54 protein-coding genes, 1 tRNA gene and 2 rRNA genes (1 of these 57 only partly in view) are annotated in these 48,161 nt (G+C 42.4%); 25 read left to right on the top strand and 32 right to left on the bottom strand.

Annotation, left to right across the window (positions count from 1 at the left end; all coding sequences use genetic code 11):
• Positions 1-45 precede the first annotated feature (45 nt).
• The 3 genes from rrf (GFB48_RS09175) (at position 46) to GFB48_RS09165 (ending at position 446) form a co-directional block, all read left to right on the top strand.
• Positions 46-161 (top strand): 5S ribosomal RNA (gene rrf, locus GFB48_RS09175).
• A gap of 85 nt (positions 162-246) precedes the next feature.
• A 5S ribosomal RNA gene (gene rrf / locus GFB48_RS09170) occupies positions 247-362 on the top strand.
• Between the two features lie 8 nt (positions 363-370).
• A tRNA-Thr gene (locus GFB48_RS09165) sits at positions 371-446 on the top strand.
• A gap of 98 nt (positions 447-544) precedes the next feature.
• Here the strand turns inward: GFB48_RS09165 and GFB48_RS09160 are convergent.
• The 4 genes from GFB48_RS09160 to lolB all read right to left on the bottom strand — a co-directional run bounded on the left by GFB48_RS09160 (position 545) and on the right by lolB (position 3,723).
• Positions 545-1,189, bottom strand: coding sequence for a dUTP diphosphatase (locus GFB48_RS09160; RefSeq protein WP_163934281.1), 645 nt, complete (start codon positions 1,187-1,189; stop codon positions 545-547).
• 100 nt (positions 1,190-1,289) lie between these two features.
• Complete coding sequence (locus tag GFB48_RS09155) at positions 1,290-2,237, bottom strand: ribose-phosphate pyrophosphokinase (RefSeq protein ID WP_163934279.1); 948 nt, start codon at positions 2,235-2,237, stop codon at positions 1,290-1,292.
• Between the two features lie 62 nt (positions 2,238-2,299).
• Positions 2,300-3,148, bottom strand: a complete 849-nt coding sequence (ispE, locus tag GFB48_RS09150) for a 4-(cytidine 5'-diphospho)-2-C-methyl-D-erythritol kinase (protein ID WP_163934276.1) — start codon at positions 3,146-3,148, stop codon at positions 2,300-2,302.
• Positions 3,148-3,723, bottom strand: a complete 576-nt coding sequence (lolB, locus tag GFB48_RS09145) for a lipoprotein insertase outer membrane protein LolB (RefSeq protein WP_163934273.1) — start codon at positions 3,721-3,723, stop codon at positions 3,148-3,150. The genes ispE and lolB overlap by 1 nt, the downstream gene beginning before the upstream one ends.
• A 159-nt stretch (positions 3,724-3,882) precedes the next feature.
• Here lolB and hemA point away from each other — a divergent pair, with 159 nt between their 5' ends.
• The 11 genes from hemA to GFB48_RS09090 are packed head-to-tail and all read left to right on the top strand — an operon-like array spanning position 3,883 to position 12,857.
• Positions 3,883-5,139 carry a glutamyl-tRNA reductase gene (gene hemA / locus GFB48_RS09140; RefSeq protein ID WP_163934270.1) on the top strand — a complete coding sequence of 419 codons (1,257 nt, stop codon included), beginning with the start codon at positions 3,883-3,885 and terminating at the stop codon, positions 5,137-5,139.
• Between the two features lie 7 nt (positions 5,140-5,146).
• Positions 5,147-6,229 (top strand): peptide chain release factor 1, encoded by a 1,083-nt coding sequence (gene prfA, locus GFB48_RS09135; protein WP_163934267.1) that lies wholly within the window; start codon positions 5,147-5,149, stop codon positions 6,227-6,229.
• Positions 6,219-7,061, top strand: a complete 843-nt coding sequence (prmC, locus tag GFB48_RS09130; protein ID WP_163934265.1) for a peptide chain release factor N(5)-glutamine methyltransferase — start codon at positions 6,219-6,221, stop codon at positions 7,059-7,061. Before prfA ends, prmC begins: the two co-directional genes overlap by 11 nt.
• A gap of 59 nt (positions 7,062-7,120) precedes the next feature.
• Complete coding sequence (locus GFB48_RS09125; protein ID WP_163934262.1) at positions 7,121-7,516, top strand: SirB2 family protein; 396 nt, start codon at positions 7,121-7,123, stop codon at positions 7,514-7,516.
• 13 nt (positions 7,517-7,529) lie between these two features.
• Positions 7,530-8,324, top strand: a complete 795-nt coding sequence (locus GFB48_RS09120; protein ID WP_163934260.1) for a tetratricopeptide repeat protein — start codon at positions 7,530-7,532, stop codon at positions 8,322-8,324.
• A 41-nt stretch (positions 8,325-8,365) separates the two neighbouring features.
• A complete protein-coding gene (gene kdsA / locus GFB48_RS09115; RefSeq protein WP_163934258.1) occupies positions 8,366-9,211 on the top strand; it encodes a 3-deoxy-8-phosphooctulonate synthase in 846 nt (281 codons plus the stop codon).
• Between the two features lie 51 nt (positions 9,212-9,262).
• Complete coding sequence (locus tag GFB48_RS09110; RefSeq protein ID WP_163934256.1) at positions 9,263-10,159, top strand: transcriptional regulator GcvA; 897 nt, start codon at positions 9,263-9,265, stop codon at positions 10,157-10,159.
• A complete protein-coding gene (locus GFB48_RS09105; protein WP_163934254.1) occupies positions 10,159-10,794 on the top strand; it encodes an alpha/beta family hydrolase in 636 nt (211 codons plus the stop codon). Before GFB48_RS09110 ends, GFB48_RS09105 begins: the two co-directional genes overlap by 1 nt.
• Positions 10,795-10,808: 14 nt before the next feature.
• On the top strand, positions 10,809-11,186 hold the full coding sequence (locus tag GFB48_RS09100) for a DUF423 domain-containing protein (RefSeq protein ID WP_205597708.1): 378 nt from the start codon (positions 10,809-10,811) through the stop codon (positions 11,184-11,186).
• A gap of 26 nt (positions 11,187-11,212) precedes the next feature.
• Positions 11,213-12,280: a 23S rRNA (cytidine(2498)-2'-O)-methyltransferase RlmM gene (rlmM, locus tag GFB48_RS09095; protein WP_163934251.1), complete on the top strand. Its 1,068-nt coding sequence runs from the start codon at positions 11,213-11,215 to the stop codon at positions 12,278-12,280.
• Between the two features lie 13 nt (positions 12,281-12,293).
• On the top strand, positions 12,294-12,857 hold the full coding sequence (locus GFB48_RS09090; protein WP_163934249.1) for a PhnA domain-containing protein: 564 nt from the start codon (positions 12,294-12,296) through the stop codon (positions 12,855-12,857).
• A 474-nt stretch (positions 12,858-13,331) separates the two neighbouring features.
• Here GFB48_RS09090 and GFB48_RS09085 read toward each other — a convergent pair whose 3' ends face one another.
• The 9 genes from GFB48_RS09085 to GFB48_RS09045 all read right to left on the bottom strand — a co-directional run bounded on the left by GFB48_RS09085 (position 13,332) and on the right by GFB48_RS09045 (position 19,196).
• The gene (locus tag GFB48_RS09085; protein WP_163934247.1) at positions 13,332-13,628 is read right to left on the bottom strand and encodes an MGMT family protein; all 297 of its coding nucleotides are present in this window, start codon (positions 13,626-13,628) and stop codon (positions 13,332-13,334) included.
• A 4-nt stretch (positions 13,629-13,632) separates the two neighbouring features.
• The gene (locus GFB48_RS09080) at positions 13,633-14,577 is read right to left on the bottom strand and encodes a DUF2971 domain-containing protein (RefSeq protein ID WP_163934245.1); all 945 of its coding nucleotides are present in this window, start codon (positions 14,575-14,577) and stop codon (positions 13,633-13,635) included.
• A 16-nt stretch (positions 14,578-14,593) separates the two neighbouring features.
• Entirely contained in the window at positions 14,594-14,998 is a 405-nt protein-coding gene (locus GFB48_RS09075; protein WP_163934243.1) for a SufE family protein, read from the bottom strand.
• Positions 14,995-16,203 (bottom strand): aminotransferase class V-fold PLP-dependent enzyme, encoded by a 1,209-nt coding sequence (locus tag GFB48_RS09070; RefSeq protein ID WP_163934301.1) that lies wholly within the window; start codon positions 16,201-16,203, stop codon positions 14,995-14,997. The genes GFB48_RS09075 and GFB48_RS09070 overlap by 4 nt, the downstream gene beginning before the upstream one ends.
• Positions 16,204-16,301: 98 nt before the next feature.
• Positions 16,302-17,348 carry an NADP(H)-dependent aldo-keto reductase gene (locus GFB48_RS09065; RefSeq protein WP_163934241.1) on the bottom strand — a complete coding sequence of 349 codons (1,047 nt, stop codon included), beginning with the start codon at positions 17,346-17,348 and terminating at the stop codon, positions 16,302-16,304.
• A gap of 3 nt (positions 17,349-17,351) precedes the next feature.
• Positions 17,352-17,783 (bottom strand): thioesterase family protein, encoded by a 432-nt coding sequence (locus GFB48_RS09060; RefSeq protein WP_163934239.1) that lies wholly within the window; start codon positions 17,781-17,783, stop codon positions 17,352-17,354.
• A gap of 14 nt (positions 17,784-17,797) precedes the next feature.
• A complete protein-coding gene (gene yjjX / locus GFB48_RS09055) occupies positions 17,798-18,328 on the bottom strand; it encodes an inosine/xanthosine triphosphatase (protein WP_163934238.1) in 531 nt (176 codons plus the stop codon).
• Positions 18,328-18,780: a GNAT family N-acetyltransferase gene (locus tag GFB48_RS09050; protein ID WP_163934236.1), complete on the bottom strand. Its 453-nt coding sequence runs from the start codon at positions 18,778-18,780 to the stop codon at positions 18,328-18,330. The genes yjjX and GFB48_RS09050 overlap by 1 nt, the downstream gene beginning before the upstream one ends.
• A 5-nt stretch (positions 18,781-18,785) precedes the next feature.
• Positions 18,786-19,196, bottom strand: coding sequence for an META domain-containing protein (locus tag GFB48_RS09045; RefSeq protein ID WP_163934234.1), 411 nt, complete (start codon positions 19,194-19,196; stop codon positions 18,786-18,788).
• Positions 19,197-19,338: 142 nt separating this feature from the next.
• Here GFB48_RS09045 and GFB48_RS09040 point away from each other — a divergent pair, with 142 nt between their 5' ends.
• The 3 genes from GFB48_RS09040 to GFB48_RS09030 all read left to right on the top strand — a co-directional run bounded on the left by GFB48_RS09040 (position 19,339) and on the right by GFB48_RS09030 (position 21,677).
• On the top strand, positions 19,339-19,980 hold the full coding sequence (locus tag GFB48_RS09040; protein ID WP_163934232.1) for a LysE family translocator: 642 nt from the start codon (positions 19,339-19,341) through the stop codon (positions 19,978-19,980).
• Positions 19,981-20,032: 52 nt separating this feature from the next.
• Positions 20,033-20,914, top strand: coding sequence for a DUF368 domain-containing protein (locus GFB48_RS09035; RefSeq protein ID WP_163934298.1), 882 nt, complete (start codon positions 20,033-20,035; stop codon positions 20,912-20,914).
• Positions 20,915-21,116: 202 nt separating this feature from the next.
• Positions 21,117-21,677 carry a phosphoribosyltransferase gene (locus GFB48_RS09030; protein WP_163934295.1) on the top strand — a complete coding sequence of 187 codons (561 nt, stop codon included), beginning with the start codon at positions 21,117-21,119 and terminating at the stop codon, positions 21,675-21,677.
• 50 nt (positions 21,678-21,727) lie between these two features.
• Here the strand turns inward: GFB48_RS09030 and GFB48_RS09025 are convergent, their stop codons facing one another.
• The 11 genes from GFB48_RS09025 to GFB48_RS08975 all read right to left on the bottom strand — a co-directional run bounded on the left by GFB48_RS09025 (position 21,728) and on the right by GFB48_RS08975 (position 32,048).
• Positions 21,728-22,312 carry a superinfection exclusion B family protein gene (locus tag GFB48_RS09025; RefSeq protein ID WP_163934229.1) on the bottom strand — a complete coding sequence of 195 codons (585 nt, stop codon included), beginning with the start codon at positions 22,310-22,312 and terminating at the stop codon, positions 21,728-21,730.
• Positions 22,313-22,355: 43 nt separating this feature from the next.
• The gene (locus GFB48_RS09020; protein ID WP_163934224.1) at positions 22,356-23,996 is read right to left on the bottom strand and encodes a DUF342 domain-containing protein; all 1,641 of its coding nucleotides are present in this window, start codon (positions 23,994-23,996) and stop codon (positions 22,356-22,358) included.
• 84 nt (positions 23,997-24,080) lie between these two features.
• Positions 24,081-25,100 (bottom strand): methyltransferase, encoded by a 1,020-nt coding sequence (locus GFB48_RS09015; protein ID WP_163934221.1) that lies wholly within the window; start codon positions 25,098-25,100, stop codon positions 24,081-24,083.
• 42 nt (positions 25,101-25,142) lie between these two features.
• Entirely contained in the window at positions 25,143-26,396 is a 1,254-nt protein-coding gene (locus GFB48_RS09010; RefSeq protein ID WP_163934218.1) for an alkaline phosphatase, read from the bottom strand.
• 84 nt (positions 26,397-26,480) lie between these two features.
• Positions 26,481-27,434 carry a glutathione synthase gene (gene gshB, locus GFB48_RS09005; RefSeq protein WP_163934215.1) on the bottom strand — a complete coding sequence of 318 codons (954 nt, stop codon included), beginning with the start codon at positions 27,432-27,434 and terminating at the stop codon, positions 26,481-26,483.
• Positions 27,435-27,443: 9 nt separating this feature from the next.
• On the bottom strand, positions 27,444-28,175 hold the full coding sequence (rsmE, locus tag GFB48_RS09000; RefSeq protein WP_163934212.1) for a 16S rRNA (uracil(1498)-N(3))-methyltransferase: 732 nt from the start codon (positions 28,173-28,175) through the stop codon (positions 27,444-27,446).
• A gap of 185 nt (positions 28,176-28,360) precedes the next feature.
• Positions 28,361-29,101 carry a DUF1461 domain-containing protein gene (locus GFB48_RS08995; RefSeq protein WP_163934209.1) on the bottom strand — a complete coding sequence of 247 codons (741 nt, stop codon included), beginning with the start codon at positions 29,099-29,101 and terminating at the stop codon, positions 28,361-28,363.
• 31 nt (positions 29,102-29,132) lie between these two features.
• Positions 29,133-29,843, bottom strand: a complete 711-nt coding sequence (locus tag GFB48_RS08990; protein ID WP_205597709.1) for an endonuclease — start codon at positions 29,841-29,843, stop codon at positions 29,133-29,135.
• Positions 29,844-29,883: 40 nt separating this feature from the next.
• On the bottom strand, positions 29,884-30,381 hold the full coding sequence (locus tag GFB48_RS08985; RefSeq protein WP_163934203.1) for a SprT family zinc-dependent metalloprotease: 498 nt from the start codon (positions 30,379-30,381) through the stop codon (positions 29,884-29,886).
• Positions 30,382-30,408: 27 nt separating this feature from the next.
• Positions 30,409-31,542 carry a hypothetical protein gene (locus GFB48_RS08980; protein WP_163934200.1) on the bottom strand — a complete coding sequence of 378 codons (1,134 nt, stop codon included), beginning with the start codon at positions 31,540-31,542 and terminating at the stop codon, positions 30,409-30,411.
• Between the two features lie 41 nt (positions 31,543-31,583).
• Complete coding sequence (locus tag GFB48_RS08975; RefSeq protein WP_163934196.1) at positions 31,584-32,048, bottom strand: GNAT family N-acetyltransferase; 465 nt, start codon at positions 32,046-32,048, stop codon at positions 31,584-31,586.
• 236 nt (positions 32,049-32,284) lie between these two features.
• On the opposite strand from GFB48_RS08975, the gene GFB48_RS08970 reads away from it, so the two are divergent.
• A complete protein-coding gene (locus GFB48_RS08970; RefSeq protein WP_163934194.1) occupies positions 32,285-33,871 on the top strand; it encodes an AbgT family transporter in 1,587 nt (528 codons plus the stop codon).
• A gap of 32 nt (positions 33,872-33,903) precedes the next feature.
• On the opposite strand, the gene GFB48_RS08965 is transcribed toward GFB48_RS08970, so the two are convergent.
• From GFB48_RS08965 to dinG, 8 genes are all read right to left on the bottom strand, one after another.
• Complete coding sequence (locus GFB48_RS08965; RefSeq protein ID WP_163934191.1) at positions 33,904-34,548, bottom strand: 1-acyl-sn-glycerol-3-phosphate acyltransferase; 645 nt, start codon at positions 34,546-34,548, stop codon at positions 33,904-33,906.
• A gap of 73 nt (positions 34,549-34,621) precedes the next feature.
• Entirely contained in the window at positions 34,622-35,236 is a 615-nt protein-coding gene (locus GFB48_RS08960) for a hypothetical protein (RefSeq protein WP_163934189.1), read from the bottom strand.
• A 12-nt stretch (positions 35,237-35,248) separates the two neighbouring features.
• Positions 35,249-35,596, bottom strand: coding sequence for a DUF2750 domain-containing protein (locus GFB48_RS08955; protein WP_163934186.1), 348 nt, complete (start codon positions 35,594-35,596; stop codon positions 35,249-35,251).
• A 25-nt stretch (positions 35,597-35,621) separates the two neighbouring features.
• On the bottom strand, positions 35,622-36,170 hold the full coding sequence (gene yfcE / locus GFB48_RS08950; protein ID WP_163934183.1) for a phosphodiesterase: 549 nt from the start codon (positions 36,168-36,170) through the stop codon (positions 35,622-35,624).
• A gap of 59 nt (positions 36,171-36,229) precedes the next feature.
• Positions 36,230-36,760 (bottom strand): DUF2057 family protein, encoded by a 531-nt coding sequence (locus tag GFB48_RS08945; RefSeq protein ID WP_163934180.1) that lies wholly within the window; start codon positions 36,758-36,760, stop codon positions 36,230-36,232.
• The gene (locus GFB48_RS08940) at positions 36,757-37,407 is read right to left on the bottom strand and encodes a primosomal replication protein (protein ID WP_163934177.1); all 651 of its coding nucleotides are present in this window, start codon (positions 37,405-37,407) and stop codon (positions 36,757-36,759) included. The genes GFB48_RS08945 and GFB48_RS08940 overlap by 4 nt, the downstream gene beginning before the upstream one ends.
• On the bottom strand, positions 37,408-38,193 hold the full coding sequence (locus GFB48_RS08935; RefSeq protein ID WP_205597707.1) for a TSUP family transporter: 786 nt from the start codon (positions 38,191-38,193) through the stop codon (positions 37,408-37,410).
• Positions 38,193-40,271, bottom strand: a complete 2,079-nt coding sequence (gene dinG / locus GFB48_RS08930; protein ID WP_163934171.1) for an ATP-dependent DNA helicase DinG — start codon at positions 40,269-40,271, stop codon at positions 38,193-38,195. The genes GFB48_RS08935 and dinG overlap by 1 nt, the downstream gene beginning before the upstream one ends.
• Before the next feature lie 89 nt (positions 40,272-40,360).
• Here dinG and GFB48_RS08925 point away from each other — a divergent pair, with 89 nt between their 5' ends.
• The 7 genes from GFB48_RS08925 to GFB48_RS08895 form a co-directional block, all read left to right on the top strand.
• Entirely contained in the window at positions 40,361-42,673 is a 2,313-nt protein-coding gene (locus GFB48_RS08925) for a DNA polymerase II (protein ID WP_163934169.1), read from the top strand.
• Between the two features lie 219 nt (positions 42,674-42,892).
• Positions 42,893-44,050, top strand: a complete 1,158-nt coding sequence (locus GFB48_RS08920) for a porin (protein WP_163934166.1) — start codon at positions 42,893-42,895, stop codon at positions 44,048-44,050.
• Between the two features lie 488 nt (positions 44,051-44,538).
• Positions 44,539-45,321: a DUF3450 domain-containing protein gene (locus tag GFB48_RS08915; RefSeq protein ID WP_163934163.1), complete on the top strand. Its 783-nt coding sequence runs from the start codon at positions 44,539-44,541 to the stop codon at positions 45,319-45,321.
• Complete coding sequence (locus tag GFB48_RS08910; RefSeq protein WP_163934161.1) at positions 45,321-46,670, top strand: MotA/TolQ/ExbB proton channel family protein; 1,350 nt, start codon at positions 45,321-45,323, stop codon at positions 46,668-46,670. Before GFB48_RS08915 ends, GFB48_RS08910 begins: the two co-directional genes overlap by 1 nt.
• On the top strand, positions 46,670-47,200 hold the full coding sequence (locus tag GFB48_RS08905; protein ID WP_163934158.1) for a MotA/TolQ/ExbB proton channel family protein: 531 nt from the start codon (positions 46,670-46,672) through the stop codon (positions 47,198-47,200). The genes GFB48_RS08910 and GFB48_RS08905 overlap by 1 nt, the downstream gene beginning before the upstream one ends.
• Positions 47,201-47,211: 11 nt before the next feature.
• A complete protein-coding gene (locus GFB48_RS08900; RefSeq protein ID WP_163934156.1) occupies positions 47,212-47,616 on the top strand; it encodes a biopolymer transporter ExbD in 405 nt (134 codons plus the stop codon).
• A 3-nt stretch (positions 47,617-47,619) separates the two neighbouring features.
• On the top strand, positions 47,620-48,161 hold the 5' portion of the coding sequence (locus GFB48_RS08895) for an energy transducer TonB (protein WP_163934153.1). The gene runs 73 nt beyond the window's last position; 542 of the gene's 615 nt are visible here — the first part of the coding sequence; its start codon is at positions 47,620-47,622; the stop codon falls past the right edge of the window.

Here is a 48,161-nt window from a genome sequence, read left to right as displayed (position 1 = left end):
AGATTAGATTAACGCGCTAAAACAGCGAGTTAATAACAAATTATGCTTGGCGACCATAGCATTTTGGACCCACCTGATTCCATTCCGAACTCAGCAGTGAAACGAAATTGCGCCGATGGTAGTGTGGGGTCTCCCCATGTGAGAGTAGGTCATCGCCAGGCTTTAACAATGCGTTTTCCTGTCAATAGGGAAGCAAAATTATAATTAAAGCAAAAATATATAAGACTTTAATTAATAAAGAATTTTTCTGACGACCATAGCGCTTTGGTCCCACCTGATCCCATTCCGAACTCAGCAGTGAAACGAAGTTGCGCCGATGGTAGTGTGGGGTCTCCCCATGTGAGAGTAGGTCATCGTCAGAATCAACTTCGCTGATATAGCTCAGTTGGTAGAGCGCACCCTTGGTAAGGGTGAGGTCCCCAGTTCGACTCTGGGTATTAGCACCAGATAAGAGAACCGCTTCAATCGAAGCGGTTTTTTTATATCTGCAAGAACTTAATTTGCAATAAGGTTCTAGAGGTTGAACCTCTAGAACCGATGTTAATTAATTTGGGTATTTGCTGGCAATGGTGGCATACACATCATCTGCGAAGCTATCTTGATTGGCATCGAGGCTATCCATCGCTTCAACCAAATGCTCATTGTCTTCTTTACCAGCCCATACTTTTATATAAGTGCCTTCTTTGTAGCCGTGATCTTGACGAAAGATATTCAATACATTCTTAGCTACATATTGGCGGAATAGTTCATTCCAATCCATTTGACAGTCAATTAACAGAGCAGCGAATAGACCACTGTGAATTCTTCGATTAGTCGCTAGCCCAATCATTAATTCAAGCTTTTCTATAAGACCATAATCCTTATAGATAACATCTTTGCCATCAAAGCTAATGCAGCTTTCATTTAGGGAGTTTTCTAACTCTTTGGCGGCTAATTGTGGCTGATTTTCATTGCTTATAAGTGCCGCCGAGAGCATAAAGTGCCAAATATCGACGAGTTCTAGCTGTAGTTGTGGTAAATCGCATTGTTGTTTCTTCCACCATTTCCAGCCGTGGTGCTCTATTCCTTCTGCTGCTTCAATGACAATAGCGCGGTGAAAGGCGTAGCCAGCATTGAACCAGTCTGGATTTACCCGAGAGTTCATTTTCTGTTGAAGGTTCAGCATAGTAGTTAATTGTGCTTGATTCATAAGCTTTCCATAGAGAGTGTAGATACAAAAAAGCGACCTCTTAAGGTCGCTTTTTTTTTAAGTTTTAGCAATCATTTTTTACTGATTGAGTAACCAGCAATTAATGGTGGAACATAGCTGAAATAGACTCTTCGTTGCTTACACGACGAATTGCTTCAGCTAGCATGGTTGATAGAGTCAATTGCGAGACTTTACCTGTCGCGATCATTTCATCTGTTAATGGTATTGTGTCGGTAACAATCAGTTCATCAATGACAGACGCTTTAATATTCGCTGGTGCATTACCCGAGAATACTGGATGTGTTGCGTAAGCAAATACGCGGTTAGCGCCACGCTCTTTTAGTGCTTCTGCAGCTTTGGCTAGGGTGCCACCAGTATCGATCATGTCATCAACGACGATACAATCGCGGCCTTTAACATCACCAATAATATTCATTACTTGCGCTACGTTAGCCTGTGGGCGGCGTTTGTCGATAATTGCTAGCTCAGCTTCGTTTAGCAATTTAGCAATTGCCCGAGCTCGAACTACGCCACCAATATCAGGTGACACGACAACAGGGTTATCAAGTTTCTTATCTAGCATATCTTCAAGTAGAACTGGGCTACCGAATACGTTGTCTACAGGTACATCGAAGAAGCCTTGAATCTGCTCAGCATGAAGATCACAAGTAAGTACACGGTCAACACCGACACTAGATAAAAAGTCCGCTACTACTTTAGCAGTAATTGGCACACGAGCACTACGTACACGACGATCTTGACGAGCATAACCAAAATAAGGGATTACAGCAGTAATACGTCCTGCAGATGCACGTCGCAGAGCATCAACCATTACGATAAGTTCCATGAGGTTATCGTTTGTAGGGGCACAAGTTGATTGAATAATGAATACGTCTGCACCACGGACATTCTCATTAATTTGGACACTGATCTCGCCATCGCTGAAACGACCAACAACACAATCACCTAGTTTACAGAATAAACGGTCAGCAATTTTTTTCGCAAGTTCTGGTGTAGCATTGCCGGCAAAAAGCTTGATATCAGGCACGGTATAACCTCGGGCTTTAAATTGTAATGAATTTGGAGTCGAAAAATTCAACTCTAAGTAGCTTAGCTATCTTGGGTTAGCTTTTCCAATAAAGGAGAGCGATTACACCCACGACTCAAAAAACCATGGAATTCTTTAGGTAGTTGTTGATATACCTTAACAGCCTCTTCTTCGCTGCTAAACTCGGCAAACACACAAGCACCTGTTCCAGTCATTCGAGACGGGGCATATTTTAACAGCCAGTCTAAGGCTTTGGCAACTTGAGGATAAAGTTTAGTGACTAATGATTGGCAGTCGTTTTTAAATTTTGATCTTGGCAAGCTGCTCACATCGATCTTGGCACTATCCCTTGTCAGGTGAGGATGGCTAAAGACCGCAGCGGTGCTGACATGAGTTTGTGGCACAATCACCAAATACCAGTATTCTTCAGGATTTGCATCTGTAAATTTTTCACCTACTCCCTCTGCATAGGCAGCATGGCCACGGACAAATATCGGCACATCAGCACCGAGTGCTAAACCCAGATCAGCTAATTGCTCCTGGCTGACACCGGTTTGCCATAAATGGTTTAATGCCACCAAGGTGGTTGCTGCATTAGAAGAACCACCGCCAATACCACCTCCCATCGGTAGCTTTTTCTTTATCCAAATATTCGCGCCAAGCTTTGTACGGGTGTGCTGCTGGAGGATCCGGGCTGCTTTTACGATCAGATTGTCGTCATGGGCAACCTCGTCAAAGTCAGTAAGCAGCATAATTTTACCATCATGGCGGCTTTCAAAATCGAGATAGTCACAGATATCGATAAACTGAAATAGTGTTTGTAGTTCATGGTAGTTATCTTGGCGGCGACCATTGATATTTAAAAACAAATTGAGTTTGGCGGGTGCGGGCCAGTTATTTAGAATAGACATTACAGGTTTTGCCATTGATTAATTTGCAGTTTAATTTTTAATTGAGGGTGTTGAATACTGATGAGTTTAGGCATCTTTTTACCGTGTAAATCTTGCCATTTACTGATATTGACTAGCCAAGTTTGTCCAAAAGAATTTTGCACAAAACTCTGTAGTTGTCCCTCAGGGGTATAAATAATATTTGTTGCGGTTTCGCTGGGAACCCCTTTAACCCATAAAGGTAGTTCTGCGAGTGGTAATTGCCACCCTGTGACCCTATAGATTAATTCTGAGCTAGACTGACCATGATACTCTTTACCATCAAAAGCTAGCTTAGCGCCATCTTTGTTGGCTTCCATGGTCAGCACATTAATGCCTAGAAAGCTTGAAAAGTCCAGTTGCTGACGGCTTTCCAATTGTTGCCAGCGAATATTAACACTGCTGCGTTGTTGGGGGGTTATTATTGCTAATTTTCCCTTAAGCTGCCAGTTGTCATTCGGATCAAATTGCTGGTTATGTTGTAAAACTGAACATGCACTCGCGAAAAATAACATTAGCGAAATTATAAGCAGTTTAGGATATGATAAATGTTGCAAGACTGGCTCATTTTTGTTCGATAACATGTCTATATGATACGGTTAGTGCAACTTAAGTTAAACCTTTATCTTCTTTTAGGGGTATCGAACTTTTTTTATCTTAAGCTTTTGTTAAAATAGTGCCCTATTCTCAATTTTATTAGTCAGAAAGTTACATCAATGAGTTTGATTGCAATCGGTATTAACCACAAAACTGCATCTGTTGATTTACGGGAGAAGCTTGCTTTCTCTCCAGATGTATTAAAGCAGGCCCACCAAAGCCTAGCATCGCAATCTAGCACGGGAGAAGCGGTGGTCCTTTCAACGTGTAACCGCACGGAAATTTATTCCAATGCCAGCTCCCTTGATCAATTGATTAACTGGCTAGAAGAGTTTCATGGTGTACCTAGGACTTTAATCGAGCCTTGTCTTTATGGTTATGAAGATTTAGACGCGGTTAAACACCTTATGCGTGTTGGCTGTGGTTTAGATTCTCTAGTATTAGGTGAACCGCAAATTCTTGGGCAGCTAAAGCAAGCATTTGCCTTGGCAAAAGACTGCGGCACTATGGGGCAAACTTTAGATCGTTTATTTCAACGAACCTTCTCTGTCGCCAAGAGGGTGCGAACCGAGACCGCTATTGGTGCCCAAGCTGTGTCTGTTGCCTTTGCTGCCGTCAGCATGGCGAAGCATATTTTTGATAATTTAGCCGATACTCAAGTATTATTGGTAGGGGCTGGTGAGACCATTGAATTAGTGGCCAGACATCTTGCTGAGCAAGGGGTGACAAATATTGTGGTGGCTAACCGTACGATAGCTAGAGCGCAAAATATGGCTGAAGAATTTGGTGCTAAGGCGGTGAGTCTTGAGGCCATTCCCGAGCATTTAAGTCAGGCTGATATTGTCATCTCATCAACCGCTAGTCCGCTACCTATTATTGGCAAAGGTATGGTGGAAACAGCACTAAAGGCACGCCGCCATCGCCCGATGTTATTAGTGGATATTGCTGTACCGAGGGACATAGAAGCTGAAGTCGCTGAACTCGATGATGCTTACCTTTATACTGTGGATGACCTCCAAGGTATTGTTGAAAAAAATATGGCTTCCCGTAAAGAGGCTGCAGCTCAGGCTGAAGAAATTGCCCAAGAGCAAGCTGGCGAGTTTATGACTTGGTTGAATTCTCTCGCCAATTTGGACAATATCCGTGATTACAGGAAATATAGTAATCAAATAAAAGACGAAGTATTAGAGCGTGCTTTAAATAAGCTGAATCAGGGTGCTTCAAGTGAGCAAGTGCTGATAGAATTAGCAAATAAATTAACAAACCGACTGATCCATGCACCAACGGCAGCGTTGGCAGAGGCCAGTCGACAGGGTGACTGGCATGCAATTTCAAAATTGCGTAGTGACCTAGGTATAGATCAAGAGAAAGGCTAGCAGCCCAATGAAAGAATCAGTATTAAGAAAATTAGAAGGTTTACAAGAGCGCTACGAAGAGGTTCAAGCGTTACTTGGTGATCCTGGTGTGATTGGCGATCAAGATAAATTTCGCACTTTGTCACAAGAATACTCTCAGTTAGAAGACATTGTGAAAGCCTTTGCAGAGTTTACCCAAGGTCAAGAAGATTTAGAAACAGCCCAAGACATGCTTAGTGACCCAGATCTTAAAGAGATGGCACAAGAAGAAATCAAAGAGGTAAAAGCGACTCTTGAACGCTTAGAAGGTGAGCTGCAGATATTACTGTTACCTAAAGATCCTAAAGATGATAACAACTGTTTTATTGAAATCCGTGCCGGCGCTGGTGGTGATGAAGCAGGTATTTTCGCAGGGGATCTTTTCCGTCTCTATAGCCGTTATGCTGAGAAAAAAGGCTGGAAAGTGGAACTGATGAGTGCCAGTGAAGCTGAGCATGGTGGATTTAAGGAAGTCGTTGCTCATGTTACAGGTACAGGAGTTTACGGCATATTAAAGTATGAATCAGGCGGTCATCGTGTGCAGCGGGTGCCAGAGACCGAGTCTCAAGGTCGTGTGCATACCTCTGCTTGTACTGTTGCGGTATTACCTGAGGTGCCAGCCGCTCAAGCGATCGAAATCAACCCTGCGGATCTTAAAATCGATACCTTCCGTGCATCGGGGGCCGGTGGTCAGCATGTCAACAAAACGGATTCTGCTATTCGTATTACTCACATTCCTACAGGTACTGTAGTTGAATGTCAGGATGAGCGCTCTCAGCATAAAAATAAAGCTAAAGCACTGAGCGTACTGGGTGCCCGTTTGCAGGCTGCGGAAGATGAAAAGCGTCAAGCTGAAGAAGCTTCAACACGTCGTTCTTTAGTCGGTAGTGGTGATCGTTCAGAACGTATTCGTACTTATAACTATCCTCAAGGGCGTGTGTCAGACCATCGAATTAACCTGACAATTTACCGCTTAAATGAAGTTATGGAAGGGGATCTAGATTCCCTGGTTGAGCCTATTTTACAAGAACACCAAGCCGATCTACTTGCAGCCCTTGCGGATGAGCAATAATTCTATGACGTTGACCCAGGCGATCGCCTGGGCTAGCGAGCAATGTGAAAGCAGTGATAGTGCTCAACTTGACGCTAAAGTGTTACTGCTGCACGTCCTTAAGAAGCCTCAAAGTTATCTCTATGCTTGGAGTGATAGTAAATTAACGGTTGACCAGCAGCAGTTATTTGAAGCACTAATTGAACGGAGAAAACAGGGCTACCCTGTTGCTCATCTTACCGGTGAAAGAGAGTTTTGGTCTCTGCCTTTGAGCGTTAGACCTTCCACACTCATACCAAGACCTGATACTGAGACTCTGGTTGAAGTGGTTTTAGAGCTAAAACTCGATGATAATATTCGGCTTCTTGATTTGGGGACAGGTACAGGTGCGATAGCTTTGGCATTAGCTTCAGAAAATCCAAGCTGGCAAGTTATAGGTGTAGACCGAGTGCAAGATGCCGTTGAATTGGCGCGCTACAATAGCGAAAAATTAGGGATTAAGGTCGAATTTCTGCAAAGCAATTGGTTTAGTGCAATCAGTGATCAACAATTTGATATTATTGTTTCTAATCCCCCATATATTGACGAGCAAGACCCTCATTTGAATGAAGGAGATGTCCGTTTTGAGCCTCTGTCAGCATTGACGGCAGCAACAAATGGATTCCAAGACTTTATTGATATCGCTAAGAGTGCTAAAAAGCATTTAACAGAAGGTGGCTATTTAGTATTTGAACACGGTTATCAGCAAGCTCCAAAACTGGCGGAGTTATTAACAGAGATGGGCTATCAAGAGATTGATTGCCATCAAGATTTAGCTGGTAATCCAAGAGTTACTATTGCTCGTTGGCTATAGACACCGGTATAAGACTCGGTACAATTCGTACCTACAAAGATAAATATAAGGAATTTAAAATGGAATCCCTAGCAAGCATCTACCCAGGTTTAAAGCATCTGCATTTAACGTTAATCGCTATTAGTGTGGTGTTTTTCTTAATTCGTTTTACTGCAAATCTAATGCAATCGACTTGGATAGCCAAAAAATGGGCTAAGATCTCCCCACATGTGATTGATACTCTGATGCTTTTAAGTGGTGTAGTGTTAGCATATCATGTTGCCCAAACTGGAATGGCAATGGGTTGGTTACATGAAAAGCTGCTCGCGGTGGTGGCATACATTGTTCTTGGAATAGTCGCAATGAAGTCCAAGCGCAGTAATTTTTATCGTGTCATGATGGCCTTTGGTGCAATTGGTTGGGTTCTTTATGCCGCTAAACTGGCGATGACTAAAACCCCTATATTATTTGGTTAAGCTGTAAATAATTATGAAATCATCTGAGCAGTTATTAGAAGATATTCAATTTCCCCAAACCATCTTTGAGTTAAACCAATTATTGCAAATTGGTGATACACAAGTTGCTCATTGGAAGTGGCTGGAGCTCAGTGGTGGTGTGCTAAGTCAATATGTGATTGGCGCAGAAAATCGTTTTAATGCTTTGCTGAACTGGTTTTATAAGGAGCAAGGATTTATTGCGGCTGACAAAGACTATTTTAGTGTTCACGCCATTGAGTTAGCTCAGGTACTGAGTCGACGCAGTGGTAATGCTACTTCTTTTGCTTTACTGCTGTGGATGCTTGCCAAACAACTCGATTTAAAAGTGGATATTATTGTCATTCCAGGTCAATTTGTACTGCGAGCGGATCTTGATGGTAAACAGGTCTACGTTAATCCGATTAATGGTGAGCAATGGAGTGTAGAGCGACTGCACAAACAAATTAAAGGCGAACTTGGCGCTCATGTTACGGTCACCGATGAAATGCTTAGTTGTGCAACAGATGCTAAAATTATTAAGCAGTTAGTTCAGCATTTAAAAGCAAGTAGCTTGCTCGATAAAAATTATGAGCTGGCCCTTAAATGCAGCAATATTCAGATAGATTGGTTTCCTGATGAGTACCCATTAAAACGTGAGCGTGCCTTTATCGTGCAGCAACTCGGTTGCGTCACCGCCGCAGCGGCAGACTTGCAGGATTTTGTTGATAATTCACCAAAAGATGCCGTCAGAGATGCTGTGAAGCTGCAATTAAAACTCCTTCAAGATACCACAGAAGTGTTTCACTAATTGTGGTGAGCGACAATGCTCAAAAAATTAAAGAGAAAGTTATGGAACAGAAAATTATTAATGTTGCTGGTATAGATGTGGCCAACGACAAGCCATTCGCTCTGTTTGGTGGGATGAATGTATTAGAATCTCGTGACTTAGCGATGAAAATTGCTGAGTACTATGTTGAAGTTACCAATAAGCTTGGCATTCCATACATTTTTAAAGCCTCTTTTGATAAGGCTAATCGCTCTTCAGTACATTCTTACCGAGGACCTGGCATGGAAGAAGGCCTAAAGATTTTTGAAGAAATCAAAAAGACCTTTAATGTGCCAATTATTACTGATGTTCACGAACCATACCAAGCTCAGCCTGTGAGCGAAGTGGTGGATGTGATTCAGTTGCCGGCATTCCTTGCTCGCCAAACTGACCTAGTGGTTGCCATGGCAAAAACAGGCGCGGTAATTAACGTTAAAAAACCACAGTTTTTAGCGCCCCATGAAATGCGCCACATCATTACTAAATTCGGCGAAGCCGGTAATGACAAAGTCATGTTATGTGAGCGTGGCTCAAGCTTCGGCTACAACAACCTAGTAGTAGATATGCTGGGTATGGATGAAATGAAAGCGACAGGTGCGCCAGTAATTTTTGATGCTACCCACGCCCTGCAGCGACCAGGCGGACGTAGTGATTCTGCTGGTGGCCGTCGTCAACAAGCAACTGAATTAGCTCGTACAGGCATGGCATTAGGTATTGCAGGTTTGTTTATAGAAGCCCATCCAAATCCAGATGAAGCCAAGTGTGATGGTCCTTGCGCATTGCCACTGGATAAGCTCGAACCATACCTTGCCCAAATGAAAGCAGTTGATGATTTAGTTAAGTCTTTTCCGGCTCTAGAAATCAAATAGTCACCAGTTAAGCCACCATTTGGTGGCTTTAGTTTTTGTTGAAGGATTACCATGTCTAAGCGTTTGCCACCATTAAATGCCGTTAAAGCATTTGAGGCTGCAGCTCGCCATTTAAGCTTTACTCGTGCTGCGGAAGAACTTTTTGTTACTCAGGCTGCTGTTAGTCATCAGATCAAGGCATTAGAAGACTATTTAGGTTTGAAATTGTTTAAGCGTAAAAATAGAACGTTGCTGCTTACTGAAGAAGGGCAAAGCTATTTTTTAGACGTCAAAGACTTGTTTAGCCAATTAGGAGAAGCCACCGAGCGTCTGCTTGCTCGAGGTGCAACTGGCTCCCTAACAGTGGGTATGTCACCGAGCTTTGCAATTCAGTGGCTGGTACCTAGGTTGTCACAATTTAGTGAAATGCATCCAGAAATTGATGTGCGCATCAAAGCTGTAGATTTTGATGAAGGTTTTTTAACTGAGGATATCGATGTAGGAATCTACTATGGTCTTGGCCAATGGCCTGATTTACATACGGTAAAGCTGCGTAATGAAACCATGTTGCCAGTATGCTCTCCACAATTGTTGCAAAAGGGTAAACCTTTACTTACTCCTGAGGATCTAGGCAATCATACTTTATTACATGACCTAAGCCGCGAGGATTGGAAGTTGTGGTTTAGGCAGCAGGGGATCCGCAGTGTTAACGTTAACCAAGGGCCTATTTTTAGTCACTCTTCGTTAGTGCTGCAAGCGGCTATTTATGGTCAGGGTGTGGGCTTAGGTTATCGTTTGTTGGCGGAACCTGAAATCTCAGCTGGGCGGCTAGTGGTGCCTTTTGAAGAGGTGCTGGTGAGCCCTAATGCCTATTATTTAGTCAGTCAAAAAAGTGTTGCTGAAACCGGCAAGATTAACGCTTTCCAAGAGTGGATGGTATCTATGTTTGCTGAAGAAGAAAATCAATAATGAGCCAACAATTATGGATTGATGGCCCATCTAACCCCAAAGCTAGAGTGGTGTTTGCCCATGGCGCGGGTGCGGGCAGTGAGCACCCTTTTATGGTGGATTTTGCTACCGCCCTAGGCAAATACAATATTGAAGTGGTTCGCTTTAATTTTGATTACATGACCACCATGTTAGAAACAGGTAAGCGTCGTCCTCCTGAGAAAGCCGATAAACTATTGGCTTGTTTTAAGCGAGTGATTGAGCCTTATTTAGCGGATGATGTGCCATTATTTTTAATGGGTAAATCTATGGGGGGACGCATGGCGGCTATTATGGCCGAAACGATACCTGTCAAAGGAGTTATCGCGCTGGGCTACCCGTTTGTGCCGCTAAATAAAAAGCAGCCCCCAAGGCTAGCCCCTATTTTACAGGCCAGCTGCCCAGTGTTGATTAATCAAGGGGAACGGGATGCCTTTGGCGGGAAAGAAGATGTCGTCGCTTGGGATTTAGGTGCGCATACCAAATTGCATTGGATCTGTGACGGTGACCATAGCTTTAAGCCAAGAAAATCATCAGGCACCACTTTAGCTGCTAATATTGAGCAGGCAGCTGTTTTTACAAAAGATTTTATAAACAGGATCTGTGACGCTAATTAAGTAGAGTATGCATCATGCAACGCATGTTATTAGTAGCAGCACCACTATTATGTGGCCTAGCGGTGATCATTGGCGCTTGGAGTGCCCACGGTCTTAGTCAACTGCTCTCGGCTAAGTCATTGCAGACCATTGAGTTGGCAGTGCGATATCAATTTTTCCATGGATTAGGACTGTTTATGGTGGCCTTAGCTTTAGCTAAATGGCCATCTAAATTGTTGCAGTTAGCGGGATTGCTAATGCTTATTGGAACCCTGTTATTTAGTGGTTCCTTGTATTTATTAGTGGCAACTGGGGTGAAATGGTTCGGCCCAGTTACGCCAATAGGCGGCCTAAGCTTAATTAGTGCTTGGTTGCTTATCAGCTTAGCTATGGCGAAAGCTAAGCTAGGTTAACCTTAACGAGTCTTAAGCTAGAAACTATGGAACATTTGTTGTTATATTGCCGTCCAGGCTATGAAAAAGAATGCGCTGCTGAAATTCAAGATAAAGCAGCTGCCTTAGAAATTTATGGTTTTGCTAAAACTAAAGATGATCAAGGCTATGTGGTGTTTGAGTGCTATGGTACAGGCGATGCCGATAAGCTACTGAAAAAGTTACCAGTAAAAGACCTCATTTTTGCCCGCCAAATGTTTGCTGCGAAATTGGTTAAAAACATGGATTTGGCCGATCGCGCCTCTCCAATTGTAGAGGCGTTTGCTTCTCTTGAAGCTGCTGGTGAGCTGCGTGTGGAAACCCCAGATACCAATGACGCCAAAGAGTTGTCTAAGTTCTGTCGTAAGTTTACAGTGCCACTGCGTCAAAAGTTGCGCAGTGCTGGGGTATTGTTAAATAAAGAAAACCCAAAGCGCCCAGTGCTACATGTGTGCTTTATTGCCAATAACGCCGCTTACGTAGGTTACTCTTACAGCCAAACCAATAGCCCATGGCACATGGGGATTTTACGCTTGCGTATGCCAAGCGATGGCCCAAGCCGTTCAACCTTGAAGCTAGATGAAGCTTTTCAGGTATTTATTCCCGAAGACGAACATGAAACCCGCTTAGCGTCGGTACTTAATGGCGTAGACCTAGGGGCTTGTCCTGGTGGTTGGACCTACCAGCTCGTGCGTCGCGGCATGATGGTTGGCGCCGTGGATCACGGTCCAATGGCTGAAAGCCTAATGGAAACCGGGCAGGTGACCCATTACGCAGAAGATGGTTTTAAGTTTGAGCCACCACGCAAAAATATTTACTGGTTAGTATGTGACATGGTGGATAAACCTGCCCGTGTTGCCCACTTAATGGAACAGTGGGCCATTAAAGGTTGGTGTACAGAGGCGATTTTCAACCTTAAGCTGCCAATGCGCGCCCGTTATAAGGAAGTGACTCAGATTATGGAAACCATGCAAAAAATTCTGTTTGATAACGGTATTAAGCATGCCAAATTCCAGTGTAAACATTTATACCATGACCGTGACGAAGTGACGGTACACATGGATTTAAGAAAGTAGTAGAGAAAATATCATGAGTTTAGAAAGAACCCTAGGTCAGCGTGCTGGCAACAAGTGTGAATTGTGTGGCAATGACAAAGATTTAAGTGCTTACACCGTACTGCCACTGCACGGCGGTGAGGTAAATTCTAGCGTGTTAGTTTGTGGCACTTGTAAGCCACAAATCGAAGGCGAAATCACAGATGTTAATCACTGGCGCTGCTTAAATGATTCTATGTGGTCAGCAGAGGTGGTGGTGCAAGTACTAAGCCACCGTCTGCTAGAAAAGCTTAAGCCAGAATCTTGGGCGCAAGATTTGCAAGACATGATGTACCTAGAAGACGACATGCTAGAGTGGTCGAAAGCCGGCTTTGAAGAAGAAGACGACACGCCACCAACTCTTGATGCTAACGGGGCAATTTTACAGTCGGGCGATAACGTAGTGATCATTAAGGACCTACCAGTAAAAGGTAAATCAATGATCATCAAACGTGGCACCCCAGTACGTAACATCAGCGTAGGTAATGATCCTAAATACATTGAGGGCCGTGCTGATGGCCAGCATATGGTGATCATCGCCGAGTACGTTAAGAAGTAAGCTTAGCGCTTCTACAAGCACCCGCCAACGAGCGGGTGTTTTTGTTTTATAGAGTAAGAGCCATGTGGGATTCTAGTTTGTGCACTGCTACGCCTGCATCATGATTACTGCGTTCGCCTCACTTCCTAACCCGAGTCATCTTTGACTCGCCAAACTCCTTTTGCTGCATTAGCTTCAGATATGCTGCGTTATCTTCATAAAACAACCCAAGTCATTTAGGCAAGCTAAACTCCTCGGGCTTGTTTTAAATATTAAATACATCCGTGTATTTAACCCTACTGGCCAGCTAAAGCTGTTCAAAAGTTTTCCAGAAACTTTTGTGATGCCTTGCCTCTCTCTCGCTAGCCTTGCAAAAACAGGCTTAGAAAGCTTGCTGCCTTGTACTCATTTCGCAGAGCTTGCAGGGAAGTCAGCTTGGCTTTTGAGGGGCAAATCTTCTAAAACCTTCAGCTAAGCGATCCTTCAACCTTCTACCTAGATCCCAAATATCTTCATCGACACCCTGCCATTGTTTACCACCACTCCTTCACTCATTAGAAGTTGATGTTGTTTGAGGTATTCTTTTGAGCTTTCAGCAAAGGAGATTTCACCTTTGGCATTAACCACCCGATCCCAGGGGATGTTAGAGCCTGATGGAAGTTGTTTTAGTACTGTGCCCACATAACGGGCGTAGCCGGGGTAGCCCGCCATTTTGGCAATTTGGCCATAGGCGGCAACCTTGCCACTAGGAATAGCGGCAAGGGTTTGAATAATGACAGCCTTTATCTCCATCAGGTTACCAACTAATACTATATTGGTTTCTTAACGGAATTTTTGAAGACGTGATGAGTTTTCTAGAGTAACCACTTGAATCCAAGAATAATTCGAGTCCTTTACGAGCAGTTTCACCGGCACTAGGAGGTAAAATGATTTTGGTGATTGGAAGCTGTGCCCTCTTAAAGAGCTGTTTGTCCGTTGCTTGTTTAAAGCTGCCAATCAAATAAGGAATAAAAGCTCCATTGGAAATCCTAAATTCACTATATTTTTCATTCTGGACACTATGTAATGAAAAGATTGCTCGAATTTCCTTCTCTTCCGAGAAGCTCTCGTTTTTGAAGGAGGCAAGTAGAGGACGAAATGAGTTTGCTAATAAGGGTAGGTAAAGGTTTTTATTACTTTGTTCTTCTGAGGGGGCATTCTCAAATATTTCGATGATTCTATCAATAATACTATTAATAGCTTTAATCTTTTTATCTGGCGCGTAGATAACCGGAATAAGGTCAGAATAAGTTACATTATAACACCATAGGTCTGAATCAGAAAAATCGAATTCAATACAGTAACCTTCGGAACTGCTGGAATAACCTCTCCATTGACTTAAAAGATCTCCATCTGCACAGAAAGATGTTATATAGGGCGTAACGACTTCAAGAAAGTTAGAAGTGTCTGATTTTAAATACTCAGACAGTTCTGTACATAGGGTAGAATTTCTCTTTGCTAGCTCTTCAATTGTGAAAGAAAGGCCGTCATGAAACTCTGTTGAATCATTCAAGAATCTACAATCTGTAGCCCAAAGGGATTCACTATTAATGATACCTTTCAGGCCTTCAGCAGAAGTGTAATGATATAGCTTTTGAGGCAAAGGCATATCTACACCTTGTACCAGGTTGCTATTGAGTTGCTGGGTTTCTTTAAATATTTGGGAGGAGAATAATTCCTTTATAAACTTATGAGCATCCATGCTTATTCCTTTTGAACTACATTTCTAAACTTGCTTTAATCGCCTGTTCAATCCCAAAAATGCCGTTGGCGCGGGATGGGCTTAAGTGGGCGAGTAACCCTAATGATTCAAACCACTGCCTAGCATCAAAGGCGGCAATGGTATCAGTACTTTGGTCTTGCACTTTAGATAGCATAATCACAATTAAGCCTTTAACAATGCGTGCGTCAGATTGAATATGAAAGTGCACCTTGTCATCAAGGATTTCAGCCGCTAACCAAACCGTGCTTTCACAACCTTGGACCAGGTTGCTATCCACTTTATAAGCATCATCAATATCAGGCAGTTGTTTACCCAACAGCATGATTTGCTTATACCTGTCTTGCCAGTTACGGCCTTGGCTCATTAGCTCGCTAATGTCATTTGGGGTTGGCAGGCTCAATCTAATAGCTCCAATACTTCATCTAATGCCCTTAAAAAGGCATCAACATCTTGTGGTTTTGAATAGGCGGCGAATGATAACCGACAACTGCCCTTAATGCCTAGGTGTTGCATCAGCGGCATGGCACAGTGGTGACCGGCGCGAATGGCAACGCCCTGTTGATCTAGCAAGGTCGCCACATCTTGGTGATGCTCACCCTTAATATTAAACGCCAGCACCCCAATATGCTCAGGGTGGTAGCCATAGATCTCGATACGATCGTTTTCACTGAGCGCCTGATAGGTTTTAGCCAGTAAGTTACGTTCATGGCTAAGGGCGGCGGTAGAATCAAAGCTGTGCATAAAATCGATAGCTGCGCCTAAACCAATGACCTCAGCAATGGGTGGTGTGCCGGCTTCAAGGCGATTCGGCAAAGGGCCGTATTCGGTGCCAGTAAAGCTGACGCTTTTGATCATCTCACCACCGGTTAGCATGGGATCTAAGGATTCTAATGCAGCCAGTTTACCAGTAAGCACACCAATACCCGTTGGGCCATACATTTTGTGACCAGAGAAGGCATAGAAATCACAGCCTATGGCTTTAATATCTATCGTCAGATGCGAGATGGCTTGGGCACCATCAACCATACTAATAGCCCCTGCTGCGCGGGCTAATTGGCAAATTTGCTGTACTGGGTTAATGGCACCAATGGCATTACTAACGTGGGCACAGGCGACCACTTTGGCACCGAACACTTGCTTAGCAAATTTATCAAGGTCAATACGGCAGTACTCATCAATGGCAATGGGCTCGATAACGGCACCTGTGCGCTTGGCCAAGGCTTGCCAAGGGACGAGGTTGGCGTGGTGGCTGGCAGTATCAACCAGAATGCGATCGCCTTTATTGATCTGTGGCGTTAGGCCGTGGGCCACCATGTTAATACTGCTGGTGGTACCATGGCTAAAGATGATCTGTTGGCGGCTATCGGCCCCAACAAACTTAATCAATTTGTCCCTAACGGCTTCATAGGCGAAGGTGGCCCGGCTGGATAAGGAGTGGGCTGCGCGGTGAACATTAGCATAGTCTTTTTGATAGAAGCCCTGCATCGCATCCAATACCGATTGCGGCTTTTGGGTGCTAGCGGCACTGTCTAAATAGGTCAGCGGGTGATCGCCAACACTTTGAAGTAAGGCAGGAAACTGTTGCCAAAGGGTATCTATGCTCATACAAATAGGGAAATAATCAGTAATGCACAGATCTTGGTGGATAGTTGCTGGCATTGCAAGTGAATGCCAGCAAAAAGTGCATTTAGCCAGCAATATTTTTATGGACAGGGATTACTAAATTGAATGCCTAATTGTTCAATTTGCTTTTGAACATCATCACCAAGGACAATATTGGCACTATCAATATTTTCTTTAAGCTGTTCTAAGCTGGTGGCGCCAATAATGTTACTGCCAACAAACGGCCGTGAATTGACATAGGCCAGTGCCAGTTGCGCAGGACTCAGGCCGTGATCAGCGGCGAGTTCGCAGTAGGCTTTCGTCGCGTTCCAAGCATTGTCAGTTTTGGTATAACGGGCGAAGCGTTCGAATAGGGTTAAACGGGCATTTTGGGGTTTAGCGCCACCCAAATACTTGCCGGTTAGCATACCAAAGGCTAATGGCGAGTATGCCAGTAGTGGTAACTCTTCTCGATGTGCCACCTCTGCTAAGCCCACCTCAAACGAGCGGTTAAGCAGATTGTATGGGTTTTGAATGGTGGCAATGCGTGGCAGTCCATGTTTGTCGGCAAGATGCAGATACTGCATCGTTCCCCATGGAGTCTCATTAGAAATACCGATATAGCGAATTTTGCCCTGTTTTTGTAGATCCGCTAATGCCTCTAGGGTTTCTACGATTGGGGTTTGCTTTTCACTTTCTTGAGCTTGGTAATTCAGCTGCCCAAAGCTGTTGACGTTTCTGTCAGGCCAGTGGACTTGGTAGAGGTCGATATAGTCGGTATTGAGCCGAGCCAGGGAGTCATCGCAGGCTTTATGGATATTACGCCAGTTTAGACTCATATTATCGTGGTCGCCACGAATGTAGTTCACGCCACCAGGTGCGGCAACTTTAGTGGCAATGACTAAATCATCACGCTGGCCGCGTTGCTGTAAAAATTCACCAATAAATCTCTCAGTATCTCCTTGGGTTACAGGCGATGGAGGAATTGGGTACATTTCTGCGGTATCAATAAAGTTAACACCATTAGCGGTGGCGTAAGTTAACTGGGCAATGGCTTCTTCAATATTGTTTTGGGCGCCAAAGGTCATAGTGCCTAAACAAATAGGGCTCACATTTAAGGTGGTTCTGCCTAATTTCTTATGTTGCATGGGTTATCCTTGTTTGACATCTTGAGCAATGAGCTTAGCAAGGCTTTCTGGAATTAAACCTTTACGTCCAGTGTCTTTATCGACGATCACAACTTTAGAGGTCCCCACACTGGCAAGGGTTTGCTGTGCTTGGGAATAAACTCCATACTCCATAGTAAAGCCATGAGCATTTAGGTCGGTAATGCGGGCACCTAAAGTTAAGGTATCTGGAAAGGTAACGGCGCGACGAAAGCGGCATTGGACATCGGCTAATACAGGAAACTTGCCATGCTCAGTTAAGGTTTGCATGAATTTATGGGATTCAAAGTAGTCCAGTCGTACCGATTCAAAATAACGGAAATAAACGGCATTATTGACATGCCCAAGGGCATCCATTTCACCCCAAGCCACTGGGATATCTAGCAAGTGTTTGTATTGGGATTTAAATTCTTCCATGAATAACTATTACCTTAAAATATTTCGCTAAAACTTATTGGCGCCATGGCGGCAAGTAGCGTGTGGGTGTATACCGCCTGTCGTGAGGAGTGGCCTTTAGTTAGCACTCCTATGGCTCCACCCTTTTGTTTAATATTGGTCTGCTGGAATAAATCATCCATTACTGTGCCCAATTCCTCTCCCTGCTGCAAGCGTGTATAAACCTGTTTAGGTAAGGGTAACGCGCTAGAACGGGAAAAGTACACCTGTTGTTTATGCAGTACCGCAATGTAGGCAAAGGTAAAAGGTAAGTCGTCAATGAGGTCAACGCCACCTTCTAAGCCGACGTAAAAGTCGCAATCGGGCAGGATGGTTGCCAAATTTTGAGCACGATTAACCGCGCCGGCTTTGGTTTCAGCTTCGCTCATGGGCTGGTCGCTGACCAACGAAGGTACACTTGCAGGCAAAAAGTCCAGCTGCTGCTCGGGGTAAAGGCTGTTAAAAGCCGATTCTACCGCACCAATTTTAACTGGGTTATGGGAGCCAATTGCGATACGTAAAGCCATTATTTTTGCTCGTACATATCATACTGGCATGGTTTCATGCCTAGGGCTTGGTAGGTACTCTGGGCACGCTGATTGTCTTTTTCAACGTAAAGGCGAAAACTGGCGGCACCGCCATTAGCTGTAGCCTGATCTTTCACTTCTTGGTACAGCTTGCTGTAAATGCCCTGACGGCGAAATTCGGGTTTGATATAAACCGATTGAATCCACCAATAATCCTTGGCGCGCCAGTCAGACCATTCAAAGGTGACCATTAATGAGCCAGCAAGGACACCATCTACCTCTGCAACTAAATAAAAACCACGCTGAGGCTCTGCTAAGAGGGTGCTTACCCCCTTAGTGATAATAGTGCTATCGAGCTGTAGGTCTTCGGTTTCAAGAGCCATTGCTTGGTTAAAGTCAACAATGGCTTGAGCATCATGTAACTGCGCTTTGCGAATAGTAGCTTTAGTCATATTTTTTACAGGCGATTAAGAATAAGTAGTACTTTGTGGTCTTCGTTTAGTAATTGCAGCTTTTGAGAGTCGCCTTTAACATAGGTAACTTGGGTGATAGCTTGCATTGTTTTGCGCTCTTGCTGCATCAATGAATCAACACAAGCTTTCATGGTCGTTCCCATAGGTGAAAAGCTTAATTGATTATCTTGTTGTTGGTATTGACCAAAAAAATTATTACAAGCATTAAAGCCGGATACTTTATTGTCCTGCTTAAAAGTAATTGTACTTTGCCCTAGAAGACTAAGTTTTTGTTTCTCCACCTGAGTAATTTGCCATTTGCCGACAATGGATTCAGGTGCCTTGATTGGGACGGTAGAACTACAACCAGAAGTTAATAAAAAGAAACCACCCAATACAACAAGCTTTTTAAGCATAAAATATCCAACTTGAAAAATTAAAAACAACAAAGCATATTACCGCTTTACTAATATTTGTTGAATAAAAAAGCGAAAAGTTCCCGATTTTTTTGTGTATTTGTTCAGGTTAACAGCATTTTTATAATAAAAGGGGATATTTGTGACGTTTTTAGATTGGCTACCATTGGCTGTGGTTTGTTTGTTAGGGGCAATGTCTCCTGGACCATCACTCGCACTCGTGGCCAGACATACTTTAGCTTCTGGTCGCTTGCATGGCGTGGTTTGTTCTTGGGCACATGCATTGGGAATAGGTGTTTACGCGCTAATGTCAGTGTTGGGGTTGCATGTATTGATGCAACAATATCCGCTTATTTTCCAAGTAATAAGCGCTTTGGGTGGTGGCTATTTAATATGGATAGGTTGTAAAGCTATCCTTGCTAAACAAGGGATTGCCCAGTCCTTAGCTGCGGGGAAAGTCGCCCCACTTTGGCGAGCCGGTTTAGATGGTTTAGTCATGTCACTCTTAAGCCCTAAAATTATGCTTTTTTTTGTGGCTCTATTTAGTCAATTTGTGGCACAGATCAGCCATTCTGGTAATATCGGCACTTTAGTTATCACACCGCTTATGATTGATGGGCTTTGGTACACTTTAGTCGTGTTGTTATTGTCTCAATCGTGGTTATTACCTAAATTACGCCAACAAGCACAGATTTTAGATAAACTCAGTGGTATCTTACTGCTGGGATTGGGGCTCAATATTTTATATCAAGTTATGGTCCTGTGGCTTAACTTTAACCAATAATGGAAGTTGTATTTTGAAACAGTGGATTTTAACCTTTTTAAAAGGTGCAGCAATGGGCGCTGCGGATGTCGTACCTGGAGTGTCTGGGGGTACGATTGCGTTTATTACCGGTATATATGAGACTCTGCTAGAAAGCATTCGTCGTATTAATCCGACATTAATCATCCGTTTAAAAAATGAAGGCATTAAAGGGAGCTGGGAATACATTAATGGAACCTTCTTGGTTGTATTGTTTGCAGGTATTTTAACCAGCATTGCCACCTTAGCTAAAGTGATTTCATTCTTGCTCGTTGAGCATCCAGTGCCGTTATGGAGCTTTTTCTTCGGCTTAATTATCGTGTCGGTATGGCACATGTTACGTCAGGTACAGTCTTGGCAAGTCAGTCGTATTTTAGCTCTAGTGTTAGGAGGGCTGTTTGCCTACGGGATCACTGAAGTCACTCCAGTTAGTTTGGATGTGAACTATGTGACGGTATTCTTTGGGGGGGCTATTGCAATATGTGCGATGATTTTACCAGGCATTTCAGGCAGTTTTATCCTACTTTTGCTTGGTTTATATAGTGGCATTTTAGGTGCTGTTAAATCGTTTGATATCGGGATTATCTCTGTGTTTATGCTTGGCTGTATTACTGGTCTGTTGAGCTTTTCTCACATATTGTCGATGTTACTAAAAAGAGCAAAAGATATTATGTTAGTTTTTCTAACGGGTTTAATGATTGGCACCTTGCCAAAAATCTGGCCATGGAAACAAACGATTACTTGGAGAACTAATTCAAAAGGTGAGCAGGTACCGCTGCTCCAAGAAAATCTTTCTCCAGAGACCTATGAGCAACTATTAAACTTACCCGCGCAACTGCCAATGGCTTTAGCATTAATGGCTGTGGCGATTAGTATCGTGTTGGCGTTGGAGTATTTTGGTAAAGACCAAGGCTAGCAACCAATATTTTTTAAAAGGCTTGTTACTTTAGTGAGTAGCAGGCCTTTATTTTTGGACTATCTTTAGCAAATAGATAACACTATTACCCTTTAGGGCGTTTTTACTGTTAGTAAGTACTTGTTATGGTATTATGCCGCCCCATTATTGAATGGTTTTAACTTGCCAGAATTGATCTGGTTACATGGAGCATAGCGTGAGCATCGAAAAACACTTTATTTCTGCACAAGAACTGCTGGATATTTCATTCCAATTAGGTAAAAAAATCTATGAGAGTGGTTACCGTCCGGATTATATTGTTGGTGTTTGGCGCGGCGGTGCTCCGGTAGGTATCGCTGTTCAGGAAGTGTTTGATTTCTTGGGGCATGAAACCAATCATATTGCTATTCGTACTTCTTCTTACGTTGGTATTGGTGAACGTGGTAAGCAAGTAAAAGTTCATGGCTTACGTTATATTGAAAAACAAGTGAACTCTGAAGATTCAGTACTGATCATTGATGACGTTTATGATTCTGGTTTATCAGTAGAGCAGGTGATTAAGGATTTACATGCTTCATGTCGTAAGAACACGCCTGAAATTAAAATTGCAACGCCTTATTTTAAACCAAAGAATAATCAAACTGGTCGCGAACCAGACTTCTACATTGATAAGTCAGACCGTTGGTTAGTATTCCCGCATGAGCTAACTGGCCTAAGTGCTCAAGAAATTGCTGAACATAAGCCAGAGCTGGCACAGCTAGCTAAAGCTCAAGCTGAGAAGTAAACTTGGTATTGCAATAAAAAACCTCGCCTAGGCGAGGTTTTTTATTGCAATTAAGCAGCTGTTTTATTGGGTTTAATAATATTTTTATGAAATTCTGGACGAGTTTTTAATAATCGCTTCATTTCAACTTCATCTGGCTGCCCCTTAGGTAACATTAACAGCTGGCGGTTAAGTTTTTTGCGGGCATAAAGGGATATCCTAAACTCTGCGGTGGGCTCAGAAATGGCATAATGGCGTTCTTTCCCTAGCTGCTCTAATACTCCAGCTTGTTTAAGGTTGATGACACTAATTTCAGTGGTAGGCATGGTCAAAATTGAACTTGACTGAATAAAAAACTCTCTTAAAAGTGAGCGTTCAGCTTGATCAAGAAACTCAATTTTTTCATCGATATCTTGCTTTTGTCGTTGTTGCTTTAAGGAACGTATCGCGTGGTCAAGCCCATAATTAAATACGTTAATAAGTTTAAGGCCACTGCAGCCAATAAAGACTAAACCAATATAGATATCATATTGGCCTAGCCAATTGGCGACACCGATCAACTGCAATACAGGTTGAGGTAAAAAAATAAGTAAACTACTACACAGTAGTAGCCACATAACTAAGCTATCAAAATAGCTCTTTACATTTTTAGGCATAACAACAATGGTTCTTTTTATTATAAGGTTTACAACATTGTTGTTATATCAGGCTTAAGCTATCTTCGGCAAGATTTTGCTGAACAATCCTAATATTTTCATTAACTAAACTGACATGGCAGGAGCTTAGATTTTTAGGCACCTTCAGGCTTCTTTTGCCAATAGAGAGGTCTACACCGGCAAATATCTGCTGAGTAACGATTAAAAGATTTTGTTTGTAGAATAGTTTCACTTGTTTATCTATCTCTTCAAACTCTTTTTGTACTTTTTCAAGGCGTGTTTCAACATCATTTAATTCGCTCTGAATTGCTTGAGCTTGGGCTTTTAATTCTGGATAGAGGTCCCAATCTTGTGGTTTTTCAAAAGCGCGGATTTGGGCAAAAATACGTTTTTGATTAATTTGTAAATTCTCAAGTTCGGTCAGGGTAACGAGTCTTTTTTTAACTAATTTAGGATACGCTTTTCCCCATTGAATCAATGTTTTGGTATGGGATGTTGAACCGATTTCTTGTGCCAAAACTTGATAGCCGGCAGATGACTGACCACCAACAATTGCGCCAGATATTGAATCATCATGACCTAATTCGATATTATTTTGTGCATGGGTTAAACAGTGCAGTAATTGTTTTTCGACTCTAATATTCTGCGCCTGCAGTTGTGCATATTGAGCGTAGCCAATACAGATATCTCCTTTAGCGGTAAGTTTGCAGCTTAAGTATTCTAAACTACGTTGCTTTCCAGCTATCCCTTTGGTGGCAATGATATCCCCCCCAGCATGGATATTGGCGGTTTCTATAATACCGGCGATGATAATGTCTCCAGAAGCTTTTATCGTACAAGCAGAACGAACATCCCCCTTAATAAATATTGAACCATCAAATTCAATATTTTGGCTCTGATTGATGACTTGTTCCAGTTCCAAGATATCATCTATCCTCAAACCAGTGTCGCCATGCACTGGTAATCCAGATCGAGTCGCAATCAGGGCATCTTGGGTATCATTCAGTGTTGTGCCAGGGGATTGTTGTAGATGACGGTCTTTTCCTTCAATAGCAGGCAGTAATTGACCTGTGACAGTGAAACCTTGTTTTCCTTTGGATGGTGGGTGCTTGATCAGCAGCTTTTCACCTTTGCTAACCAGTGGTAGTTCTGACCCTTGGGATTTATTTAATACATGTTGGCTTGGGAAGACTAAGTTTTCAAGTTGAGCATCAACCCCGTTTTGAGCTGGTGTACCTAAAGCAATGATGATTGCTTCGGTTTCCCCTGGCGCGAGTTCTGCGGACCTATTAATAACTTGAAGGATCTTTTGGCGGGAAAGCCCTTGATTGATGTTAGCCTCTTTAAGTTGCTCTAATAGTCCTATCAGAGAGATAGGCTTGCCACCATAGGCGCCAATTAATTGTGCTTCAACTGCCATCGAATCGGCAGTCACGTGAATGTTTAATTGGCAGTCTAGTTGTAAGGCAATCTCAATTTTCACCAATTGTTGGAGCGGGGTAATCGTTTGCAGCAATGGTGCTATCTGCTTAGAAAGATAACTGAGATTTGAGTAATAAGGGGTATGCTCAATAACGTAATCTAGAATTTTTTTCGCTTCTAAATTGGGAATTTGCTCTGCACCAATAACGGCAAAAAGCTTTCCCTGTTGCTGATCAAAATGAAGCTGCTCTTCTTTTAACATAATCAAATGCTGCGCAATTTATTATTTTTGTTCAGCATACTTTAGTTGTTAATAAATTGTAAAGCGGCAGTAAGTTGAAAAACTTTAGCGATTTTGAAGGTAAACCTTAAACTTATTATTACTATTTTCGACGCAGATTGTTCCAAAACTGGCCGCTATTGCTTCACCATAAGGGAGGTGGGCATTCGCAACAATTTGCCATAGTCCACCTTGATTGAGCACTTTTTTAGAATCCGCTACAAATTGAGTTGCGATATCTGTAGTAGTTACCAAGCCGTCATGAAATGGAGGATTCGATATAATTGCTTGTAAACCAGGTTGCACTTCTTGTAAGCCATTTGACGGGTAGACGTTTACTTGTAAGTTATTGGCATCCATAGTTAATTTGCAAGCAGCTAAAGCCATTGCGTTAATATCGACAGCTTCTATTTGTGCATCCGGGTTGTTCAGGGCGATGGCTGCGGTTAAGACGCCTGAGCCACAACCAAAGTCGAGAATACGTCCTTGCTGGTTGTTCACTAGGGTCTGTAACAACAGCTCAGTGCCAGCATCTAATTTTTGCCCAGCAAATACACCAGGCAAGGTGCAAACATGGAGGCTGCTTTGATTAAATGAAAGTTGAAACTGTTCGAGATAATCTTCAATGGCAAAGTGGCGAGTTGGCTGCTCTATTTGTGAGTAATATAAACTGCAACGACGAGCGCTATCAGATTTATAACAAGTGCTTGTTAACATTTTGGGCAAAGTTTTAATGCCGGAGTTATTCTCACCTACGACCCAAATATAGCCGTTATTTTTAATTAAGTGCTGAGCCATATCAAGAAGGTATTGGCTTAGCGCTTTGGTTTTAGAGAAGTAAATAATAATATCATCAAAGCCGTCTCCCTCTTTATTGAGATGAGTGCCAAAATGACAGTCAACATAATTGTGACCCTTGAGAGTTTGATGATGCTGGAAATCGAGCGCTAGGGCGGTAACAGAATCAGCAATTTTACTGGCAGACACAGCAAAATCATCATCTTCATGATTTAGGATCAGTAGCTTAGAGTTTTCAAAAGCTTCTAGATTGCGCTCGAGTAAAATCGAAGGATTAGTTAGGGACACTGTTAGGACTCATACAAAATTCAATGTCCCTATTATACAAGGTTATTGTAGAAGTTTAATGATCTTATCGGCGATATCGGTATTATCTAAATGCCCGCTAAACAAATGAGCACCAACCCCAGTTGCATAAACTGGTACATCTTCACCAGTATGACCTGAGGTTGTCCAGCCAGTTCCAGTGTGTAAGTCGATCACTTTTTTTATAGCGTTGGTTAATGCTTTGGGCTCTTTGAGATCGGTATTTTTAATGAGTTTTAGTTGTTCATCATTGAGCTTGAAAGGCAATGAACGGTTGATAATAGCGACTGGATCTTCAGCGGTAGTGGCTATTTTAGCGATTGCTTCAGGTGACTGCTTGATCTTTAACAGTGATTGTGGCTCCCAACGGTAATCACCATCACGAGCTAAGGTTAAACCACCGGTTGAATGATCGGCAGTACCAATTAATAGGGTATCAGGGTTAGCTTTAACAAAGGCTTCTGCCGCTTCTACCGCGCCACCGTAATCCGCCATTTCATGCATTGCCCAAGCAATATCATTAGCGTGACCAGCCCAATCGATTTGACTGCCTTCAATTAATAATACAAAGCCTTGTTTTGAACCTTTTAACTGCTTAAGGGCTTGTTTTGTCATTTTAGTGAGTCGCATTGGTTCATCGTCAATGGCATTGGTCAGTGGCATGGTTGCCATTACCTTGCCTGGCTTAAGACTGGCTAATTGCTTGTACTCACTGATCACCTGGTAACCTTTGGCAGCTAAAGTGTCCAGTTGGGCTTGGGTAAAGTGACGGCCATTACCAAACATTACATCTGCAGGCGTCTCGGTTAGGCTTTGGGCAATCTCTTTTTCGTTTTTGCGGTATTCGTTGTGTACAAAAAAAGAAGCCGGGGTAGCGTGGGTAATGGTTGAGGTGACCGCTAGCCCAGTGTTCATACCTTTAGCTTTAGCGATTTCCATTACAGTGGTTAATGGCTCTTTTTCAATATCAACCGCAATCGCACCATTGTAGGTTTTAGTGCCCGTGGCTAGGGCGGTTGCCGACGCGGCAGAATCGGTTACCACACCATCATGATGGTGGGGATGAGTAGAGGCGGAGCCCACATGCAGCCGATCAAATACTGTGGTCTCGACGGTGGTGGTTTCTTGGCTATCGACAAAGTGGCGGTAACCTGTGGTGTATGGAAAACCCATACCATCACCGATCATAATAATAATGTTTTTTGGCTTTTCGGCTGCAAACCCAGGAAGGCTTAAGGCAGCACCCAATAAGCAGCTTAGTAATTTTTTGTTATTCATTTCGATTCCATGTAAAAAAATGCTCGGCAATTGCCGAGCATAATATACTCAATTTATTAAATAATTAAGGCATTAAGTATCCAGCTACCTTTGAGCGTTAACGTAGCGCTCAATCGCATCCATCAGCTTGCCAGTAATATCCACGTCATAAGCGGCTTCAATTTCGCGGATACAGGTTGGGCTGGTCACGTTAATTTCTGTGACATTCTCACCGATGACATCTAAGCCTACAAAAATCAGGCCGCGCTTTTTAAGCTCTGGACCAATGGTATTAGCAATGTGCCAGTCAGATTCAGATAGCGGCTGAGCCACACCACGGCCGCCAGCAGCTAAGTTACCGCGGGTCTCTCCTTTCGCTGGAATCCGAGCGAGACAATATGGCATAGGCTCGCCATCAACAATTAAAATGCGTTTGTCACCCGCATCAATTTGCTTAATAAACTGTTGCGCCATGGCATATTGGGTTTCTAATGACGTGAGAGTTTCAATGATTACCCCAATATTAGGATCGCCTTGTTTAACACGGAAAATAGAAGAGCCGCCCATGCCATCGAGAGGCTTTAAAATCGTGTCTTTATGTTCCTCAATAAAATGACGAATACGTTTGGCATCACGGCTGACTAGGGTGTTAGGGGTAAATTGACTGAACCAAGCGGTGAAGAGTTTTTCGTTAGCATCACGCAGTGACTGTGGCTTGTTAACAATTAAGGTGCCTTTTTCTTCGGCACGCTCAAGCATGTAAGTCGAATAGATAAACTCAGTATCGAAGGGGGGATCTTTACGCATAAGGATCACATCCAGTTCACTTAATGGCATGTCAGCTTGTTCGCCAAATTCATACCAAGATTCAGGATTGTTCTCTACTTTAAGTGGTTTTACCTGACCAAAAGCTTCACCATTATTTAGGTAAAGATCCTGCATTTCCATATAGTAAAGCTGATAACCTCGGGCTTGGGCGGCCATTAGCATGGCAAAGCTAGAGTCTTTTTTAATATTGATGTCCTTTATAGGATCCATCACTATGCCAAGTTTAATCATTGTTATTCCTTATCCTAAATCGCCAAAGCGAGCCTGAAGGGCAGTAATAGCGGTTAAAGAGGCCGTTTCAGTACGAAGTACTCGTGGGCCTAATAAAATATCGGTAAATTGGTAGTTTTCGGTCATGGCAATCTCAACATCAGAGAGTCCACCTTCGGGACCAATCAGTAGTCGAGCGGATAACTTATCTAGGGTTAGGCCATTGATACCATGCGCAGCCCTTGGATGCAGATTTAACTTTAGAGCCTCAGTATCTTCCGCGCACCAAGCTTCTAATTGCATGGCTGGACGTATATTTGGAACCACATCTCGGCCCGATTGCTCGCAGGCCGCAACGGCGATTTTTTGCCATTGTTCGATTTTTTTAGCGAGACGATCGCCACTCAGTTTAACGCCACAGCGCTCTGAGAATAACGGTGTGATGGTGTTGACCCCAAGTTCCACCGATTTCTGGATGGTAAAATCCATACGGTCACCACGGCTGATCACCTGGCCTAAATGAATGCGCAGCGGTGATTCATTATTGGAGCTTATCGCTTCATCGATATGAACTTCTACATTTTTTTTGCTGGCGCTGGTGATGGTAGCAGGGAAGTGCTGACCTGAACCGTTAAAGATAATGACCCGTTCACCCGCTTGCATTCTTAGCACCCGGCCTATGTGACCAGCTGCATCATCATTAAGTACAATTTGCTGCCCAACGGTTAAAGGTTCATTGTGATAGAAACGAGCTAAGCCCATGGGGGAAATTACCTTATTTTAATCATCTGAATGTTGTTAGTTTATCAGTAAAGGCTGGACTGAGTTAAACAAAATATGTTTCTATAGAGTAAAAGTGATTAAGGAAATATCATGGTTATAGGATGGATACTGCTGCTTGGTATTGTTTTTGTGGGGTTGAAAAACGCCACCAATAAGTCTAAACATTAGCAATGCCTACTGTTAATTGTGGTTTGCAAGTAATTAATGCCTAGATAAATAGCTATAGTCATTAGTCCTAGCTCGATGGCGATATAGCCAAATAAATCAGGGGCTTTCATTAAGATCGTCATCAAAGAGTCTTGATAAAAAAAATGCCATTGATTTTGAGCTGGAAAAATCATCTCATGTAACCAGTAAAACAGATTTTTGGGGCCCACCACGATAATTAGCAGATTACTCGTTATCAGCAAAGATGTAATTGCAACCAGTTGTTGTTTGAAAGTAGGTGCCTTAAGCCATTTTCTTAGATACATCAGAGCCAGTGCCAGCCAAATGATACTCGCGATAGTACCCACCCAATAGAGCAAGCTAATCAGTCTGGCTACATCTTTTAAATGAGCGATTTCACGTTGATGTAATAAAGTATCGGTGGGGCTGTGCTGGCCGTTTATTACATATGAAATGTCCTTCAAACCTTGGCCATTATTGTGAATCGCTAAGTTGATTTCAGAGAATAACCGAACCCTTTCCGTTTTGGTGGTAAACTCAAAGTCTTCCCGATTACGGTTCTTAGGGCCATATTTTTGGGTATGGGCTCCGATATCGATGACATCATGTAACCAACTGTAGCTAAAATCACTCTTGGCTAACACCATCCAACTCATAAAAAAGGCGGCAATAACGCCCGACAAGATGAAGCTTATCCAATGCAGATAACGGCCGATTTTGAAATATTTGTATGGCACTTAATTTGTTCCTAGCTAAAGCACTTAGTGATTAGAGTTTTAGGCCATCAGCATGCCCAGCAAATTGCTGACATTGTTGATGAACAAAGGGATTGCTCCAACCTTGTTTTTGACTTAAAGCTGCATCGCGACGGCACTCCTGAAACGTTGCCGGATATTGTTTATTCCAAACTTGATAAAGTTGCTTCTGGGATTTTGCAATATTTAAACCATAATGCTGTTCAAAGTACAAATAGGTTCTGGCAATTGCCCCCCTGCTTCTTGGGCTTGGGTAGGCTTTACGTGATTTAAAATCAACCATCATAGGACAATGCCCATATTGATCAGGCTGTAGGTTATTTTGACTAAATCGAAAATTAGAACGATCGCCATTAACCTCGCCGATTGCAGGGACCAAGTTATGTAAGTCTGCTTCCATTTTTCTAAATACGGGGTCGTTTTTGCTACAATTTTTCCTACCACCTTGTTGCCAACATTGTCTTTGGTGGCCGAACTCCCATGCTGGAACGATGTGTTCCCATTCAATTCTAGCTGCTCGCTTTTGTTGTTTACGAACTTGATAGCCACAGGATTGATGATCAGGAACCCATAATTTTTGTTTAATTTTAATATCGCAGCCACAGTAGAAACTGGTTAGCTGCAAATTATTTGCATAGAGCTTTTTAAGTTCAACCTTAGACTTTCTAAAATTTTCTGGAGTGGCAGCAACACTGAAACTAAAACATAAAACCAAAAGCGTCAAAAGACGTAAAAATAACGACAAAAAATAACCCTCAAAAAAATTAACTCGCTTTATATGTCAGTACCGTTGCACATTTTCTGCAAAGGTATTGTGCGCCTTTTAATACTTTATTATGGCGTCTAATTGTGAGTGATACTGGACCACATTTGCATTGATAAGCAAAGCTTTTTTGTTGCAGCGGGGCTAAATCCATAGAATGTGTTGCACGTCCAGGTAAGTTAAATATGCCCTGCATTAAACTCCGCCACTGTACCCCATGGGGGCGAGTACGGCCAAACAATTGGTAGCAAAGTAAGTGGCAGATCTCATGAGGGATGACCTCTTGCATAAATTCATCTTGATTATGCTTAAAAAGAATGGGATTTAAGCGCAACTTGTTTAAGGTTAAATTTGCACTGCCAGCTATCCGACCACGACCATTGAGTTCAAGTTGTGGCCTGATAAATGTCCGCTTAAGCTTCTGTTCTGCTTGTTGATAACAAATTTCAATGCGGGTTTGAATTTGTAGGATTTGTTCTTGTGTGAGTGTTCTTTTCATAGCCCTAAGGCTATCATGAATTGGCTTTTAATGACTTGCTAGAACCAGCATTTTTTGGATTTGTTTTAATATATCCAGTGCTGCTTGGCGATCATGGCCTTTTATTTTAGGGGTATGGATATGACCTGCGACTATCTCTGACTGCAGATTCTGTAATTGTAATAACGTTCGGTAGCTTATTTCATTTGAAAGGTAACCTCCTCCAGATCCTTGAACACTAATTTCATTGGCTAAGATGTTTAAATTTGCAGCATCAATTTGCCCTGTTAAGGTGGTGACCAGGCGGCGATCATTAATTTTGTAACGGCCTGTTGCTTGTTGCATTTTTGCCACCGGCAAGGAAAATTCCAGAAATTGGGGCCCTTGTAGTGGCTGCTTTTTTAATCTTGGTGGAAGTGGTTTTGTAACGTTGGCACCGGTCAACACGTTAAGGTTATCAACTACCGCACTGGAACGATTGAGACCTGGAAAGCGTTCTAAATCAAAATGCTCTCTACCCATTGAAATGGTCACTATCATATCGACTTTATTGTGTTTGATAAGTGGGCTAATAATGGCTTCGATTAGGCCTTGATCAAAATCTTTAAACCTAACAGGTACAATTAGGCTTTGTATTTCAACTTGCTGATTGGATTTATTGCGCCAGCTGATATTGTCTAATGCGAGCGCTGCGATACCTGAGGGATTAGATTGACTGATATCCTTATCTAACAGGAATGGATCAAAACCCGTGACTAAGATTCGAATGTCACTTTGGTCGGAAAAACTAATGTCAGTTATTCCTCGTGAACTTTGCTCAAAGCCTTTTAAAGCCACTTGAGTTAACCAGTTAACTTGATTGGTTTTAGCTTGTTTAAAGTGTTTTGCAAGCCACAACCTGCCCCAGTACAAAGAGCGATCATCCAGATTGCCTGATTGTACATCGACTCTGGCTTGCTGCCAGAGTTTCAGTCCCTGTTGGTAACTGATGGAATTTAAATGGCGTTCATCTTCGGCAGTTTTAAGCTTAAACAGCATATGTTGTAGTATCGATTGATAGCGATTAACAACTTCGGGCAATTGATTCTGTGCTTTATTCACTCTTAGCTCTTCGACATCAAGTTCCTTAGCACAAACTGATAACGGCAAAACCAGCATGATGGCGATTAAAAAGAGTTTCATTTGGTCATCCTTAGACTGAAGATGGTTAGCTAAAGTAAAGCTTAGTCTAAAACGGTAATGATATATATATCCTCATTTTTCATTGTGTTAGCAAAAGTTCCTGTCACTCCTTGTTGCTCGAAATTCCAACCTAAGTGATCAGCAAGCTGTGTAAATAATGATTTCGATGCTTGGTTATCTGGGGTGATAGTCAGTTGAATTTGTTCAATACCTTTAACCTGAGCGGCTTTGCAAAAAGCCGTTGCCAAGCTCATCCCTATCCCCTTGTTTTGCTGGCTTTTGGCGACACATATTTGCCAGAGTAATACCCCATTTGAGGTTTGCCGGCCAAAAATATAGCCCACCATTTGACCATTAAGCTGTGCAGTTAAAAATAAATCGCCATCGAACTGGGCGGCCTGCCAGAGGGTATAACTGTTATGATGATCAATGGTGTCACTGGAATGCATTAAAGCTAACAGTTCTGCAGCCATATCTTGAGAAAACGGAGTGATTTTTAGAGTCATAGTTGAGTCTTAAACCCTATACATTGATGAATATCGTGATCAATTTTTTGTGCTGTAGGTCAAAAAAAGCTCAATTCTAATGCTGGAAATTTACCAGTATACAAACTTTGTCGATTTTTTTCTTTAGATATAAGGGTATTGTCGTTATGATCAGTAGTTGTTCAGAATAGTATTCAATTTATCTCATGGGTTCAGGTTAAACAACTTAGCCTGAACTTTTTTTATAGGAAGTGAAAATGTCTCCATCTAGCGTAAACGCAAATGATGCATCTAAGAAAACGTTTTTTACACGCTTTTTAGATGGCGTTGAATATCTAGGTAACTTACTGCCTCACCCAATTACTCTGTTTGCGAGCTTCTGCTTGGCGATTATTGTGATGTCTGGGATTGCTGGTTACTTTGAAGTATCAGTTTTGGATCCTCGCCCAGAAGGCGCGGCAGGAAGAAGCGCAGATGGTGTCATTCGAGTTGTCAGCTTATTAAATGCTGATGGCTTAGAACGTATTGTTACTCACTTAGTGACCAACTTTACTGGCTTTGCGCCCTTAGGCACGGTACTTGTGGCTTTATTAGGGGTTTCTATTGCGGAACACTCAGGGCTATTATCAGCTGCAATGCGTGGATTGGTCATGGGCGCATCTAAGCGTATGGTAACGGTTACCGTGGTATTTGCCGCTATCGTTTCTAATACCGCTTCAGAGCTTGGCTACGTGGTACTTATTCCATTGGCAGCAATGCTGTTTCACTCTTTAGGGCGTCATCCATTGGCTGGTTTAGCGGCAGCGTTTGCCGGGGTATCTGGAGGCTATTCAGCTAACTTGCTTATTGGTACGGTTGACCCGCTATTATCTGGTATTACTGAAACTGCAGCACAAATGATTGACCCTACTTATACTGTTGGGCCAGAAGCAAACTGGTACTTCATGTTTGTTTCTACTTTCTTTATTGCCATCATTGGTGCTTGGGTTACTGAGAAAATAGTTGAACCTAAGCTAGGAACCTATAATCCTAATGATGCAGCAGAAGACTTGTCAAAAGATAGCATGGGGCATTTAACTGCTGTAGAGAAAAAGGGCTTAGCTGTTGCGGGTTTGGCTTTATTGGTGGTTGGCGCTTTGGTTGCTTGGACAATTGTTCCAAGTGATGGCATTTTGCGTGGCGATGATGGGCAAGTTGCAGGCTCTCCTTTCTTAAAAAGTATCGTTGCTTTTATTTTTATTTTGTTTGCGATTCCGGGCTTTGCTTATGGCAAAGTGGTCGGCACGATGAAAAATGATCGTGATGTCATTAATGCAATGGCTAAATCAATGTCTTCTATGGGGATGTACATTGTTCTGGTATTTTTTGCAGCACAGTTTGTTGCTTTCTTTAAGTGGACTAACTTTGGTCAAGTCTTTGCGGTTACCGGAGCTGAGTTTTTAGATAGCATTGGCTTGACTGGTCCATCGTTATTTTTCGCCTTCATTTTATTATGTGGTTTTATTAATTTAATGATTGGTAGCGCTTCTGCGCAATGGGCGGTAACGGCACCTATCTTTATTCCTATGTTGATGCTGGTGGGTTATGCGCCAGAGACGATTCAAGCGGCCTATCGAATTGGTGATTCGACGACAAATATCATTACTCCAATGATGAGTTATTTTGGGTTGATTTTAGCGGTAGCCAGTCGATATCAAAAAAATCTAGGTATTGGGACCTTGATTGCAACAATGCTGCCATACTCCATCTGCTTTATGCTTGGATGGTCTATTCTATTTTATGTATGGGTATTTGTATTCGGGCTGCCGGTAGGGCCTGGTGCAGCGACTTATTACACGCCTTAACGGTTAAAAAATGCTCCTTTGGGAGCGTTTTTTTATCTTAATTTAAGGCTATCAAGGTAATTTTGCTTTCTTGTTAGTAAGTCTTCACAAATGGCTTGAGCGCTGTCTTTGTAGCTTTCAAATTTTGCTAAATACTCATCAACATTAATGATTTCAACCTTACCGTAGCTTTTTTTGAAGAATTTTGGCCAGTACTTTCCTCTCGGAAGGATATGCCTAAAGCCGCCACTGTAGTACAGCAGCATATTTTTTCCTTTAAAAGCTTGTAACACATCATAAATGCCTCTGCGCATGGTCATAGGTTTGCCATGCTTATCGACTCCGCCGCGGCGAGCCATTCTCCCTTCTGGGAAGAAAATCATAATGTCTTGCTCTTCAATAGCATTCATAAAACCATGCCAGCTATGGTCGCGGCGGCGACTTATAGGTAGGATCTTAGGGCCAATTAAACGGATCAGTTTGCCTATTGGACGAGTAGCCGTTTCAGCTGCAATAGGGATGATAAGCTTTTGAGCTAATTGCTTTAATGCTCGATTTGGTAAAATCCCAGCTAGGATCACTTCAATGAAGCTGGAATGATTTAAAAACACCGCAAGGTGAGTGTTATTATCGAAATTAATTTCTTTTCCGGGGTGTTTCACCTCAATCGGAAAAAACAATTTTTGAATATATTTCAAAAAAAGTAACAACCAGTATCTAAAAATCATAATCACAGCGAGCAAGGGTATTTACTTCCTAACATAGCGCTTTTTATAATTCTTGCAATACTTGTTGTTTCATTTCATTAGTAGACATAAGGTGAATACTGGCAAGTCGAATGCTGAAACCAAATTGCTGCTGTCCAACTTTGTTAATGATTTTTTTAACAAAGCTTTTATCTAAATGCCGAGCTCTACAGTAATGTTCGATAGCATCACTAAGGGATGGATAACTTACGCCATCAAATTGAAACGTTGGTGGTTGTTGATGGTCTAATTCAACGCCATCTATGGCAAGCTTCCAACCTTGATAGTTAACCCTAGACTTGGCAATTTCATACATTTTCCAACCGCTGATTCTGAAGCCTTCGAGAGCCTTTCCTTCGAATTCGCAATCCCTTAGCTCTTGTTCAGTCCAGTTGACACCTATTGCTAGGTGCCTTTGGTAGCGTTTGATTAAGGCTTTTTTAATGTACCTTTGCTGATCCCACAAAGATACCCGAGTCGTTTTATGAGATATGTTAATGCACTCGCCACAGCCCGGAACGGCCAGCATAGGATGGCTGCCATCAATTGCTGCTGGCAACTCAATAACATGCTTTTTAGGTTCGCCACAGAACCAACAGTCGTGGCGAAATTGAAAAGGAATATCGATACAGGTGGGCATTAATGAACAATATTAGTCGCTTTCTTGTTCAGCAAAGGCTTTAGCCAGTTCAATAGGATCATATTCTGGACATTCGCCATCAAGTTGCCATTGCACTCCAACAAGCACCCCATCGTCGTTTAAATCGCTGACCCAGAACTCAAGGAATTGTTCTAAATCAATACTCACAGGGCTGTATTCTGACCATTCATCGGTGCAATGACTTGCCGCTTGCTGCTCTGAATCCCAAAGAGGCATAACATCTGTATCTTCATATTCACTGGAATCACAAACTAAAAAGCCATCACCATTTTTTTCTGCAAGTCCCCACAGTAATTGGTTATCGATGACGGCATTGATGAATTGTGTGTTTATGCTCATGGAGGAATTCCTTAAAGGTAAGCAATTAATTTAATGTATGTTGCCATAGGGTTTGCCCTTTATTCAGGGTGATTAAAGTGCAACTGTGATCATCTATTATTCCCGCACTTGCAGGTAACCCATTTCTAGGTAAGGCGGCAGAACCAGGATTAAAATGCCAATAATTTTGTAAAGGCTCCATTACTGGAATATGACTGTGACCACTGCATAGTATATCCTGATTATTCAGCTTTGGAGGCTTTTTTGGACCAATATCATGGCCATGGGTTAAATAAAGTCTCCTGTGGCCGATGAGTAGGTGGTTATAGGGTGCCAGAATATCGAAATCCAGCAATTGCTGGTCTACCTCAGAATCGCAGTTTCCCTTTACGGCAATAATATGATGGCTAAGTGGGTTAAGAATCGAAGCAAGCCTTAATGGGTCATAGCCCTCGGGTATTGGATTGCGTGGGCCATGGTTAACAAGATCACCTAATAATACCAGATATTCACATCTATGATACTCAAATTGATTAATGATTTTTTGGGCAGCGGTAGCACTTCCATGTAGATCGGATGCAATTAGTAGTTTCATGGTGCAATCTTGTAGCTAAAATCTCTTATAAGATTAGGAATACACCCCAATAAGTGCAACTATTTTGCTTGTAAGTATTTATTCTTAAATTGTTGTTTGGTTTTTGGTGAGGCTTGTTGCCACCAATATTCGAGCATTTGTCGGGCCAAATCATCATTGCCAAGCTTAAGTTGAGCTGATGTGGATACCTGAGGTGCTTGATTTGATACCACAAAAGCAATGGCCTCTTTGCCAGGTTTCACTAGTGTAACTTGTGGGTTGAGGGCATATTTTTTGGGGTCCACATTGATCAGCTTACCTGCGGCCAAAAGTTGGTAATGGCTTAAACCATCATGGTTGAAGTGCAAGTAGAAAGGCTTCGATGTTATTATTTCTGTCGAATCTGTAATATCATCTTCTATGATATCTTGATATGTTAAGGCAATAATTTGCGGTCCTTTTTGCAACGCTAATCTATCTTTGTGGCTGAAGTTGCTCGTCGCAATTGGGGTGCCATTAATGCTCTGAAATCTGAATTCATAGGGAATAGTCAGACTTCCTGCAAGGGCGTGACAACTCATTAGCATCAGTCCAAGTAGCCATTTTTTCATCTGTATTTACCTTCAATTCGGTAGATGTTTTGTTGTAAATAATCCATTGCTTTACGACATTGCCCAATGCGTTTATGGGTTTGTAAGATGTCCTGTTGTAATTTTATTTTTTGGTCATCCCGACAAAAATCAAGGGTTCTTTGTTGTTCTTTTGCTTTGTCTTCGAGTTTTTCTAACCAATGTTGATGTTTCGCTAACTCTTGATGCATGGAATGGCTCGACTGCATTACGGTCGCTGCAATCCAATGATAAGGATTGTTAGAATGATGGGCAGCCACTTTAGCTTGATAACTTTTGCGTTTGGAATTGCGACTATAAATTTGATTTTTGATATCAAGCTTAGTTGTGACTAGAGCCGTTGATAAGGCTTTAAATTTATCTTCTATTTGCCCCATTAAAGATAAGGCAAGCGGCCCCGTAGTGCCCCTATTTAGTAACCTTTCTAAGCGCTTGATATCCCCTTCAATTTGTTTAATGCAAGGGCCTAACTTGGCACCATGTTGCTCAAATAAGCTGTGGTTAAAGCGACTGTGATTAGCAAGTAATTTTGCGCTGTCTTCATTTAGAGCGGCATCATGGTTCAGAGCTTGTTGTTCAAGTTGTTTTAATTGCTGATACAGCCTGTCGATAGCGTTTTGTTTCATCATTTAAAGCCATGCTTCCGATGCGAGTTGTAATGACAGTATCACGACCATGGTAATGAAGATAGGGCGAATAAATTTGCTACCAAAGCGAATTGCAAAGCGAGCCCCAAAAAAAGCGCCAACCATGATACATAAGCCCATGGTTAAGCCGAGGGCCCAATTAACTTTGCCTAGATAGATGAATACTATCAGGGAAGTAAAGTTACTTACAAAATTCATCGAACGGGCAAGGCCACAACTTAATAATAAGTTTAATTTATAGAGCGCCATCGATGATGCGGTCCAAAATGCGCCGGTACCGGGACCGGCGAAGCCATCATAAAATCCCAAACTAAGGCCTTGTGTTATTTGTTTTATGGTTAAGCTTTTTCCCGCTACCGGTAACGTATGTTCTGATTCTTCTTGGCCACGGGTAAAAAAGGTGTAGATCGCGATTGATATGATCAGCAAGGGTAGAGCTTTTTCTAAAATTGTGGCATCAATAAAATTGACCATCAAAGTGCCAATACAAGCGCCGCTGAGGGTGGCATAAAAGCTCCACTGCCAAAACAGCGGGTTAAAGAGCTTTTTCTTGAAGTAGGCATAACTTGCAGTGGCGCTACCAAAAGTCGCGGCCAGTTTATTGGTTCCTAAAGTTAAATGTGGTGGTAAACCACAAGTTAACAAGGCCGGGATGGTCAATAATCCACCGCCACCAGCAATGGCATCAATGAAGCCTGCAACAAAGGCGATAACCGCTAATATTAACCAAGTTTGTGGTTCAAGAATAAATTCCAAAGAAATCTCCATTATTGGAAAAGGCGCCGATAAGGTGGCAAAGCGTTCAAAAGTGCACTGCCATAGCGACGAGTTAAAAGGCGTTTATCTAAAATAGTGATTTTGCCATAATCATCTTCGTTCCTTAGTAATCTGCCGCAACTTTGAATGAGTTTGCGGGATGCATCTGGAACCGTTAGTTGCATAAAAGGGTTACCCCCTTTAAATTTAATATATTCACTGTGAGCTTCTTCTACTGGTGAGGTAGGCACAGCAAAAGGCAGTTTTGTGATAATCAAATTTGTTAAATAATCCCCTGGTAAATCTAACCCTTCTGATAATGAACTGGTACCAAAAATCACACTGGGTTGATTGTTATCACAACGCTTTTTGTGCTGGGCAAGCAAGTGTTGTCTTGGGATTTCTCCTTGAATTAACAATGGCATTTCTAATTTGCCTCGAATGCCAGAGGCGACTTCTTCCATTTGTCGATAGGAAGAGAATAATACTAACGTGGCCTGCTCATCCTTTATAAGGTTCGGTAATAATTTGATCAGCTCCTTTGTAAAGTCGGCAACATTGCTTGGTTCAAATTGCATTTTAGGGATAACTAAAGCAGCATTATTTTGGAAATCGAAAGGCGAAGCTAAGGCTAAGTATTGACTGCCATCATTTTGTTTAATTCCAACTTGATGACAAAAATGATCAAATTTACCGAGCGCCCTTAAAGTCGCACTGCACAGCACCACCCCTGCGGCCTTGCTCCACAGCATATCTTCTAATAAAAAACCTACCTCAATTGGCGAGGCGCTTGCAAGGTATTCCATATTCTTGGTATTTGTACTTTTGTCTAGCCAACGGGCGTAGGGGGCAGCATGGGGATGGTCTTCACGATTATACATTTTCCAGAGCTTATTAAGATTTTCCACTCTTTGTAAAATATAGCCATTCTCAGCTAACAAGGGTTCGGCTAGATGGTTTGCTAATTCATCATCTTTAACCGCCTCAGTGATCATAGACTGGATTTTAGTTAAGTGTTTTAAGCAATGGTTGGAAGTTGTGGTTAGGTTTTCAACTAAAATGGTTAAACTGTCAGGTACCACACCATGGGGAAATCGAAAACGCTGTTCTTCGTTATTAAAGAGTTCGCCACTCATGTCGCAATAGCTAAATAATTGCATCATATATTGACTGAGCTCATTGGCATCATCAATCAAACCTTGGCATGGGGCAATAATTTTGTCAGTAGGTACCGTGTTTTGGACTTTTACTATGGTTTTGTCGAGTTTAGCCAACCAGTCGCTGGTGGCCTTTAAGCTGGTGCTGGCACTGGAATAATTACGGACAACATCGGGTAAGTGATGGGCCTCATCCAGCACGTAATACATAGATTCAGGTTCTGGCAGAATAATGCCGCCCCCCAGGTCTAAATCTGCTAATAACAAGCTGTGGTTGACCACCAACACATCCCAACTGTCCATTAAATCACGCGCTTTATGGAAAGGGCAATGACGATGGGATGGATTTTGTCTTTGGCAACTGTGCTTATCACTGGCGATTTGCTCCCATAAGTGTTCATTGATGGGCTCTTTTAGACTGTCGATATCGCCATCCCATTGTTGCGATTTGTAGTCTTTGTAGAGTTGCTGCAGCTGCTCAACTTGTGCGCTATCTGGTTTGCTTTGCCACAGTGCGGCTTGCATACCATCTTGTTCTCCTAGCATCATTTCAAGTTTTGATAAACACACATATCGTTGGCGACCTTTAACTAATCCGTATTTAAAGTCTTTTTCGCAATATTCTTGTACTAATGGTAAATCTTTATTTACTAATTGCTCTTGCAGCGCTACCGTGGCAGTTGAAATGCAAACGGTTTTACCTTGATTGAGGGCTAGTGGGATGGTGCCAAGGAGGTAAGCAAAAGACTTACCAATACCGGTGGCAGCTTCAATCGTTATTAGCCGCCTCTGGCGGTCATATTCCCCTGCAAGGGTTTTCGAAATTTGTGCAACCATGTAATTTTGTTCACGGCGGGAACGAAAATTAGGTAAGTTTTTAGCAATTGCCTGATACAGGGTGCGTATTTCGGTTTTCACTTTTTCATCAAGCATGGGTACACTCTTATCCACTGGCAATCGTATTTTGGCAAGTTAGCTGTAAATAATAACAGTGCTTTGGAAAATACCCTAGAAGCAATTTTATGAATAACATAATTGAACAGTTTAAGGGGGTGTTATTAACCCGCGAGCTATACTCTGATGGCGAACAGCAGCGTATTGATTATTGGCTTAAAACTGAAATCGGACCGAGGAAGGTCAGCTTACCCAAGGCTAAATGGAGTTGCTTTTGCCCGACACATAAATTGCCGTTACTAGAACAAAATGCCAAGTTCACGCTGAGTAATAAACAACTGGCTTTATCCACTTTTGAAGGGGTTGAGGTCACCGCAGTCCATTTTGATAATCAAATCACAATGCAGCAAGCTCAGGATTATTGCGAAGCTAAAGGTTTTGAGCTGTATGAAACTCAGACTCGACCCCAGCATAGGTTTTTGCAAGAGCGATTTATTCGTTTTGGTATGGAAGTTAGGGTTAACCATCAAGAACCCGAACAATTAATACAGGCTAGAAGCGCATTGATTGATATACCGCTAAAGGTGTTAAGTCTTGATATCGAGTGCAGTGGTAAAGGGCAATTGTTTTCTATCGGTTTGGTGACTCACGAGCAGCGATTGTGTTTGATGATTGGTGCTGGTGAAGACACTGCAACAATCACTTATGTCGAAGATGAAGTAAGTTTGCTGTTGGCCTTTGTTGATCAAATCGCACGCATCGATCCTGATGTGATCATCGGGTGGGCAGTGATCAATTTTGATTTAAGTCTACTTTATCGCCGGGCAGCACTTTATCGGATGGAGTTAAACATAGGCAGGGGGTTTACACCATTAAGATGGAAGGTCAAAGACGTATATAAATTTGATACTTTAGTGCTGCCGGGACGGGTGGTATTAGACGGCATTGAATGGATCAGAGCAGCCTATTACCAATTTCCCAGGTATTCTTTAGAAGTCGTTGCCCAGCAATTATTAGGAAGGGGCAAGGCCACAGATGATGTTGATAATAGATTAGCTAAAATTGAGTGGCAATTTGAGCATGATAAACCTGCTTTGGCCTTTTATAACTTGCAAGATTGTCAGTTAGTGTTAGATATATTTGCCAAGACCCAATTACTTGAATTTGCGATTGAGCGAGCCAAGCTTACTGGATTAGAGTTGGGCAGAAGTGGCGCTTCGGTGGCGGCATTTGAAAACCTATATTTACCTAGAATGCACCGCTTAGGGTTTGTCGCGCCAAATTTTCCCAAGGTACCTTTAGGTGTGAGCCCCGGTGGCTTTGTCATGAATTCGATTCCGGGACGCTATCAGAATATTTTGGTGCTCGATTATAAGTCGCTATACCCTTCGATTATTCGTACCTTCTTAATTGATCCCAGAGGCAGGGCGCTGGCTAAGCTGGATCCTAAAGAGAGTGATGTCGATGGTATGTTAGGGACTAAATTCAGCCGTGATAATCCAATATTGCCCGATATTATCCGCTCCTTGGCCGAGTCCCGCGAGCAGGCAAAAAAAGAACAAGATCAGCCGTTATCCCAAGCCATTAAAATTATTATGAATTCGATGTATGGCATCCTGGGGTCAAAGGTGTGCCGCTTTCATCATCCGCAGCTGGCTTCCAGTATAACCATGCGTGGTCATCAAATCATGAAGCAAACCAAAGTATGGCTTGAGGAGCTTGGCCATACGGTGATTTATGGCGACACTGATTCAACCTTTGTGTTACCGAAGGCTGAATATCAAGGGAGCTACCAAGCACTAGGCAGTGAGTTAGTTCAACATATTAATGCTAAGTGGCATCAGTATTGTCAGCAATTACAGTTACAAAGCTTTTTAGAGTTAGAGTTTGAAAGTCACTACCATCATTTTTTCATGCCCACCCTCAGGGGATCAGATGTTGGCTCTAAGAAGAGGTATGTGGGGGCGGTGATGGTACAAGATGAGCTGCAATTAACATTTAAAGGGATGGAGAGCGTGCGATCAGATTGGAGTGATTTAGCAAAAACTTTGCAGCCTAAAGTTTATAAAAAATGGTTTGAGAATAAAGCCATTAAGGAACTGCTCAGTAATTTGATAGAACAACTGTGGCAGGGGAAGCTGGATAAGCAATTAGTCTTTGAAAAGAGATTAAAGCAACCGATAGAAGATTATAAAGCCAACGCACCTCATGTACAGGCCGCTCGAATTTTGCAAAATCATTTAAAAAAGCCACTAGCGAGAGGTAAAAGCATTCGCTATTTGATGACGCTGGCGGGGGCTCAACCAATAGAATGCCTGAGCAGCCCTATAGATTATTACTATTATCAGCAAAAACAGGTGTTACCAATAGTCGAGCCAATTTTGGAGCAGCAGGGAATTAACTTTAGTGATCTAGTCTCCAGACAAGATACTTTTTTGTGATGCACTTCAAATTGAAAAAAACAATAATGTGATATTAGGTGTTATTGTTCCTGATGATAAGTAAATGCAATATTGCCTTTGCTGCTTAAATGTTAACCTTTGGTGATGTTGTTGGTGTTAATTGCTGGGATTTAATCAATGCTTCTAGTCACCCGAAAATGCCTTTGATAGGCTTGCCTTAACTGAAATTAAGTCAAGTCAAACAACTTAGGTTTTACGATGAAAAAGACATTATTAGCAACAGCGTTAACCGCTGCAGTCGCTGCACCAAGTGTTAGCGCAATTGAACTATACAATGACGGCAAAGATACCATGAGTGTTGGTGGTTGGTTAGACGCACGCGTTGTTAACCATGGCGGTGACACTGAAGTTGTTAACGGTGCTTCTCGTATTAACTTTGCTTTCAATCGTGATATGGGTAACGGCTGGAACAGCTTCATGAAATTTGAATGGGGTGTGAATCCAGTTGGTGAGTCAAAGCTTATTTATAATGCTGACTCAAAATTTCAAGCTCAGTCAGGCAAGGGCCAATTTATGCATAATCGCTTAGGTTATGTTGGTATTGGTAATGAAGATTTAGGCAGCATTAGCATCGGTAAACAATGGTCGGTATGGTATGACGTAGTGGGCAATACCAACATTCACCATGTTTGGGATGGCAACACTTCTGGTACTTACACCTTCCACAGTGATGGTGGTGTAAACGGTACAGGTCGTGCAGACAATGCGATTCAGTACCGCAACAGTTTCGGTGATTTTGATATCGCACTGCAAGGTCAATTCAAGAAACAAGAAGTTGAGCTGAAAAACATTACTTCTACTGATGGTTCAGTGAATAAAGTTCGTTTCAACGGTACAGTTGGTTTCTCTTCTAAGTATCAAGTGAATGATGACTTAAAGATTTTAGTCGGTGCCAACACTGGTAAATTTGAAGGTGTTATTAAAGGCCAAGCTGTTGAAGAGACAGATTATATCTACGGTGCAAGCTTTACCTATGGTGGCAACTGGGATGAACAAGGTTCTTACCTTTCTGTAAACGTTAACCAACAGCAAAACCATGACGTGGATAACGCTGGCTACCTAATTAGAGATGCTTGGGGTCTAGAATCGCTTGCGGGTTATACTTTCCAGAACAATATCCGTTTAATGGCAAGCTACAATATTCTTGATGGTCAATCAGATGTTGCAGGAATTAACCACAATTTTAAGCGTCAATTTATGACCGCTGGCATTCACTACATCTGGGGTAAAACCACAATGTACTTTGAAGTGCGCAAAGATCTGAGTGAATTCTCAGGCGCTGATCAAAATTGGGTAGAGTTGATGAAGCAAGGCGAGCGTGACGGTCTAGGCTTTGGTGTTCGTTACTACATCTAGAAGAAAAGTTAATTTAAAGCGCCTTAGGGCGCTTTTTTTTTGGTTAAATCATTAAAAATATAGTTTTATGGGGCTATCCTTTTATGGGGCTGCCTTTACAAGTAAGTGTGTTTTGAGTTTGTTAATTTTTTGCTGGGTTTTAGCAAAAAAAATGAAAAACCAAGTAAACAGGCTGTTTGCGGCTTGGTGTGTAGCTGATCAAGGTTTGTTAATGGTTTGTTATGGGGATTTGTGGAAAGATGGTATTTTGCTCGTTTGCTTAATTAATGCTCGAAACCTTTGTCAAACTGGCTGTTAATCTTTGTGATCGAGTTGACACTTTACTTGTTTCTGTGGAATTATGCCCATCGGGTCTACTTATGTAAAAGTGAGTAGAGAGAGGGGAATATAAAATCAACAAACGTTAATAGGAGTTGGCTTTAATTTTCTACCTCGCAAGAGGCTAAAAGTTAGCCCCTATTAATAAAACACATTTTTGGTTGGGAATTATGTCCAAGTTAAGTTCAAAAACTAAATTAGCAAGTGCACTGGTTGGTGCCTTAGCTTTTGCTGGTAGCGTAAATGCTACAGAACTAGGTGGCTTACAAAACTCAGTAACAAAAACTCATGTTGCTGCAGAAAAGTCACAAGTTAAAATCAACAAGTACTTCGATCAAACTCAAGACTTGTTATTTCAATACAATCAGACAGAAGATACTCGTGAGTCGCTAAAAGGCTACAACGATTACCTTGCTGCTCAAGTTGCTGACCAAGAAGCTGAGATGGCGTTAATCCAAAAAGATATCGACTACGTTGACACTCTTCGTCAAGCGGTTGTGCCTTTAATGGATGATATGGTTAGCGCACTAGATAAATTCGTTGCTTTGGATCTACCTTTCAACGCTGAAACTCGTGCTAACCGTGTTCAAAACCTTCAAGACATTCGAGGTAAAGCAGATATTTCTCTTGCAGAAAAATTCCGTCTTATCTTTGATGCTTACAGCATTGAAACTGACTATGGTCGTTCAATTGGTGCTTACGCTGGTACCCTAGACGTAGATGGTAGCGGTAAGGGTGCTTTAGTTGACTTCTTCCGTCTAGGCCGTGTTGCGCTGTTCGCACAAAGCCAAGACCAAAAACAAGCTTGGATGTACGACGCAGACTCTAAGACTTGGAGCGAGTTAGATGAGCAATACCTACGTGAATTAACCAAAGGTATTCGTATCGCACGTAAACAGGGCGCCAATGACCTGTTCTCATTACCAATCCCTGCAGCGGAGAGTGCACAATAATGAAAAAGTTAATCACTTCTGTATTAGTTGCAGCAGCCTTTGGCTTATCAGCAGGCGCTCAAGCACAAACTTCTGGCTCTCTTGATGGCCTTCTAAAAGAAGTAAAACAATTAAACAGTGCAGGTGCTAAAGTTAATAAGCAACGTGAAGCTGAATTCCGCGCCGACATGAACAAGCAAAACGCACTGCTTAGCAAGGCTAAAAAAGCACTAGCTGACGAGCAAGCTCGTGGCGAACGTTTAAAGAAAGCCATCATTGATAACGAGCAAAAAATTGCTCAGTTAATTGAGCAACGTAAAATTGCCCAAGGTGACTTAGGCGAGATGTTTGGTGTTGTTAAGCAATACACTGGCGATTTAGCTGGTCACCTAATGGGTTCAAACATCTCTGCACAGTTCCCTAACCGTCATCAGTTTGTGACTGAATTAGGTCTGTCAAAAGAGCTACCACGTATCGAGCAACTTCGTAAGTTCTGGGAAACTTACCTATTTGAAATGGCTCAGTCTGCTAAAGTTGTTAAGTTTAACGCTGAAGTGACGGGTGCTGACGGTCAAAAACGTGAAACCGAAGTTTCACGTATTGGTCCTTTCAACCTTGTTGCTGACGGTGAATACGTAGTTTGGGATGACGAATTAAGTATTATTAAAGAGCTTATCCAGCCTGAAAGCCGTAAAGTTGAACCAATTGCTGATTGGCAAGCGACCACCGAAGGCTTCGCACCTTTCTATGTTGACCCATCATCAGGCGTACTACTAAGAGTATTCACTCAACGTGCGACTTTAGAAGAGCGTATTGAAAAGGGTGGCCCAGTTGGTCAAATTATCATATGGTTGCTAGGCATCGGCTTTGCGATTGCAATCTGGAGACTTGTAGTATTAACTTTAGTTAATTCAAAAGTTAAAGCTCAAATGAAAGACGTGGCTAACCCTAAAGCGGATAACGCCCTAGGTCGTATCCTTAAGGCTTACCACGACAACAAGTCTGCTGATGTTGAAACCATTGAGCTGAAACTGGACGAAGCAATTCTGAAAGAAACCCCTACAATTGAGTCTTGGATTTCTATTCTGAAAGTGATGGCGGCTATCGCGCCTATGCTAGGTCTACTTGGTACGGTAACGGGTATGATTGAAACCTTCCAATCTATTCAGCTATTCGGTACCGGTGACCCTAAACTGATGGCTGGCGGTATTTCTATGGCACTTGTGACTACTGTACTTGGTCTGGTTGCAGCGTTACCATTGATGTTAATGCACGCGATTGTTTCTACTATCTCTAAGTCTATTGTTCAAACTCTTGAAGAGCAAAGCGCAGGTCTAGTGGCAGCACACGCTGAGAAGAGGAACGGCTAATGATGATTTTCCTGATGGATTTATGGGATTCCGTCAGGGGCTTCATCGCCACTGGGGGCGATGTGCTCCTATTGGTTGCCTTTGTTTTGTTCCTAATGTGGACATTGATGTTAGAGCGTTATTTCTTCTTGAACAATGTGTTCCCGAAATTACGCGATGACATGATTGCGAACTGGAATAGCCGAGAAGAAACGACTTCTTGGCATGCGCATCGGATCCGTGAAGCCTGGATTTCCCAAGCAAAGCAACAATTGAACGCGCGTATGTTAATCGTTAAAACCTTAGTAGCTATTTGTCCGATGATCGGTCTATTAGGTACGGTAACCGGTATGATTAACGTATTTGATGTGATGTCAGTGCAGGGTACGAGTAACGCTCGTCTCATGGCCGCTGGTATCTCAACAGCAACTATGCCTACTATGGCAGGTATGGTTGCGGCATTATCTGGTGTATTTTTCAGCACCCGTTTAGATGCGCGTTTAAAAATCAGTATTGAAAAGCTAACTGATAGCTTGGCACATAAAGAATAGAGAGAACGACTATGGCACGTAAGAAGCATTCAAGCGTGGAAGAAGAAGCTCAAATCGATATGACTCCGATGCTTGACATCGTATTCATTATGTTGATTTTCTTCATCGTAACAACGTCATTTGTTAAGCCATCAGGTTTGGATGTAAACAAACCAAAAGCTTCACAATCGACGCAAAAGAAATCAGCTAACATCTTTATTGGTGTAAGCGCATCAGGCGTAATCCAAATGGAAAACCGCCAAGTAGATATCGAGCGTGTAGGTGCAAACGTTGAGCGTATGCTTGCAGAAGCACCAGAAGCAGCGGTACTTATCCAAGCTGACAAAGAAGCCAAGCACGGCATCATTGTTAAAATTATGGATCAAGTTAAGCAAGCTGGTATCGACAAAATTTCTGTTGAAGCAGATAAGGACTAAATTATGTTGAGATCACTGCTATCCCTAATACTAGGTGGCTTAGTGACCTTTGCATTATTTGTCTTCATGGCCTTCCTGATCAGTGGTGGACCCACTCGTCAGGAAGAAGCCAGCGAAACTCCTGTTATCGAAATTACGATGGACAGGGATGATGCAAAGGCTGAGCGTAAGGCACGTCGCGTGCCACCGCCACCGCCACCACCAACGCCGCCACCAACACAAGATACTCCGCCACCTGAGCCGAGTTCAAATGTTGATGCAGGTATGAGCTTTAACATGGGTGCGGTAAATGCCGGTGGTGTTGGAACTGACTTCAGTTCTAAAGGCTTTATGATGCAAGACGGTGATGCAACCCCGATTGTACGTATTGAACCACGCTACCCGACTAAAGCGGCTCGTGATGGCAAAGAAGGTTGGGTACAACTTTCATTTACCATTAACGAACTAGGTGGAGTAGAAGACGTTAAAGTGATTAAGGCTGAGCCTAAGCGTCTGTTTGACCGTGAAGCTATTCGTGCTCTTCGTAAGTGGAAGTACAAGCCAAA

The sequence above is a fragment of the Paraferrimonas sp. SM1919 genome (genome assembly GCF_010993985.1).
Classification (GTDB): Bacteria; Pseudomonadota; Gammaproteobacteria; order Enterobacterales; family Shewanellaceae; genus SM1919.
This window is presented reverse-complemented; position numbering and strand designations above follow the sequence as displayed.

What these genes read in the sequence shown, in the direction of transcription:
- GFB48_RS09160 (WP_163934281.1), bottom strand. Translation starts at nt 1,189, where the DNA reads ATGAATCAAGCACAATTAACTACTATGCTGAACCTTCAACAGAAAATG.
- ispE (WP_163934276.1), bottom strand. Translation starts at nt 3,148, where the DNA reads ATGTCTATTCTAAATAACTGGCCCGCACCCGCCAAACTCAATTTGTTT.
- hemA (WP_163934270.1), top strand. Translation starts at nt 3,883, where the DNA reads ATGAGTTTGATTGCAATCGGTATTAACCACAAAACTGCATCTGTTGAT.
- prfA (WP_163934267.1), top strand. Translation starts at nt 5,147, where the DNA reads ATGAAAGAATCAGTATTAAGAAAATTAGAAGGTTTACAAGAGCGCTAC.
- prmC (WP_163934265.1), top strand. Translation starts at nt 6,219, where the DNA reads ATGAGCAATAATTCTATGACGTTGACCCAGGCGATCGCCTGGGCTAGC.
- GFB48_RS09125 (WP_163934262.1), top strand. Translation starts at nt 7,121, where the DNA reads ATGGAATCCCTAGCAAGCATCTACCCAGGTTTAAAGCATCTGCATTTA.
- GFB48_RS09120 (WP_163934260.1), top strand. Translation starts at nt 7,530, where the DNA reads ATGAAATCATCTGAGCAGTTATTAGAAGATATTCAATTTCCCCAAACC.
- kdsA (WP_163934258.1), top strand. Translation starts at nt 8,366, where the DNA reads ATGGAACAGAAAATTATTAATGTTGCTGGTATAGATGTGGCCAACGAC.
- GFB48_RS09110 (WP_163934256.1), top strand. Translation starts at nt 9,263, where the DNA reads ATGTCTAAGCGTTTGCCACCATTAAATGCCGTTAAAGCATTTGAGGCT.
- GFB48_RS09105 (WP_163934254.1), top strand. Translation starts at nt 10,159, where the DNA reads ATGAGCCAACAATTATGGATTGATGGCCCATCTAACCCCAAAGCTAGA.
- GFB48_RS09100 (WP_205597708.1), top strand. Translation starts at nt 10,809, where the DNA reads ATGCAACGCATGTTATTAGTAGCAGCACCACTATTATGTGGCCTAGCG.
- rlmM (WP_163934251.1), top strand. Translation starts at nt 11,213, where the DNA reads ATGGAACATTTGTTGTTATATTGCCGTCCAGGCTATGAAAAAGAATGC.
- GFB48_RS09090 (WP_163934249.1), top strand. Translation starts at nt 12,294, where the DNA reads ATGAGTTTAGAAAGAACCCTAGGTCAGCGTGCTGGCAACAAGTGTGAA.
- GFB48_RS09085 (WP_163934247.1), bottom strand. Translation starts at nt 13,628, where the DNA reads ATGGAGATAAAGGCTGTCATTATTCAAACCCTTGCCGCTATTCCTAGT.
- GFB48_RS09080 (WP_163934245.1), bottom strand. Translation starts at nt 14,577, where the DNA reads ATGGATGCTCATAAGTTTATAAAGGAATTATTCTCCTCCCAAATATTT.
- GFB48_RS09070 (WP_163934301.1), bottom strand. Translation starts at nt 16,203, where the DNA reads ATGAGCATAGATACCCTTTGGCAACAGTTTCCTGCCTTACTTCAAAGT.
- GFB48_RS09065 (WP_163934241.1), bottom strand. Translation starts at nt 17,348, where the DNA reads ATGCAACATAAGAAATTAGGCAGAACCACCTTAAATGTGAGCCCTATT.
- GFB48_RS09060 (WP_163934239.1), bottom strand. Translation starts at nt 17,783, where the DNA reads ATGGAAGAATTTAAATCCCAATACAAACACTTGCTAGATATCCCAGTG.
- yjjX (WP_163934238.1), bottom strand. Translation starts at nt 18,328, where the DNA reads ATGGCTTTACGTATCGCAATTGGCTCCCATAACCCAGTTAAAATTGGT.
- GFB48_RS09050 (WP_163934236.1), bottom strand. Translation starts at nt 18,780, where the DNA reads ATGACTAAAGCTACTATTCGCAAAGCGCAGTTACATGATGCTCAAGCC.
- GFB48_RS09045 (WP_163934234.1), bottom strand. Translation starts at nt 19,196, where the DNA reads ATGCTTAAAAAGCTTGTTGTATTGGGTGGTTTCTTTTTATTAACTTCT.
- GFB48_RS09035 (WP_163934298.1), top strand. Translation starts at nt 20,033, where the DNA reads ATGGGCGCTGCGGATGTCGTACCTGGAGTGTCTGGGGGTACGATTGCG.
- GFB48_RS09025 (WP_163934229.1), bottom strand. Translation starts at nt 22,312, where the DNA reads ATGCCTAAAAATGTAAAGAGCTATTTTGATAGCTTAGTTATGTGGCTA.
- GFB48_RS09020 (WP_163934224.1), bottom strand. Translation starts at nt 23,996, where the DNA reads ATGTTAAAAGAAGAGCAGCTTCATTTTGATCAGCAACAGGGAAAGCTT.
- GFB48_RS09010 (WP_163934218.1), bottom strand. Translation starts at nt 26,396, where the DNA reads ATGAATAACAAAAAATTACTAAGCTGCTTATTGGGTGCTGCCTTAAGC.
- gshB (WP_163934215.1), bottom strand. Translation starts at nt 27,434, where the DNA reads ATGATTAAACTTGGCATAGTGATGGATCCTATAAAGGACATCAATATT.
- rsmE (WP_163934212.1), bottom strand. Translation starts at nt 28,175, where the DNA reads ATGGGCTTAGCTCGTTTCTATCACAATGAACCTTTAACCGTTGGGCAG.
- GFB48_RS08985 (WP_163934203.1), bottom strand. Translation starts at nt 30,381, where the DNA reads ATGAAAAGAACACTCACACAAGAACAAATCCTACAAATTCAAACCCGC.
- GFB48_RS08980 (WP_163934200.1), bottom strand. Translation starts at nt 31,542, where the DNA reads ATGAAACTCTTTTTAATCGCCATCATGCTGGTTTTGCCGTTATCAGTT.
- GFB48_RS08975 (WP_163934196.1), bottom strand. Translation starts at nt 32,048, where the DNA reads ATGACTCTAAAAATCACTCCGTTTTCTCAAGATATGGCTGCAGAACTG.
- GFB48_RS08970 (WP_163934194.1), top strand. Translation starts at nt 32,285, where the DNA reads ATGTCTCCATCTAGCGTAAACGCAAATGATGCATCTAAGAAAACGTTT.
- GFB48_RS08960 (WP_163934189.1), bottom strand. Translation starts at nt 35,236, where the DNA reads ATGCCCACCTGTATCGATATTCCTTTTCAATTTCGCCACGACTGTTGG.
- GFB48_RS08955 (WP_163934186.1), bottom strand. Translation starts at nt 35,596, where the DNA reads ATGAGCATAAACACACAATTCATCAATGCCGTCATCGATAACCAATTA.
- yfcE (WP_163934183.1), bottom strand. Translation starts at nt 36,170, where the DNA reads ATGAAACTACTAATTGCATCCGATCTACATGGAAGTGCTACCGCTGCC.
- GFB48_RS08945 (WP_163934180.1), bottom strand. Translation starts at nt 36,760, where the DNA reads ATGAAAAAATGGCTACTTGGACTGATGCTAATGAGTTGTCACGCCCTT.
- GFB48_RS08940 (WP_163934177.1), bottom strand. Translation starts at nt 37,407, where the DNA reads ATGATGAAACAAAACGCTATCGACAGGCTGTATCAGCAATTAAAACAA.
- GFB48_RS08935 (WP_205597707.1), bottom strand. Translation starts at nt 38,193, where the DNA reads ATGGAGATTTCTTTGGAATTTATTCTTGAACCACAAACTTGGTTAATA.
- dinG (WP_163934171.1), bottom strand. Translation starts at nt 40,271, where the DNA reads ATGCTTGATGAAAAAGTGAAAACCGAAATACGCACCCTGTATCAGGCA.
- GFB48_RS08925 (WP_163934169.1), top strand. Translation starts at nt 40,361, where the DNA reads ATGAATAACATAATTGAACAGTTTAAGGGGGTGTTATTAACCCGCGAG.
- GFB48_RS08920 (WP_163934166.1), top strand. Translation starts at nt 42,893, where the DNA reads ATGAAAAAGACATTATTAGCAACAGCGTTAACCGCTGCAGTCGCTGCA.
- GFB48_RS08915 (WP_163934163.1), top strand. Translation starts at nt 44,539, where the DNA reads ATGTCCAAGTTAAGTTCAAAAACTAAATTAGCAAGTGCACTGGTTGGT.
- GFB48_RS08910 (WP_163934161.1), top strand. Translation starts at nt 45,321, where the DNA reads ATGAAAAAGTTAATCACTTCTGTATTAGTTGCAGCAGCCTTTGGCTTA.
- GFB48_RS08905 (WP_163934158.1), top strand. Translation starts at nt 46,670, where the DNA reads ATGATGATTTTCCTGATGGATTTATGGGATTCCGTCAGGGGCTTCATC.
- GFB48_RS08900 (WP_163934156.1), top strand. Translation starts at nt 47,212, where the DNA reads ATGGCACGTAAGAAGCATTCAAGCGTGGAAGAAGAAGCTCAAATCGAT.